This is a genomic window from Polaribacter filamentus (assembly GCF_002943715.1).
GTDB lineage: Bacteria > Bacteroidota > Bacteroidia > Flavobacteriales > Flavobacteriaceae > Polaribacter > Polaribacter filamentus.
In genome coordinates this window covers 2,095,146-2,152,816 of the sequence record NZ_MQUA01000013.1, presented here as the reverse complement: position 1 = coordinate 2,152,816, position 57,671 = coordinate 2,095,146, and the positions used below count along the sequence as shown (strand labels likewise).

At 31.6% G+C, this 57,671-nt stretch carries 44 protein-coding genes and 4 pseudogenes (2 of these 48 cut by a window edge); 13 read left to right on the top strand and 35 right to left on the bottom strand.

Features of this window, described 5'->3' with window-relative positions; translation table 11 throughout:
- From BST83_RS11845 to BST83_RS11700, 30 genes and pseudogenes are all read right to left on the bottom strand, one after another.
- Positions 1-183, bottom strand: partial view of a YdcF family protein gene (locus BST83_RS11845; RefSeq protein ID WP_104809967.1) — the start only. 981 nt of this gene lie to the left of the window's left edge; only the first 183 of its 1,164 coding nucleotides appear in the window; its start codon is at positions 181-183; its stop codon lies beyond the left edge, outside the window.
- A gap of 162 nt (positions 184-345) precedes the next feature.
- Positions 346-1,719, bottom strand: a complete 1,374-nt coding sequence (locus BST83_RS11840) for a RagB/SusD family nutrient uptake outer membrane protein (protein ID WP_205853583.1) — start codon at positions 1,717-1,719, stop codon at positions 346-348.
- 12 nt (positions 1,720-1,731) lie between these two features.
- Complete coding sequence (locus tag BST83_RS11835) at positions 1,732-5,154, bottom strand: SusC/RagA family TonB-linked outer membrane protein (RefSeq protein WP_104809966.1); 3,423 nt, start codon at positions 5,152-5,154, stop codon at positions 1,732-1,734.
- A gap of 196 nt (positions 5,155-5,350) precedes the next feature.
- Positions 5,351-6,466 (bottom strand): FecR family protein, encoded by a 1,116-nt coding sequence (locus BST83_RS11830; protein WP_104809965.1) that lies wholly within the window; start codon positions 6,464-6,466, stop codon positions 5,351-5,353.
- 227 nt (positions 6,467-6,693) lie between these two features.
- On the bottom strand, positions 6,694-7,233 hold the full coding sequence (locus tag BST83_RS11825; RefSeq protein WP_104809964.1) for an RNA polymerase sigma-70 factor: 540 nt from the start codon (positions 7,231-7,233) through the stop codon (positions 6,694-6,696).
- Positions 7,234-7,371: 138 nt separating this feature from the next.
- Positions 7,372-7,782 carry a response regulator gene (locus BST83_RS21160; RefSeq protein ID WP_205853582.1) on the bottom strand — a complete coding sequence of 137 codons (411 nt, stop codon included), beginning with the start codon at positions 7,780-7,782 and terminating at the stop codon, positions 7,372-7,374.
- A pseudogene (locus BST83_RS11815) lies at positions 7,775-8,667 on the bottom strand (IS982 family transposase). Before BST83_RS11815 ends, BST83_RS21160 begins: the two are co-directional and overlap by 8 nt.
- A gap of 120 nt (positions 8,668-8,787) precedes the next feature.
- Positions 8,788-9,666, bottom strand: coding sequence for an IS982 family transposase (locus BST83_RS11810; RefSeq protein ID WP_104808411.1), 879 nt, complete (start codon positions 9,664-9,666; stop codon positions 8,788-8,790).
- 64 nt (positions 9,667-9,730) lie between these two features.
- On the bottom strand, positions 9,731-9,862 hold the full coding sequence (locus tag BST83_RS21155) for a hypothetical protein (RefSeq protein ID WP_302849464.1): 132 nt from the start codon (positions 9,860-9,862) through the stop codon (positions 9,731-9,733).
- A 61-nt stretch (positions 9,863-9,923) separates the two neighbouring features.
- Positions 9,924-10,373 carry a hypothetical protein gene (locus BST83_RS11800; protein ID WP_104809944.1) on the bottom strand — a complete coding sequence of 150 codons (450 nt, stop codon included), beginning with the start codon at positions 10,371-10,373 and terminating at the stop codon, positions 9,924-9,926.
- A gap of 295 nt (positions 10,374-10,668) precedes the next feature.
- The gene (locus tag BST83_RS11795; RefSeq protein ID WP_367889161.1) at positions 10,669-10,950 is read right to left on the bottom strand and encodes a tyrosine-type recombinase/integrase; all 282 of its coding nucleotides are present in this window, start codon (positions 10,948-10,950) and stop codon (positions 10,669-10,671) included.
- A gap of 347 nt (positions 10,951-11,297) precedes the next feature.
- Complete coding sequence (fsa, locus tag BST83_RS11790) at positions 11,298-11,951, bottom strand: fructose-6-phosphate aldolase (protein ID WP_104809961.1); 654 nt, start codon at positions 11,949-11,951, stop codon at positions 11,298-11,300.
- Between the two features lie 12 nt (positions 11,952-11,963).
- Positions 11,964-14,009 (bottom strand): transketolase family protein, encoded by a 2,046-nt coding sequence (locus BST83_RS11785; protein WP_104809960.1) that lies wholly within the window; start codon positions 14,007-14,009, stop codon positions 11,964-11,966.
- Positions 14,010-14,197: 188 nt separating this feature from the next.
- Positions 14,198-15,784 carry a solute:sodium symporter family transporter gene (locus BST83_RS11780; RefSeq protein WP_170062784.1) on the bottom strand — a complete coding sequence of 529 codons (1,587 nt, stop codon included), beginning with the start codon at positions 15,782-15,784 and terminating at the stop codon, positions 14,198-14,200.
- Between the two features lie 65 nt (positions 15,785-15,849).
- Complete coding sequence (xylA, locus tag BST83_RS11775; RefSeq protein WP_104809959.1) at positions 15,850-17,166, bottom strand: xylose isomerase; 1,317 nt, start codon at positions 17,164-17,166, stop codon at positions 15,850-15,852.
- Between the two features lie 82 nt (positions 17,167-17,248).
- Positions 17,249-18,730, bottom strand: coding sequence for a xylulokinase (locus BST83_RS11770; protein WP_104809958.1), 1,482 nt, complete (start codon positions 18,728-18,730; stop codon positions 17,249-17,251).
- 1 nt (position 18,731) lies between these two features.
- A complete protein-coding gene (locus BST83_RS11765; protein WP_104809957.1) occupies positions 18,732-19,349 on the bottom strand; it encodes an HAD family hydrolase in 618 nt (205 codons plus the stop codon).
- A 19-nt stretch (positions 19,350-19,368) separates the two neighbouring features.
- Positions 19,369-20,672 (bottom strand): annotated as a pseudogene (locus BST83_RS11760) (MFS transporter).
- A 92-nt stretch (positions 20,673-20,764) separates the two neighbouring features.
- Positions 20,765-21,706 (bottom strand): glycerophosphodiester phosphodiesterase family protein, encoded by a 942-nt coding sequence (locus BST83_RS11755; RefSeq protein ID WP_205853579.1) that lies wholly within the window; start codon positions 21,704-21,706, stop codon positions 20,765-20,767.
- Positions 21,707-21,812: 106 nt separating this feature from the next.
- Positions 21,813-23,228, bottom strand: coding sequence for a T9SS type A sorting domain-containing protein (locus BST83_RS11750; protein WP_104809956.1), 1,416 nt, complete (start codon positions 23,226-23,228; stop codon positions 21,813-21,815).
- Positions 23,229-23,504: 276 nt separating this feature from the next.
- Entirely contained in the window at positions 23,505-25,421 is a 1,917-nt protein-coding gene (locus BST83_RS11745) for an outer membrane protein assembly factor BamB family protein (RefSeq protein WP_104809955.1), read from the bottom strand.
- A 46-nt stretch (positions 25,422-25,467) separates the two neighbouring features.
- Complete coding sequence (locus tag BST83_RS11740) at positions 25,468-26,799, bottom strand: YdcF family protein (protein ID WP_104809954.1); 1,332 nt, start codon at positions 26,797-26,799, stop codon at positions 25,468-25,470.
- A 12-nt stretch (positions 26,800-26,811) separates the two neighbouring features.
- Positions 26,812-27,180, bottom strand: coding sequence for a RagB/SusD family nutrient uptake outer membrane protein (locus BST83_RS11735; protein ID WP_496559621.1), 369 nt, complete (start codon positions 27,178-27,180; stop codon positions 26,812-26,814).
- Between the two features lie 41 nt (positions 27,181-27,221).
- Positions 27,222-28,166 carry a RagB/SusD family nutrient uptake outer membrane protein gene (locus tag BST83_RS11730; protein ID WP_104809952.1) on the bottom strand — a complete coding sequence of 315 codons (945 nt, stop codon included), beginning with the start codon at positions 28,164-28,166 and terminating at the stop codon, positions 27,222-27,224.
- Between the two features lie 12 nt (positions 28,167-28,178).
- Positions 28,179-30,311, bottom strand: a complete 2,133-nt coding sequence (locus tag BST83_RS11725) for a SusC/RagA family TonB-linked outer membrane protein (protein WP_146092169.1) — start codon at positions 30,309-30,311, stop codon at positions 28,179-28,181.
- Positions 30,308-31,600: a TonB-dependent receptor plug domain-containing protein gene (locus tag BST83_RS19630; protein WP_170062783.1), complete on the bottom strand. Its 1,293-nt coding sequence runs from the start codon at positions 31,598-31,600 to the stop codon at positions 30,308-30,310. Before BST83_RS19630 ends, BST83_RS11725 begins: the two co-directional genes overlap by 4 nt.
- A 470-nt stretch (positions 31,601-32,070) precedes the next feature.
- A complete protein-coding gene (locus BST83_RS11715) occupies positions 32,071-33,327 on the bottom strand; it encodes a T9SS type A sorting domain-containing protein (protein ID WP_104809951.1) in 1,257 nt (418 codons plus the stop codon).
- A 42-nt stretch (positions 33,328-33,369) separates the two neighbouring features.
- Positions 33,370-35,139, bottom strand: coding sequence for a glycerophosphodiester phosphodiesterase family protein (locus BST83_RS11710; RefSeq protein WP_146092167.1), 1,770 nt, complete (start codon positions 35,137-35,139; stop codon positions 33,370-33,372).
- Between the two features lie 173 nt (positions 35,140-35,312).
- Positions 35,313-37,697: a beta strand repeat-containing protein gene (locus BST83_RS11705; RefSeq protein WP_146092166.1), complete on the bottom strand. Its 2,385-nt coding sequence runs from the start codon at positions 37,695-37,697 to the stop codon at positions 35,313-35,315.
- Positions 37,698-37,727: 30 nt separating this feature from the next.
- Positions 37,728-38,903, bottom strand: a complete 1,176-nt coding sequence (locus tag BST83_RS11700; RefSeq protein ID WP_170062782.1) for a FecR family protein — start codon at positions 38,901-38,903, stop codon at positions 37,728-37,730.
- Between the two features lie 109 nt (positions 38,904-39,012).
- Between BST83_RS11700 and BST83_RS11695 the strand changes: the two genes are divergently transcribed.
- A complete protein-coding gene (locus BST83_RS11695; RefSeq protein WP_240614737.1) occupies positions 39,013-39,621 on the top strand; it encodes an RNA polymerase sigma factor in 609 nt (202 codons plus the stop codon).
- A 460-nt stretch (positions 39,622-40,081) separates the two neighbouring features.
- Positions 40,082-41,125 (top strand): IS5 family transposase, encoded by a 1,044-nt coding sequence (locus BST83_RS11690; protein ID WP_104809728.1) that lies wholly within the window; start codon positions 40,082-40,084, stop codon positions 41,123-41,125.
- A 208-nt stretch (positions 41,126-41,333) separates the two neighbouring features.
- On the opposite strand, the gene BST83_RS11685 is transcribed toward BST83_RS11690, so the two are convergent.
- The gene (locus tag BST83_RS11685) at positions 41,334-41,867 is read right to left on the bottom strand and encodes an RNA polymerase sigma-70 factor (protein ID WP_104809947.1); all 534 of its coding nucleotides are present in this window, start codon (positions 41,865-41,867) and stop codon (positions 41,334-41,336) included.
- Between the two features lie 16 nt (positions 41,868-41,883).
- Here BST83_RS11685 and BST83_RS11680 point away from each other — a divergent pair, with 16 nt between their 5' ends.
- Positions 41,884-42,807, top strand: a complete 924-nt coding sequence (locus tag BST83_RS11680) for an IS1595 family transposase (protein WP_104809946.1) — start codon at positions 41,884-41,886, stop codon at positions 42,805-42,807.
- 174 nt (positions 42,808-42,981) lie between these two features.
- On the opposite strand, the gene BST83_RS19915 is transcribed toward BST83_RS11680, so the two are convergent.
- Entirely contained in the window at positions 42,982-43,500 is a 519-nt protein-coding gene (locus BST83_RS19915) for a response regulator (RefSeq protein ID WP_104809945.1), read from the bottom strand.
- 28 nt (positions 43,501-43,528) lie between these two features.
- Positions 43,529-43,978: a hypothetical protein gene (locus BST83_RS11670; protein ID WP_104809944.1), complete on the bottom strand. Its 450-nt coding sequence runs from the start codon at positions 43,976-43,978 to the stop codon at positions 43,529-43,531.
- A gap of 686 nt (positions 43,979-44,664) precedes the next feature.
- Here BST83_RS11670 and BST83_RS11665 point away from each other — a divergent pair.
- The 3 genes from BST83_RS11665 (at position 44,665) to BST83_RS11655 (ending at position 46,330) form a co-directional block, all read left to right on the top strand.
- Positions 44,665-45,845 (top strand): IS3 family transposase gene (locus BST83_RS11665; RefSeq protein ID WP_437438454.1). Its coding sequence is split into 2 segments (ribosomal slippage): positions 44,665-44,950 and positions 44,950-45,845, totalling 1,182 coding nucleotides; the frame shifts between segments, so codons are not numbered across the junction.
- A gap of 123 nt (positions 45,846-45,968) precedes the next feature.
- The gene (locus BST83_RS11660) at positions 45,969-46,196 is read left to right on the top strand and encodes a hypothetical protein (RefSeq protein ID WP_104809943.1); all 228 of its coding nucleotides are present in this window, start codon (positions 45,969-45,971) and stop codon (positions 46,194-46,196) included.
- A complete protein-coding gene (locus tag BST83_RS11655) occupies positions 46,193-46,330 on the top strand; it encodes a T9SS type B sorting domain-containing protein (protein WP_104809942.1) in 138 nt (45 codons plus the stop codon). The genes BST83_RS11660 and BST83_RS11655 overlap by 4 nt, the downstream gene beginning before the upstream one ends.
- A 4-nt stretch (positions 46,331-46,334) precedes the next feature.
- Here the strand turns inward: BST83_RS11655 and BST83_RS11650 are convergent.
- Positions 46,335-46,795: pseudogene (locus BST83_RS11650) on the bottom strand (IS1595 family transposase); the annotation flags it as partial.
- A gap of 282 nt (positions 46,796-47,077) precedes the next feature.
- On the opposite strand from BST83_RS11650, the gene BST83_RS11645 reads away from it, so the two are divergent.
- Complete coding sequence (locus BST83_RS11645) at positions 47,078-48,127, top strand: T9SS type A sorting domain-containing protein (RefSeq protein WP_104809941.1); 1,050 nt, start codon at positions 47,078-47,080, stop codon at positions 48,125-48,127.
- Between the two features lie 928 nt (positions 48,128-49,055).
- On the opposite strand, the gene BST83_RS11640 is transcribed toward BST83_RS11645, so the two are convergent.
- Entirely contained in the window at positions 49,056-51,572 is a 2,517-nt protein-coding gene (locus tag BST83_RS11640; RefSeq protein ID WP_146092165.1) for a hypothetical protein, read from the bottom strand.
- 202 nt (positions 51,573-51,774) lie between these two features.
- On the opposite strand from BST83_RS11640, the gene BST83_RS11635 reads away from it, so the two are divergent.
- From BST83_RS11635 to BST83_RS11615, 6 genes and pseudogenes are all read left to right on the top strand, one after another.
- Complete coding sequence (locus tag BST83_RS11635) at positions 51,775-52,653, top strand: IS982 family transposase (RefSeq protein ID WP_104809939.1); 879 nt, start codon at positions 51,775-51,777, stop codon at positions 52,651-52,653.
- Between the two features lie 150 nt (positions 52,654-52,803).
- The gene (locus tag BST83_RS20695; protein ID WP_240614736.1) at positions 52,804-53,301 is read left to right on the top strand and encodes a DUF4372 domain-containing protein; all 498 of its coding nucleotides are present in this window, start codon (positions 52,804-52,806) and stop codon (positions 53,299-53,301) included.
- Positions 53,256-53,891 (top strand): IS4 family transposase, encoded by a 636-nt coding sequence (locus BST83_RS20690; protein ID WP_240614735.1) that lies wholly within the window; start codon positions 53,256-53,258, stop codon positions 53,889-53,891. Before BST83_RS20695 ends, BST83_RS20690 begins: the two co-directional genes overlap by 46 nt.
- A 110-nt stretch (positions 53,892-54,001) precedes the next feature.
- Positions 54,002-55,045 carry an IS5 family transposase gene (locus BST83_RS11625; RefSeq protein ID WP_104808384.1) on the top strand — a complete coding sequence of 348 codons (1,044 nt, stop codon included), beginning with the start codon at positions 54,002-54,004 and terminating at the stop codon, positions 55,043-55,045.
- Between the two features lie 165 nt (positions 55,046-55,210).
- Positions 55,211-56,097 (top strand): annotated as a pseudogene (locus BST83_RS11620) (IS1595 family transposase).
- 459 nt (positions 56,098-56,556) lie between these two features.
- Positions 56,557-57,671, top strand: partial view of a SusC/RagA family TonB-linked outer membrane protein gene (locus BST83_RS11615; protein ID WP_170062781.1) — the 5' portion only. The gene runs 2,110 nt beyond the window's last position; 1,115 of the gene's 3,225 nt are visible here — the first part of the coding sequence; its start codon is at positions 56,557-56,559; the stop codon falls past the right edge of the window.

Below are 57,671 nucleotides of genomic sequence, written 5' to 3'. Positions count from 1 at the left end.
AACTTTAAATTTAAGTGCCTCTGCATACTGTGCTGCTGTTGCATCATTTTGATTAGAAATGGTATTTAATCGATCTTTATAAAGCGATAAAAAATTTGATAACTCAAAATCTTTCCCCACTAGATTGCTAATAGTAGTATTCTTCTCCACTAAAGTTGCCCAATAAAAGTTACGATCTTGCACACTAGAAGTACTTTGTGTATAGGTGTAATTACTATTAAAAGTAGCTAATTCATAAGTTGTGTCGGTTATTTGTGGGTCAGGATCTATCCCGCCACCAATATTACCACCACCTTCGTCCGGTGTACAGTATGATAGTGAAATAAAAATAATATGTATAAAAATTTAGTATCCATCGTTTTGATAAAATATTGTAGTGTTATTAATCTTTTCTATTTCTGCTTGTGGCATTGGATAAAGCAGTTGATAATCTTGAATACTAATCCCAATTCCAGCATTAATTTCACTTTCTGCAGTTTTAGTTCTTATTAAGTCAAACCAACGATGTCCTTCAAAAGGAAATTCTAAAAACCGTTCATTCAAAATCGTTTCTCTAAAACTATTTTGATTTGAAAGTTCTGTTGATGTTAATGCAGGTAAATTTGCTCTTTCTCGCACTTCATTCAAATAAGTAAACGCAATACCATTTGCTTGATAACTTTGTTCATTTAATGCCTCAGACAGCATTAATAAAACATCTGCATATCTTAATAAAATATAATCATTACCAAAATTTCTTGTTGCGGTAGATTCCGTATCAAAAAACTTAGAAGGTGCAAAAAGATTACCTGTAGCTCTAAAAGCTATGGCGTCTTTTCTATTATCTGATGCAGAATAGGCAGTTGTTAACTTTGGCGTAAAAGGAGATATTGATAAATCGGAAACTGCAAACCACAAACCGTGTCCTTCGCCTTCTATTTCTTTATTAAATCGTATCGAAAAAATAATTTCGTTGTTTGTTTTATTGCTGGTGTCAAAAACGTCAGAAATAGTAGGTAACAAACTATACTGACCGACTACATCATTTAAAACGGTTACGGCTTCTGCATATTTATTTTGGGTTAAATATACTTTTCCTAACAATGTTCTTGCAGCTCCTTTTGTAGCTCTACCAAAGTCTTGAGAACTATGCGATATTGGCAAATGTTCTACTGCAAAAAGTAAATCTGCTTCAATAGCCTCATAAACTTGAGCTACTGGACTTCTGCCAAGAGTAAGCGATTCTTCTGCACTTATTTCAGTAAGAACTATTGGCGCATCGCCCCACAACCTTACAATATTAAAATAGGTTAAAGCTCTTATAAATCTTGCTTCGCCTTCGAATTGGTTTTTTATTTCTTCATCAAAATTAGCTTCGTTAATTTTATCTGTAATTACATTGGTTCTAAAAATACCATTATAAAAATTTGCCCAAGCATTTTGTAAGATTCCGTTTGCTGAGGTTTCTTGAAATTTATTGATGTTAAATCTGTCCTGCGTACCCGCTGTTGGTGCTAATAAATCTAAATTATCAGATCGCCATTCTACCAATTCAAAATAAATTTCTACTTGACCTTGTAATTTTGCGTAGGCTGCTAAAACAGCTGCATTAAAATCATCTTTTGTCTTAAAAAAATCTTCTGTATTCAAAACATTTTCGGGAGCTAACTCTACAAACTCTTTACTACAACTAGAAAAAGTTAGTAGCATAGTTAATAATATGTATATAATTTTTTTCATCTGAATTTCGTTTTAAAAAGAAAGATTAATACCTATTGAATAGGTTGTTGCTAAAGGATAAACACCATAATCTAAACCTGGTGTTAACTGATCTCCACCTCCAGCTAAATTTACCTCAGGATTATAGCCTGTATAATTTGTCCATGTAAATAAATTATTACCAGTAACAAATAATCTAGCTTTTGAAAGTTTAAATTTTTCTATTGTAGAACTTGATAAAGCATAACCTAAAGAAACATTTTGTAAACGTAAATAAGAGCCATCTTCTACGTGCCAAGTAGATGTTCTCCCATTGTTACCTCTAGCTTTTCTATTTGCTCGATTGGTGTTTCCGTCTCCCGGGTTTTCCTCAGATTGCCATCTGTTTAATAAATCTCTAGTATTGTTAAAATTACCCTCGCCATTTGCGTTGTATCTTCTAGAAAGATTTAAAATCTCTCCACCATAACTTCCTTGCAAAGCTACATTTAGATCAAAACCTTTGTACTTGAAAGAGTTTGAGAATCCAAATATAAAATCTGGAGCATAGTTCCCTACAATTGTTCTATCTTTATTAACATCTAGTTCACCATCGCCATCCACATCCACAAATCTAAAATCACCCACAGCAGTGCTTTCGAAATGAGGGTATTTGTCAAGTTCTTCTTGCGTAGAAAAAATTCCATCTTGTACCAGTAAAAAATAGTTCCCTATAGGTTGGCCAACCTCTGTTTTAAAAAACGCATGACCAGTACCAGCGGTCGTGATAATATCTGTGTTTTCTGGACCTAAGGCTACTACTTTGTTTCTATTCATAGAAAAATTTAGACTGCTATTCCATTGAAATGCCCCTAAATATGGCGAAAAGGTTATCAAAGCTTCTATACCAGTATTGTTTACTTCACCAATATTCTGTAAAGCAGTTCCAAATCCAGTGGTTTGAGGAACAGGTACTTGCAATAATAAGTCTGTAGTATTTCCGTTGTAGTATTCAAAGGTAAAACCAAGTTGATTTTGAAATAAAGAAACATCTATACCAGCATTAAACATGGCTGTTTTTTCCCAAGAAACATCAGGGTTTGCAACTTGCGATGGTCTTAAACCAGTTTGTCTGCTTCCAGGATTACCAGTTATGTAAGTATCATCTGTAATTAAAGATATTTGCTCATAATTACCTATTTGAAAGTTCCCTGTTAAACCAAAACTTGTTCTTAATTTTAGTTCACTGATCCATTCGCTATCTTTAAGGAAATCCTCTTGTGCTATTCGCCAACCTGCAGAAACGGAAGGGAAATATCCCCATTTATTATTAGCCCCAAAACGAGAAGAAGCATCTCCTCTTAAAGAAGCAGAAAGCAAATATTTATTATCAAAATCGTATTGAATTCTGGAAAGAAGTGAATATAAAGACCATTCTTGAACGCTTCCACTTCCAATAGCAAGTTGTTCTGCATTTATAATTTGAATGGCATTAATAACAGGAGTATCTGAAGTCACAGAAGCGTTTATTCGTTGTAATTTACTTCTATCTTTTTGAGCTGTAATTCCTCCTAAAATATCAAAATTATGTTTGCCGAAACTCTTTTTATAGTTGATGGTGTTTTCAAATATCCAGTTATAAATATTTGTAGTGCTTAATCTTCCAGTCGGATTGGAAGGTCTGCCTGTGTTGTTACGACCTCTTTCCTCTAAAATAGCAGGACGATAATATTCGTTTTGATATTGATTGTAATTCACAGCAAAAGAGGATTTTACTTTTAAATCTTCAATTACTTCATATTCTAAAAATAAGTTTGTTAATAAATTATAATGCTCAATTTCATTTTTAGGTAGCATGGCTAAAGCAACTGGGTTTACAATTTCATTATGTTGATAATCCGTTCCAACTCTCCAGAAACCATTTCCATCATAATTAAAGCCTCCGTCTGGATTGTAAACTGGCCAAGTAGGAGAGTAGGAGAGTGCAGATTGCACAATACCGTCACTAAAATAAGGATTATTAGCACTTACTCTATTTTCAATTGTATAAGAAGGACTCATATTTAATCCTATTTTAAACTTACCTGCATTGATGCCAATGTTTGCTCGAATACCAGTCTTTGAATAATCAGAATTTAAAATAATTCCTTCTTGATTAGAGTGATTTGCAGACACAAAATAATTTACATTCTCGTTACCTCCACGAATAGAAATATTATATCTTTCTATTGCAGCAGGTCTGTATATTTCGTCTTGCCAATCGGTATTTGTCAAACCTTCTACACCTTCTAAATAAGGAAATAATTCTTCTGGAATTTTGTGATATCCAATAGGTCTAATACTATTAGGGTCGTTTGCGTTACCTGTAGGAACTTCTTGTAAATAGGCAGCATCATGGCCATCTTTAGAAAGTCTAGCATATTCATAAGCATCCATCAAATCAATTTTTTTAGATAAAACTTGAAAACCTATAGATTGGTTAATACTCACTTTCATTTTACCTTGTCTGCCTTTTTTTGTGGTAATTAAGACAACTCCGTTTCCACCACGAGAACCGTAAATCGAAGCAGATGCAGCATCTTTTAGAATTTGAATAGACTCTACGTCTTCCATATTAACTATCTCTGTTGCCTGACCCGAACTATCAATGGGCACACCATCTACAACATATAAAGGTTCGCTACCTGCAGTAATTGTTCCGGTACCTCTAACTTTAATAGTTAATTCTCTTCCTGGTTCTCCTGTTGTTTGGATAACTTGGACTCCAGCAAGTTTACCAACTAAAGCTTGATCGAAATTAGATACGGGTGTGTCTTGTAGTTCACCAATATTTGCTTTTGCAATAGAACCAGAAACGTTTGTTAATTTTTGAGAACCATAACCGACGATAACTATTTCATCAAGTGCTGCTGCATCTTCAATTAAAACTATTTTAAGAATAGTTTTGTCTTTTACAGAAACTTCCTTTTTTACAAATCCTAAATATTGTATTACTAAAATTGCATCATCATTTTTTACAGAAATTATAAAATTACCTTCAAAATCTGTTTCAGTACCATTTGTTGTACCTTTTTCTATGATGCTTGCACCTGGTAAAGGATTACCATCTTTATCTGAAATAATACCAGTTATTGAAATTTTTTGCTGCTTAACAATGTCTGGAACAGGTTTTATCTCTTCTTCAATTACTATTGTATTATTTTTAGACAATTGAAATTTTATATTACTTCCTTGAAAACTTTTTTCTAATAGTTTTGATAATAATATAACTCCTTTTTTGAGTTGTACTTTTGGAGTGCGTTCAAATAAGGCTTCAGGATATATGAATCGATAGTTTGTCTGATCTTTAATGATTCTAAAAACTTCATTAACAGAGACGACCTTGTCCTTTTCAATTGTTATTTTTGCCTGAGAAAAACTTTTTCCTGGAGAAAAACCAAAAATGGATGAACACAATAAAAAAATAAATGTTCTCATGATAAAAAATTGTAGCCGTTTGGGTATGACGTAACGGACATTAATAAAATTAATTTTCATAAATTTGAATTGTGTTAGTTATTGTTTAATTAATACTTGATTTTAGGGACGAAGCACTTTACACGTCGAAATGTTTTGCTTCGCTCCCTTTTTTATTTTAGAATTATTGTTTTATCTTTTATTTCATAATTTTCTATTATTTTAAAATTTTAATTGTTTCAAGAATTTCTTTTATACTTTGCTCTTTATCAAGTACCCCAAAAAACTTTTCGTCTTCCAATGATTTATTTTCAAAAACAACTTCCATATCGTACCACCTAGCGAATACTTTCATAATATCTTTTAACGGTTTTCTTTCAAAACTAAAAACGCCATCTTTCCAAGATATTTCATTGTATACGTCTACTGTTTTAAGTTTGAAATTACTATTTGTTGTATTAAAAATTGATTGTTGGTTAGGTACTAGTATTTCAGATTTATTATCGAAAGTAATGGCTACACTGCCTTCTGCCAAGGTAGTATAAATAGTATTTTCATCTTTATATGCTTTTATATTAAATGCTGTACCCAGAACCTCTACTTCTTGAGATTTATTTATTACTTTAAATTTAGCACCGTTGTTTTGTGAGCTTGATGTAACCTCAAAATAGGCTTCACCATAAATTAATTCTACCTCTCTTGTTTTGCCTTCGATAAACGCAACTGGATATTTTAATTGTGATTCAGAATTTAGCCATACTTGCGTGCCATCTGCAAGTTTAATAAAGAATTGACCACCTCTAGGAATTGTTAAGCGATTATATATAACGGTTGCTGTTCTTTTTGTGTTAGCTGTATAGACTATTTCTTTTCCATTGCTATTAGCGTTTTGAGTTTTAACAGCCGTCCCTTTTTCTAGAAAAACCTCAGAACCATCCGCTAGCGTTAATATAGCTTTGTCTGTACCTTTTACGATATTACTTGTTTCTGTTTGATTGGGGTTATTTGGAATAGCTGTTTGAAATAATATATCTTTTAAAAAGTAAGCTGATGTTAAAATTAAAACTAGAGAAGCTGCATACCCATACCAGCGCTTTTTGAATAATTTAATAACCGGCCTTTCTGTTTTAGTTCTAGCCTCAATTAATTTCCAAGCATTTTCCTTATTTATTTTAGAATATGAATTCACGCTGTCGATTAATTCAGCAATCTTAATATCTTTTGAAAATGGGTGTTTTTTATTAAATTTCTTTAACTGTACTTTTTCAGTATTTGTTAAGATCTTTAATTTTTTCTTAATTAATAATTTTGAAATGTGTGAAAACTCAATCATTCTAACTTTATGTATTTATATATAGAACAACTAAATTTTAAAAAGGTAGTATTAAAAGTTGACTTTTTTTATGAAATAAATAAATATTCAGCATAAAATAACTAAATATGTTATTTATTTTTTTTAGGATTCATTTTGAAGTTGACATTAAAATTGTTAATTGTCAGACATTTAACTCCTAACTTGTTGATTTAACTATTATAAATAGTGTCTTTTTGGATTAAATTTTAGTTCAACAAAAAATAAATAATAGTGTCAATACCTCTCAGTTTTTCTCTTAAAATTTTATAGGATTGCGATTTAAGCGTTTTAACCGTTTGTAGCTTTATATCTAATTCTTCAGCAATTTCATTATTCTTCATCCCTTTTAAACTAAGTTTGATGATTTCTTTTTTACGGTTTGGAAGTATTTCAATAGCATCATAAAGTTGTTTAACCGTTTCATCTTCCAGAATTTGCTTAAGAAACAAATTGTCATCTTCTATTGATTGAATGGCATTTTCTGCATATTTATTTTTTACTTTATTGTGCTTAAGAATATTGTAACATTTGTTGCGAACTACTTTATACATGAAAATTTTTAAAGAAATTTCATTTGGAAATTCATTATTCTTCTCCCAAAGATCAATAAATACATCTTGTACCAAATCTTCTGATTCTCCTATAGAAGACAAAAAGCGATTTGCAAAAAGCACAAGCATTTTGTAATATGAGTCAAAGATTTCTTTTAAACTGTCTTTACTAATTATATATTTTTGAGTAATCAATTGGTTTATTTAGTTCACAAATTAAATGAAATTATATGAATTAGTTCATTATTTAAACATCAACGTTACGTAAATTAAACTAAATAGTAGAATTAATTTATTTTAAAAACTATTTTTCTATTTGTAGTGGGAAATTAATTACTTAAATATTTTCAGAATTAAAATTATTAATTTTTGTTCTAAGAATTTATTTTTTAACGCTTGCATATCCTCACTAACTTTTCTATCTAAAATCTTCGCATAGTGTTGGGTCGTTTTTAGTGATTTATGACCTAACATTTTACTAACTGATTCTATAGGTACTCCGTTTGTTAATGTGACTGTTGTAGCAAATGTATGACGTGCCAAATGAAAAGGTTTTGTAATATAATCATCGGCTCCTAAATCCAATCCTTCCAATTTATCCGTTAAAGAATTATTAGCAGAAATAATAATAACTCCCGCTTTTTTCTTTTCTTTTTTTAGTGTTTTTAGGATGTCTAAACCACTACCAGAAACCAAATTGATATCTAAAATAATAATATCATAACCCGTTGTGCATTTAAACAATATTGACTTTTAAATTGTTTATATTCCTATTAAAAACAAATTTGTTAATGTATTGAATGATAGTTAGTGCTGTTAATTTTGAGAGAATTCTTGTCTTAAAACCTTCAAAAGTTTTTGCATAATTATTCCGTATTTTAAACTGGTCACAAAGTTGAGAAAACAAGGTCTCAATTCGTTTTCTTTTCTTCCCAAAAATATACGTTTGTTTTTTGTAATTCTGTTGATTTTTACGCATTGGAACTTCTAATTTAATTTGTTTACTCTCAAATAAATCTAACTGATAGTCAGCACTTAGGTATCCTTTGTCCCCTAAAACCACACAGTTATTAAACTGACTTTTAATGTCTTTTAAATAATGAATATCATGTACAGAAGCTTTGCTAATATCAAAACTTTTAAACACGCCATCAATAGAACAAACAGCATGTATTTTATAGCCATAATAATGCATGTTTTGACTAGCACAATAACCTCTATTTGGAGCTGAATAAAAGTACTCCTTACAAACTTTACTTCTCCCGCTTCTTGAGAGTTTTACAATCTCCAAAGGCATACTATCTACTACATAATAGTTTTCAAACTCCGTGAACTTATTGGAGAGTTGAGTTCTTATAAATTCAATGGCAAAAAATAATTTTCGCTTCCGTTTATTGTAAACTGATCGCTCTATTTTAGCAAACAAATATTCTGGAGTATCCCGAAACAACTGACACTCAGTGTCTATACCCATATAATCTGCTGTTAAATTCATAGCGATTAATTCATAGCGATTAATTCAATGTCTTTTAGTTTTGGTTTCCTGTTTTGACGTAAAAATTGTTCCTTTTCTGTAATTGTGGCTAAGACTTCTAAAATTTTATTGTAATTTGCCTTGAAGTTATTCATTGTATTTAATCGATTGATTGTTAATTAAATATACGCCTTTTAATAGTCAAATGAATAACTTTTTTTAACTATTTATAATGCACAACGGGTATAAATATAGATATATAACCCGTTGTGCATTTAAACAATATTGACTTTTAAATTGTTTATATTCCTATTAAAAACAAATTTGTTAATGTATTGAATGATAGTTAGTGCTGTTAATTTTGAGAGAATTCTTGTCTTAAAACCTTCAAAAGTTTTCGCATAATTATTCCGTATTTTAAACTGGTCACAAAGTTGAGAAAACAAGGTCTCAATTCGTTTTCTTTTCTTCCTAAAAATATACGTTTGTTTTTTGTAATTCTGTTGATTTTTACGCATTGGAACTTCTAATTTAATTTGTTTACTCTCAAATAAATCTAACTGATAGTCCGCACTTAGGTATCCTTTGTCCCCTAAAACCACACAGTTATTAAACTGATTTTTAATGTCTTTTAAATAATGAATATCATGTACAGAAGCTTTGCTAATATCAAAACTTTTAAACACGCCATCAATAGAACAAACAGCATGTATTTTATAGCCATAATAATGCATGTTTTGACTAGCACAATAACCTCTATTTGGGGCTGAATAAAAGTACTCTTTACAAACTTTACTTCTCCCGCTTCTTGAGAGTTTTACAATCTCCAAAGGCATACTATCTACTACATAATAGTTTTCAAACTCCGTGAACTTATTGGAGAGTTGAGTTCTTATAAATTCAATGGCAAAAAATAATTTTCGCTTCCGTTTATTGTAAACTGATCGCTCTATTTTAGCAAACAAATATTCTGGAATATCCCGAAACAACTGACATTCACTGTCTATACCCATATATTCTGCTGTTAAATTCATAGCGATTAATTCAATGTCTTTTAGTTTTGGTTTCCTGTTTTGACGTAAAAATTGTTCCTTTTCTGTAATTGTGGCTAAGACTTCTAAAATTTTATCGTAATTTGCTCTAAAGTTATTCATTGTATTTAATCGATTGATTGTCAATTAAATATACGACTTTTAATAGTCAAATGAATAACTTTTTTTAACTATTTATAATGCACAACGGGTTATCATACTCATAGATGGCAGCTTTTTCGGAAGCTTCTCTAAAATTTGATGCGACTTCACAAATATTACCATCACGTTGCAAATAGGTAACAACTGCTTGTTGCAAATCGATTTCGTCTTCGGCTATGAGATATTTGATGTTTGTAAATTTAAGACTATAATAATGTTTAAGAATAGGGTTGTGTAAGTTCTTCGGATAAAAAGGCAATAGTTGTATTTATGATTTTATTTTGAAAGAGTAAATTTTCAGTAATTACTTTGTTAAACAAATTCTTTGTCACAAGTACCTGCGCCGCATATAAACATCCATTGGTAATGCCAACATCATAGCCAAAAGCTTTGGAGGATGGGGTAGTGGTAATCGCTATCAGCTGGCTATTGGTATTAAAATAGGGTGCAACCAACACTTCGGAAGTTGCATTTACTAAAAACGCATTATTCTGTGCATCAATAATGCTATTCTCAATTTCACCACGCTTTAGTAAGTTCTTATTTTCGTTTAAAGTGGGTGCGTTTTCTATGGCTTGCTTCCTAAAATAGTCAAGATTGGTGTTTTCTTGGCTAAAGGCAGCAATGCTTTTTAGAATAAGGAGGAGTAAAAGTAGTATAGTTCTCAAAACAACATATTAAATTTAAAAGTATAAATGTACTTATCAAATCTAAAGCAAATATGAAGTGTTTTTGTGATGTATTTCTTTTGATATTATAAAATAAAGAAAAACTTTAAATTTTATAAATTACAGGGTTTTGAGTCTAATTCTTTTATCTTCCATTTAAATTCACTTAAATATTTTAATTGCTGAATACTAATGTTGGTATTACTCAATAAGAATAAGTTCTACTCCTTCTTTAAATTTTTAAGAAAAAATTCTATTAACAGGAATATCTAATATCATTGCATTCTAAGCTTCTTTAATTTCTAAAAAGCTTAGTTTTTTTTGATAATTTTTGTAAAGATTCGATGAATTGTTCCTCACTAATTGCCACTACTTCGAAACCATAAAAAAGAATGATGGTAATTAAATCCTCAGTTAATTTTCTTTCAATAACTTTAGCATAAATTTGAGTTGTTGAAATGCGTGAATGACCTAAAAGTTGAGAAACTGTTTCAGTGCTAACACCATTGGTTAAAGTAACAATTATTGAAAATGTATGACGTGCTAAATGAAAAGTAAGATTTTTTTTATAGAGCAAACATCTGCAACTTCTTTTGATTATTTTATATGAATTTTTAATTTTTCAGTTTTGGTTATTTTTTTAATGCTTGTTCTTTTTGTTGAATATTATATTGTTCAACTAGAGGGATGTAATTTCTAATTTTTTTTGCAATTATATTTGAGTTTTTACATTTTCATTATTTGTTAAGCAAAAAAAAGACATAGCTTTTGCTACATCTTTTGATATAAAAATTAATATTTTGAACAGGTTATTTTTGGTTATTGCAATACTTTTTATTAATGACGTATGCAATTTTCGGAGTAATATCTAGTAGAGTTACCTTAAAATATTTATACTTTTAAATACTAAACAAAAAAATAGGTTTAATTTCCTTTCTTATAATCAGCTAAAAATTGTACCAATCCAATATCAGTAAGAGGGTGCTTTAATAACCCTGTTATTGAAGATAAAGGTCCAGTCATAACATCAGAGCCTAATTTAGCACAATTAATCACATGCATTGTATTTCTTACAGATGCTGATAAAATTTGAGTTTCAAATCCGTAATTATCATAAATTTGTCTAATTTCTTTAATCAAGTGTAACCCATCCGTAGAAATGTCATCCAATCTTCCTAAAAAAGGAGATACATAAGTAGCACCTGCTTTTGTGGCTAACAATGCTTGACCAGCAGAAAAAACTAACGTTACATTTGTTTTAATTCCTTTATCTGAAAAATATTTACAGGCTTTTATGCCATCTGCAATCATAGGTAATTTAACTACAATTTGTGAATGTAAAGCTGCCAATTCTTCTCCTTGCTGAATCATTCCATTATAATCTGTTGCAATTACTTCTGCAGAAACGTCTCCAGTTACTAATTCACATATTTTTTTATAATGATTTAAGATATTTTGCGCTCCAGTAATGCCTTCTTTTGCCATCAAAGACGGATTTGTAGTTACGCCATCTAAAACGCCTAAAGCTTCTGCTTCTGCAATATCATTGAGGTTTGCTGTATCTATAAAAAATTTCATTTGTTTATTTTTTTAATTTTGTTGTGTTTCTAAATATGCTAATACTTCTATACTTACTTTTTCTCCTGTAAAACCAAACTTATCATCTAGTATTTTTGCAGGTGCTGAATATCCAAAATGATCCAATCCAAACACTTTTCCAGTATCGCCAACTAAACCTTCTAAGTTTACTGGTAAACCTGCTGTTAAACCAAATAAAGGTTTGTTTTTAGGAATGACACTATGCTGATATTCTTTGGATTGTAATCTAAATAACCCTTCAGAAATTACAGAAGCAATAGTTACTTTTAAGCCATTTTCTGATTCTAAAATTGCAGCAGCTTCAACTAATGTTGCAACTTCAGAACCATTTGCTATTAAAACCACATCAGGATTTGCTACTTCTTTTACCAAATACCCACCTTTTTTAGCAGCTAATGCTTCTTGATATCTTGATGATGCTCCTTTTGTTGGTAAATCTTTAATTCCTTGTCTTGATAAAATTAAACCTGTTGGCGAATTTTTATTCTCTAAAGCCATTTTCCAAGCAACACTTGTTTCTGCTGAATCTGCAGGACGTAACGCTAAAAAACTCGGATTTCCACTATGGTTTTTTAATTTTTCTAACAATCTAATTTGTGCTTCTTGCTCCACTGGTTGATGCGTTGGCCCATCTTCTCCAACTCTAAAAGCATCGTGCGTCCATACATATTTTACGCCTAATTCTTGAATTCCACTTAAACGAATGGCAGGTTTCATATAATCTGAAAACACAAAGAAAGTTGCCACAACAGGAATAATTCCACCATGTAACGCAATTCCGTTTGCAATACAAGCCATCGTTAATTCTGCAACGCCAGCTTGTAAAAAAGAACCACTAAAATCGCCTTTTTTAAGTGCGTGTGTCTTCTTTAAAAACCCGTCTGTTTTATCAGAATTCGATAAATCTGCCGAGGAAACGATCATATTTTCTACATTTTCTGCTAAATAGCCTAAAACACTAGAAGAAGCTGCTCTTGTTGCTAAGCCAGCTTTATGGACAATTGACTCAAAATCTAGTGCTGGTAATTCTCCTGATAAGAAAAAATCTAATTTATCCGAAAGTGCTTGATTAGATTTTTTCCAAGCAATAATTTCTGATTTCTTTTCAGCTGCTTTTGCTGTTTTTTCTTTTAATAAATTCTGATAAAATTCGCTAACATCTTCATAAATATCAAACGGTTTTTCAGGATTTGCGCCTAAATTTATCAAGGTTTTTGTATAATCAGCTCCTGATGCTCCAATGGGTTGTCCATGCAATTCACATTCGCCTTCAAAGACTTTATCATCTGCAGTAACACACCCTTTCCCCATAATGGTTTTACCTATAATTAGGGTTGGTTTTTCAGTTTCGTTATTTGCGTCTTTTAATGCTTTTCTTATTTCTTCGTGATTATGACCATCAACAGTGACAACTTTCCAACCCCAAGCTTTGTACTTCATTTCTGTATCTTCAGAAGTAACTTCATCAGTTGGCGTAGATAATTGAATATCATTAGAATCGTAGAACATTATAAAATTGTTCAATCCTAAATGACCTGCAATTCTTCCTGCTCCTTGAGAAATTTCTTCTTGTACTCCTCCATCAGAAATAAAACCATACACTTTATGATCCATCCAGTTTCCAAATCTCGCTTTTAAGAATTTCGCTGCAATTGAAGCTCCAACTCCCATTGTATGACCTTGTCCTAAAGGCCCTGATGTGTTTTCAATTCCTCTTTTTACATCCACTTCTGGATGACCAGGAGTGATTGAACCCCATTGTCTGAAATTGGCAACATCGTCTTTTTCGTAATTTCCTAACAAATAATATTGCGCATACATTAGAGTTGATAAATGCCCCGCATCCATAAAAAAACGATCTCTGAATGCCCAAGTCATATCTGATGGATCGAAATTAAAGAATTCTGAATATAAGATGTGCATAAAATCTGCTCCTCCCATTGGTCCTCCAGGATGCCCAGAGTTTGCTTTTTCTACCATGGCAACCGCCAAAGCTCTAATATTATCTGCTGATGCTTGATCTATTTTCTTGTTCATTTTTTTATTTATAATTTAACCCAATTGAAAATCTTTGTAATCGATTGGGTTTAAAACACCTTAAAATCACTTTTTGTTTACTTTTTATTCCAAAGGGTTTTCATTTATTCTAAAATTTTAACTTCAGGTTTATTTCGAAATATTTACGCTAATAAATTCCAAGTAACTGGCTTCAACTAATTGTAAAATTAGCTGAAAATAAAATAGGTAGATAGTACAATTGCACATATTAAAATACCTACGACCTTTACATGTTTCCATGGAGTTACATCTACTTGTTTTGTATATTCTTGAATATAATCTGTTTCTCTCGGTTTTATCTTTCCTATAACTAACATTAGTATTATAGTTAAAGCAAACGCAACGAATTGAACATGTAGAAAATGTGGTAAATCTATTTCGAAACCTTTCGATAGAATAATATAAGTTACATAAAATGTAAAAGAGAATATTATACCAGCTTTTGCTGCAATAGCAGGTACTCTTTTTGATAAGACACCAACTATAATAACAGTTAAAATTGGCACACTATAGGCTCCATTTACTGTTTGCAAATACCCAAAAAGTCCATCTGAAGCATAATATAAAAATGGAGCTACAAACATAGAAAATACAGCTAAAACAATCCCAAAGCGTTTACCTACTGTAACGACTCTCTTATCTTCTGCTTCCTTATTTATATATTGTTTGTAAATATCAACACCAAATAAAGTTACACAACTGTTTAATGCGGAATTAAATGAGCTTAAAATAGCTCCGAACATTACTGCTGCAAAGAAGCCTATTAAATATGTTGGCAATACTTCTGCAACCAATCTAGGATAAGCAATGTCATTATTTGCTAAGACTTCACCTCCCCATTTGTGATAGGCAATGATACCTGGAAGCACTACAATTATAGGTCCTAGTATTTTAATAAAAGCTGCTATGGTTAATCCCTTTTGTCCTTCTGCTAAATTCTTAGCTCCTAAAGCACGTTGAATAATTTGTTGGTTGGTTCCCCAATAAAATAATTGAACCAACATCATTCCTGTAAAAATTGTTGCAAATGGAATGGAAGAATCTGCACTTCCAATAGCATTTAATTTTTCAGGATATTCACTGGTTAATTTAGATAATCCACCAAAGAAGCTATGATCATCACTAATTGATATTAATCCGAAATAAGGAATTAAAAGGCCTCCTACTAATAAACCAACAGCATTTATAGTATCAGAAACTGCAACTGCTTTTAATCCTCCAAAAATGGCATACATAGAACCAATAACACCAATACTTATCACACAAATCCATATAGATTGCCATTCTGTAACTCCTAATAAATCAGGGAGATTAAACATACCACTAATACCTAGAGATCCTGAGTATAAAACGATAGGTAATAAAACAATAGCATATCCAGATAAAAACAAACCAGATGTCATCGCTTTTGTAGTCACATCAAAACGACGCTCTAAATATGTTGGAATGGTTGAAATTCCACCTTTTAAATATCTTGGTAATAAATATACTGCAGTAATTACCATAGCAATTGCAGCCAAAGTTTCCCATGCCATTACCAATATACCATCTGCATAAGCATTACCATTAAGCCCAACAATTTGCTCTGTAGAAAGATTCGTTAATAACAAAGATCCTGCAATTACAGATGCAGTTAAACTACGACCACCTAAAAAATACCCTTCAGAAGTATTCTCATTTGTTTTTCTTGTCGCTAAATAAGCTATTATCGCTACTAATAGCGTAAAACCTATAAATGAAATGATGCTCAACATAATTTGTTTTTAAGTGTTATTTAAAAATATTCCCAAAACTTAATTTCTAAGATTTGGGAATATTACTATATATATTGATTAATAATATTTTCAAATAGCTCTTGTTTGCCACTCTGTAGAGTTAATTCGCCATTTTCTTGGGCAATTTTATACAAATCTGAAAGTTCTAATTTTCCTGCTTCAAAATCTTTTCCTTTTCCAGCATCAAAGGAACTATATCTTTTTTCTCTTAATGAGTTGTAAGCAGAAGAAGTCATAATTTTATCAGCAGTAATTAAAGCTCTTGCAAAGGTATCTGCTCCACCAATGTGCGCGTGAAAAACATCGTCCATATCTGTAGAATTTCTTCTGATTTTTGCATCAAAATTAACACCACCACCTTGTAACCCCCCAGCTTCTAAGAATACTAACATGGCTTCTGTGGTTTCTTGAATGTTGTTTGGAAATTGATCTGTATCCCAACCATTTTGGTAATCTCCTCTGTTGGCATCGATACTTCCTAACATTCCTGCTTTGGCAGCAACTGCCATTTCGTGTTGCATAGTATGTTGTGCCAAAGTTGCGTGATTTACCTCAATGTTCATTTTGAAATCTTTGTCTAAACCATATTCTTTTAAAAAGCCGATTGCAGTAGCAGAATCAAAATCATATTGATGTTTCATGGGTTCCATTGGTTTTGGCTCTATAAAGAAAGTTCCTTTAAAACCTTGTGCTCTTGCATAATCTCTTGCCATGGTTAGAAATTGTGCCATGTGATCAAGTTCACGTCCCATATCTGTGTTTAACAAAGACATATAACCTTCTCTTCCTCCCCAAAAAACATAGTTTTCTCCACCTAATTTAATGGTAGCGTCCAACGCTAATTTTACTTGTCCGCCAGCTCTTGCCAACACATTAAAATCTGGATTGGTAGCAGCACCATTCATATAACGTGGATTTGAAAAACAGTTCGCTGTTCCCCATAATAATTTCACACCACTTTCTGCTTGTTTTGTTTTGATATAATCTGTAATTACGTCCAATCTTTTTTCAGATTCCGCAAAAGTTGCGCCTTCTTTAATTAAATCGTAATCGTGGAAACAGAAATAATCAAAACCCATTTTGTTGATGAATTCAAACGCTGCGTCTGCTTTGTCTTTAGCAGCTTGAATAGCATCTGTAGCTTGATCCCAAGGAAAATTTTGTGTTCCTGGTCCAAAAGGGTCTGCACCTTGTCCGCAGAAAGTATGCCAGTAAGCAATAGAAAATTTAAACCATTCTTTCATTGTTTTTCCTGCAACTACTTGGTCTGGATTGTAGTATTTAAATGCTAATGGATTGTCTGACTCTTTTCCTTCAAATTGAATTTTGTTGATTCCTTTAAAATATTCTTTATTTGCCATGATTTTTAATTTTAGCCTTTCGCTTTTAGCTTTTGGCGATTCTTTTTTTTGCTAAAGGCCAATTGCCAAAAGCTTTTTCTTCTTATTTATTTACTACGAGTTCTAGTTCTTTTTTCCAATTGCTATAAGCTTCTAAATATGGTTTTTTGTCTTTAAATGGCATAAAAGTCATTACATGGTCGTTGTCCATAATCGATTTGCTAAATCCTTCAAAATCGCCTGTATGAAGGTTAGCTGCTCTTGCTGCGCCAATTGCGCCGGTTGTGTTATAAATTTCAATTTCTTGCTGAATTAAAGTTGCCACCGTATTTGCAAAAATTTCTGAACGAAATAAATTATCATTTCCTGCTCTTATAACATTTGGTTGAATTCCGTCTGATTTTAAGATTTCCATTCCGTAATAAAAAGAGAACGCAATACCTTCTAAAGCGGCTCTACAAACATGCCCTTTGTGATGATTATTCAGGTTCATGTTTACGATTCGAGTACCAATTTCTTTGTTGTTTAACATGCGTTCTGCGCCATTACCAAACGGAATTACGCAGACTCCATCTGAACCGATTGGAATTTCTGAAGCCAACGTATTCATTTCTTCGTAAGAACTTACTGCCAAATTATTTAGCAACCATCTATATTGAATTCCTGCGCCATTGATATTTAATAACTTCCCTATTCTTTTGCTATTTTTTGAATAATTTACGTGTGCAAAATTATTGACTCTTGTACTTTCTTTTCCGGATAAATTATCTGTAACTGCATATACAACTCCTGATGTTCCACCAGTTGCAGCAACTTCTCCTGGATTAAAAACGTTTAAAGAAAGTGCGTTATTTGGTTGATCACCTGCTCTGTAATAAATTGGAGTTCCTGCAGCAATGCCGCTTTCTTCTTCTCCTTTTTCATCTACTAAAGATTGAATTCCAAAAGTGTCAACAATATCTGGTACTAAATTTTTGTCAATTCCGTAATATTCTAATAAAAAATCTGCAATGGAATCGTTTTTAAAATCCCAAAAAATCCCTTCGGATAATCCTGAAATAGTGGTATTTATTTTGTTTGAAAATTTATACGCCACATAATCTCCTGGCAACATAAACTTGTAAATCTGCTTATAAATAGCAGGCTCATTTTCTTTTATCCATTTTAATTTTGATGCTGTAAAATTTGCAGGTGAATTCAATAAATGTGAAGCACATTTTTCTTCGCCAATTTCTTCAAAAGCGTTGTTGCCAATTTCTACGGCTCTAGAATCGCACCAAATAATAGAATTTCTTAACGGATCTCCTTTTTTATCAACCAAAACCAAACCATGCATTTGATACGAAATACCAATACCTTTTATTTGTGTTTTACTGATGTTATATTGCTTTTTTAAGTTTTTAATTGCGTTGCAACTATGCAGCCACCAATCATCTGGTTTTTGTTCTGCCCAACCATTTTTTTGAGCAAACATGCTCATTTCTTCTTTGGGCTCTTGAACGACTCCAATACTTTTTCCGGTTGATACTTCTACTAATGCAGCTTTTATAGAAGAGCTACCAATATCTAATCCTAAATAATACATACTAATTATTTGAAAATAATTTTTCAATGGAGTTCTTACCATCAATATGGTATGTTTGAATACCTATATCTTGTGCCGCTTTAATATTATCAATAGAATCATCCACGAATAAGGTTTCTTTTGGATTTAGATTGCTGTCGTTCAAAGTGAATTCAAAAACCTCTTTATCAGGCTTTCTAATGCCTACTTCAAATGAATAATATGCCTTTTGGAATAAATCATTGAAAGAGATATTGTTTTCTTCATTTACCTCGCTGATAAATTTTTTCTGATGAATACTATTTGTGTTGCTTAAAAGAAAAATCTTGTAATTCTCTTTTAAATTTAAAAGGATATCTATTCTTTCACTTGGCATATCTAGTATCATTGCATTCCACGCTTCTATAACTTCATTAGTAGATGGATCTAAAATTGATATACTTTTAAGCTTCTCTATAAATTCAAATTCGGATACTTTACCTATTTCAAAATCATAAAAAATAGGATCTGTATAATGGTGACCTGTATTATTTACAATATTTGTTATTCCTATTTTTTCAAATTCTATAATGGTTTTAGGCACGTCAAGGTTCATAATAACGCCTCCTAGATCAAAAATTATGTTTTTTATTTTATTCATTTAATCTTTTTTAATTTATTTACGTTTTTTTCCATACAAATAATGCTAATAAAACAGAAAGGGCAGCAGCTCCTATCCAAAAAATAGAGATCGTATCAAAGTTATAAATTATCTCACCATTCAAAACTTTTTTATTGTTTTCAATTAAGTAGCCACTTGCTATATCCTGAATTCCAGCAGCAGTATAGCTCATTATACCCACGATACCTAATGCTGCACCTGATGCTTTTTTGGATACAATATCAACGGCCATTAAACCACCTAAATAACAGATTAATGCACCAATCCCTAAACCAAAAATGACCATACTTGTTGCATCTAACCACCACATATTTTTAGGGCCTAATAAAAAAAGTGAAAGTGCAAAAACATTCATTAACCCAAAAATTAATGCAGGAGCATTTCTTCTTCCTTTAAAGAATTTATCTGAAACAAAACCTGATGACGCTGTTCCTAAAATTCCACAAACTGCACTTATGGCAACTAAGCTATTTGCCTGCGTTAATGTGTACCCTTTAGCAGCTTCAAAATAGTAAGGTCCCCAACTATTAACAGCATATCTAGAAATGTACATGAATGCACTAGATAAGGCTAATAACCAGACATAAGGATTTTTTAAAACATCTTTTTGTTCTGACCAAGTTGAGGTTTTCTTTGTCGTGAAATCCTTATTTACAGGAGGTAAACCTTTACTTTCTGGTGTGTCATGAAAGAAGATCGATACCATTAATGCACCTAATAAACCTACTATTGCAGCAGCTCTAAAACCCCATTGCCAACCAAAATAAGAGACAATAACTGCTGTTAAAATATAAGTAATTGCTTCACCAATATTGTGACTAGTACTCCAAAACCCATAAAAACTTCCACGCTCAGAATCTTTATACCATCTAGATAATGATACGACACTTGAAGGAGCTCCCATTGATTGTACCCAACCATTTACCCCCAACAAATAGCAAAGAATAGAAAAGTACTTGTAAAACCCATAATTAAGTTTGCTAATGCCGATATTAAAAGACCAGTTGTCATAAAACGCTTAATATTAGTATGATCAGCCAAGAACCCATTGATTAATTTTCCAATCGCATAGGCAAAGAATAGGGTAGAACCGATAAGTCCCAATTCTGATTCTGTTAAAATACCAGCATCTACAATGGGTTTTTTAACAACATTTAAACTTAATCTGCACACGTAATAGAACCCATAACCTAAAGTTGCAGATATAAATACTTGCCACTTTAGTTTTCTATAATATGATTTTTGCTCTTCTTCTGTTATCCTAATAGGTCTTTTAGGTGATTTTTTAAAATAATTTATCATAGAAATTTGTTATATAACATTTTAAGCTAAAGAAGTGCTGCTATTAAATTGCAGCAATTGTCTTCAACTAAGCAAAATAATAAAACTTGATATTACTCGTGTAAACCTTTACTTCTTAAGTAGTTTAGTAATAATTGTGGTCTATCCGTTTGAATAATATTTACTCCTTTTTTAATATACCAACCATAAATACTATCTGTTTGACTCACAGCTAATTCATCTTCATAACCCGCATTTAACGATGCCCATAATGAATTTACCCACACTCTGCTACCATTCTTTTTTATTTGGGAAAGTTGATTAATGACATTAGATGTGTCTTTTGAAAAAATCAGTTCCACCGCAGCCGGCTTAATATGACTCTGAAAATTTTTAATTATTTTATCTGGATTAATTTGACGATCTAAATTAAGTACTGGCATAAATAAAATTGAATCTATACTCGTTCCTAAATCTTTTTGAACTTCGTCAACAGTTTTATAAAACCCTTTGATAAGGACTTGGTTTGAAGTCCCTGTTTTTTTTATAATCTTTAATGCATCATCAAAATACTCATAACATTTATCTAAGTTAACCAGTATTTTCCCTTTTGTTGTTAAAAGAGCTTCTTCTAAAGTTGGAATCTTATGTAACTTTTCTGGGTTTCCTAATCCATTTTTAAGTGATAACGTTTTTAAAGAATCTAATGTCCAATCTGAGACTAAACCTTTACCTGTAGTTGTTCTATCTAAACGCTTATCATGTATAATAATTAAATGATTATCCTTTGTTTTTTGAACATCTAATTCTACCATATCAACACCCATTTTAATGCAATTTTCAATGGCTTGCAAAGAGTTCTCAGGAGCATTTCTCCAATCACCTCTATGTGCTACAACGATAACATCTTTACCTACACTATTTTTAAAGTTTTCTAATAGTTTAGTTATCCTCATTTCATTATTAATGGTCTTTTCCCTTTTTATCTGTTTACATTGAAACAATACTATTATAATTAAACTAAGTATTAAAATTTGCTTATGCTTAAAAGACATACACTGTTGGTTTTAATAAATTTTACACATTTATAATTAAGTTCGAAATAGGCTAATATAGAATGGTTCTTTAATCTAGATAACCTATTTCGATACTCTATTTATATTACTCTTTTATAATTCTTTTAAAAATTGATCCAAATTCTGAATCAATTTTTAATAAATAAATACCTGAAGAGAGGTTAGACAAATCGACTGTATTATTGATTATTTTAACTTCAATTTCTCTGCCTAAAATGTTAAAAACTTTAATACTATTGATTGATAGATTATTTTTAAAATTAATGTTAAGTATACCTCTTGTAGGATTTGGGTAAAATACGACTTCACTTAACAAAGACTTGTCAACACCTAATATAACCAAGTCATTTGTATATAATTTTATGTTTCTTGATGTTTCATCCCATCCACTAATAACCAAATCATTATCACCATCTCCATCAATATCAGCAGATGCTATATCCCCACTTCTAGTACCTAGAACTGTATCGGTTGTGATTGTAAAATTACCTGAACTATCATTTAAATATATTTCGGTTTCTGCTACCCCAGATGTGACTTGTTTTCCTGATAAGACAAGATCCATATCACCGTCATTATCTAAATCTGTAAAATCAATTCTTGGGGTTGTAAAACCTTCTAAAGCAGCATGCAGGCTAAATACACCTGAAGCATTTGTATATAGTTTTGTTGCACCATTAGATTCATTCCATCCAGATACTATGACATCTAAATCGCCATCGCCATCAATATCTGCAAATTGGGCGTCACTAGATCGTACATTTTCTATAGTTGCTGTAGCTGTCGCATCCAAAGTAAAAGTTCCAGATCCATTATTTAAATACAATTCTGACAAGGCTGCGTTAGAAACTGATTCTTTACCAGTTAATAATACATCATTATCACCATCTCCATCAACATCTGCAAAATCAATACTACCGCCATCATAAAGTTTAAATGGAGCCGTAGCATCTAAAGTAAAGGTACCTGAACCGTCGTTTAAATGCAATTCAGCAGTACGTACACCACTCCATCCTGTAAGTAATAGGTCTAAATCGGTGTCTCCATCCACATCTGCCAATGCCAGACTACTATCACCTCTAACGCCCGTAAACGAGTGCGTATTAGATTCAGTAAATATACCAGTACCATCATTTAGATACATCTTTGTAATTTGACTTGGCCCATCATCGCCAGAAATGATAACATCTAAATCGCCATCGCCATCTACATCTCCAAAAACAGCACTTCCCCTTTCTACTCCTGTAAAAGTAGTTCCAGCTATTAAACTGTATACACCAGAACCATTGTTGCTATACAATTCAGCAATAAAACCAGAGCCATCGCTATTCCCACTACTATCTCCAAGAATAAGTAAATCTAAATCGTCGTCACCATCGATATCCGCAAAAATATTTGTTCCATCATTCGTGCCAGTAAACGGAATACTTTCCACTTCTGTAAAAGTTTGAGCAAAAGAGCTAAATGAGTGCACCATCATTAAAAAAAGAAATGCATACATTCCTTTAATTCTACTTTGTGTAATTTTTTCATAATTTGTTGTTTTAAGGTTAATCGTTATTTAAATAATAGCTAGTAAAAAACTATTTGTCTTATTTTTTTTAAGAAAGAACTAGCACATAAATATGTATGTTTTTTCTCCTTTTTTTGATATAAGGGTTTCTCTAAACTAGTATCAAATAGTAATATTTGACATCAGCTATTTAGAGATTAAATGGGCAGATATTGTAATTCCACCCATTTAAAATGTTGTTAATTCTAATTAAATAAAAGGTGTTTAAGGGTTTCTCCCTGTTTGATTTTTATTTCCTCGTGCTGTTGGCCATGAGCTATCTGCCAAGGCATCGGTTGCACCATATATTGATAAGAAACGTGCTGTTGGAGCGGAATTTGAATCAATTAGCGTACCTATAAATAAATTACCATTTTCACCTATTGTAGGTGATGAAAATATTTTACCTGTATCTATTTTCCATAGAGTATCTCCATTCTCTTGATTAAGTGCATATAAATCCCCTCTTTCATCTCCAACGTATAAATAACCATTTGCATCTAGGGTAGCAGTTACAAATATAAAACGCCCAAAACCATCTTTCGTCCATTTCAAACCTCCACCTGCGTTGAATGCATAAAACTTTTCGTCTCTTGCTCCTATAAATATTGTTCCATCTTCACCTATTACAGCGGTACCTGCCGTCTTTTCTACCTCAAAATTATATGACCACTGCAACGTTCCTTCAGAAGTTACGGCATAAAATATCTTATCAGAAGCTCCAAAATATATTGTTCCATTTGCCCCAATTGCTGGAGAACATTCTACACTTCCTCCTGTTGTATAATTCCATTTAAGAGATCCGTCAGAATTCAAAGCGTATAAGTTCTTATCTTTTGATCCAAAATAAATAGTTCCATCTGTTGCTATAGCTGGACTTGAAGTCCCACCACCGTGAGCATAACTCCAAATTTTATTTCCACTAGAATTTACGGCGTAAAAATTGGCTTTTTCATCATTAATGTAAATAGTACCATCAGTGGCAATTGCAGCACTTCCCCAAATACCATTTGCATTATCAGTAGCAAAAGTCCAATTGATAGTCCCTGTTTGAGAAATGGCATATAAATTACCATTTCTATTAGTTATATAAATGGTTCCATCTGACCCTTGTACAGGACAGCCACCATAAATATCACCACCAAGTGATAGCGTCCATTTTTCGGTACCATCAGGGTTTAGCGCATAGAAGTCTCCAGCCGAGTTGCCAATGTAAAGTGTACCATCAGATCCTCTTAGAGACGTACCTGTTTTTATATGTGTTGATACAGCAAACTCCCAATTAATTCCAACAATATCAATTATTTTAGTTGATGAATAGCTTGTACCATTAGTATCTACTATCTCTAATGAAATTTCATATTTTCCTGGTTTACTAAAAGAATGTGTAGGGTCTTGTGTAGCATCTGTTGTCCCATCATTAAAATCCCAACTATAAGTAGCTATTTCTTGATTTAATAAAAAAGCAGGGTTATAAGAGAAGTCAATAGATTCTCCAGAGTTTACCAAATCTTTAGAAGCAAATATCATTTCTACAAATCCTGGTGTAGCTGCTTGTTCAATTAAGTTACCAAGACCATTTTGATATTTAGGTGTTAATGTGAAGCTATATTCTGTACCATTTTCTAAATTGGCAACAACATAAGACGTGGTATTTTTATCTAATTGAAAAGTTTGAGAATCAGCACTTGTTATCAGTTCATAACCAACAAGATCATCCCGATTTGGTGAATTCCATTGCAGCTGCACAAATTTTGATCCAGCAAAAGCTTTAAAATTAATTTCATCTGGTATGGTAACTTCGATATTTCTTTTCCCTGAAACACTTTCTTTATAAATTGCCTGTACAGCGAAAATGTAATCTTTATTTATTTCTAGGCCTGAAATTTCATAAGAAGTCTCGGTTGTGGCAAGATCAGCAGTTTCACCTCTAGGCGTCCATGAGACTCTATATGCAACTGGAAGATCCTGAGCTGGTTTAATCCAAGATAAGACTACTTTTTCATGGCTTGGAGCAGCATCTATACTTGTAACTAAACTCGTATTAAAATTTGCTTTTGGTAAATCTTCTTCTTGACAGCTTACCAAGGAAATGGCCAGTATGATAAGTGTAAAAATTGGTTTAACTAAAAATTTTTTCATGTGTATCTTTTTTAAGTTTATATTTTATTATTTTAACATCACTCTTCTAGGGATCTAAAGGATCAGAACTATCTAAATGTAAAACTTCTATTTTAGAAGTAAACTCCAAATAAATATTGGAAATTCTATTGTAAATTTCTGCAGGAATGTGGTTCATCTCATTTATAGATCGTACATTAAAATTACTAGATTCGATAGTGTTAATGTGTGATTCTGAACTTGTTACAACTGATTTTTTATTTGAAGGAATCCCATAACGAAAAATTAATCTTCCAGTATTTCTCATATTGGTTGTGGTATGTCTTGCTTGTGTTTCGACTAATATTCTATTCTCAAGAATACTGTACTTATCTATGATATATTTTTTCATTTCAATGCCTTCACTGTATTCAACCTGAAATGGCTTAACATGCCCACCCGAAAGCATAATTAACGGTACCCTACCTTGTTGATAAAGCTCAACAGCTTGATCTGCATTTCTCATACCTCCAATACTTATGTTTGGTAAATCATTTGGCTCATTAGGCCCATCACCCAAAGCGAGAGCTAAAGCATACTCATATTCATTCCAATTAATTGTCTTTATGTATTCTATAGTTGCTTTATTTTCACCATCTTCTAAAGGGTAGTAACGACCTGCTTCATCTCGATTATTTAAAGCTAATACTCTTAAAGCAAATTTCAAAAATGGTTGAAAAAATAATTTATGGTTTGCTTGATTTAAAGCATCCACCTCAGTCTTTAATTTAGATAGGTATGCTGCACTATTTACATCAAAACTCACTTTATCTATTTCTGGATATTTGGGATCTTGACCCGCCGCATATACATCTATAATGTTATTAATCCCATGAGCTGCCTCTACAAAAGCTAATTGTATTACCCTGTAACTATTTGTAACTTCAGAAAACTGCTGAAAAGCACCAGACGGTCCCATATGCTCTTTAACCATATTATGTAACACCCTTGATTTTTTAACCAGTTCTTTAAAATTTTCAGAAAGTGCAGTAATTTCATTTTCAGAAAATTTTAAAGCATTCGCATAACTTTGAGCAGTTGGGTTAGAAGCTTCTGATACAGCTCTTAATCTTGCTTGACTTGTTTTTAAATAGTTAGAGAAAACAACATCTGATTCGATAACTTTAGATATGGTTTGTATTTGCTCAATTATTGTAAGAAGATGAAAATTCCTGTCTTTTACTTTTGAGTCACTCCAAATTAAATCGTAATTGGCATTAAACTCTAAAGAAATCGTGGTATTAATTGATTCGCTTCCACTATTTTCATTATTTGGATCTACTAAAGGTTTATCTGAAGTGCAATTACTAATAAAAAGCATCGTAATTAATACAAAAACAAAGTTTATATTTTTCATCATCTATTTATATTATTAATAGCCTGGGTTTTGCCCTAAAATATTAGGGTTATTAACTTTTTCAATTTCTGCTTGAGGAATAGGCCACAATAATTGATGACTCTGTACTGTTTTTCCTAATAGTTCCATTTCTGCCTTTGCAGTTTGGGTTCTTGTCAAATCAAACCAGCGGTGTCCTTCATAAGGAAATTCTAAGAAACGTTCATTTAAAATGACATCTCTAAAGGTTGATTGATTTGGAACCTCTGTGGCTGTTAGTGCTGTTAAACCAGCTCGTTCTCTTATATCATTTAAGTAATTAAATGCCACTCCTGCACTTTGATACCCTATTTCATTTTGCGCTTCTGCTATCATCAATAATACATCTGCATAACGCAATAAAATATAGTCGTTACCAAAACGCCTTGTTGCAGTAGATTCTGTATCTAGAAATTTACCGGGGCAAATAAACTTCCATTAGATTGATAATCTGCTAAAAATTTTCTAGCATCTAACACATTATAAGCATCAATTAACTTTGTACTTAAATCTGCTGTGGAAACATCTGAAACACCCAACCATAAACTATGATTTTCATCAGGTATTTCTTTGTCAAAACGGATGGAAAAAATAATTTCGTTATTTAATTTATTATCAGTATCAAAAACATCAGTAACCTCTGGCAGTAAAGTATACTTACTGACAATTTCATTTAATATAGAAATGGCCTCTGTGTATTTTCTTTCAGTTAAATATACTTTACCTAACAATGCTTTAGCAGCTCCAGAAGTGGCTCTACCAAAACCACTAGCAGATGTAGGCAAATTTGTGACCGCAAATACAAGATCTGCTTCAATAGCCTCATAAATTTCAGTAGTTGTACTTTTTGGTACACTCAAGGCGTCTTCTGGACTTACTTGAGATAGCACTAAAGGTGCATCTCCCCATAGTCTAACAATGTTAAAATAGGTTAAAGCCCTTAAATATTTGGCTTCTGCTTCATATTGATTTTTTAAATCGAAGTTTGTATCAGTAATATTATCTGTTATAACATTACAACGAAATATTTGATTATAATAAATCCTCCATGCATCTTGAACTATGCCATTTGCAGTAGTCATCTTAAATTCATTTAAATCAAATCTATCCTGTGTTCCTGCCGTTGGTGCTAGAATATTAAGATTATCAGAACGATACTCTAGTTCAAAATATAGACTTACATGGGTTTGTAATTTTGCATAGGCAGCAATCACTGCTGAGTTAAAATCATCTTTTGTTTTATAAAATTCTTGGGCATTTAAAAAATTCTCAGGAGATAATTCAGTGAATTCTTTACTGCAACTCGTAAAAATTGTTATAATTACGAGGTATTTATATATACTGTTTTTCATAAGTTAAATTTTTTAAAATGATACATTTACACCTAACGAATAAGTTGTTGCTAAAGGGTAGACCCCATAATCTACTCCCGGAGACAATTGACTTCCACTTCTTAAATTAACTTCGGGATTGTAGCCCGTATAGTCTGTCCAAGTATGTATATTGTTTCCTGTTAAAAATATTCTGAGCTTAGAGATATTTAATTTTTCTAGCACAGGTTGCGGCAAAGAATAGCCAAAAGATATATTTTGAAGTCTTAAATAACTACCATCTTCTACATGGAATGAAGAACCTCTAGCATTGTTTCCACTAGCTTTTCTGTTAGCTCTATTGGTATTACCATCTCCTGGTTCAGCTTCTGACTGCCATCTGTTTAATAATTCTGTGGTATTGTTAAAATTACCTTCCCCTGCGGCCAGATAACGTCTTGATAAGTTTAGAATTTCGCCACCATAACTCCCTTGAAAGGCAATATTTAAATCAATACCTTTATATTTAAATCCATTAGAAAAGCCATATGTGAAATCTGGCGCAAAATTACCAACAATTGCCCTATCTGCACTTGGATCTAAAATACCATCACCATCAACATCAACAAATCTAAAATCTCCAACTTGGGTATTTTCAAAATGGGGATATTGGTCTAATTCTTCTTGAGTAGAGAAAATACCATCTTGTACTAGTAAATAATAAGAACCTATAGATTCTCCCACTCGAGTAAGAAAAAATGTATTACCAGCATCCGTTGTAATAATATCAGTATTATTAGGACCTAATGCAACAACTTCATTTCGGTTTATAGATAAATTTATATTAGAAGTCCATTTAAACTTCTCTCCTAGTCTAGGTGATAAGTTTAAAGAAAACTCAAAGCCTTTGTTATTAACCTCGCCAATATTTTGTAGGGCTGATGTAAACCCAGTAATCTCAGGAACAGGTACTTCTAATAATAAATCTGAAGTATTGGCATTGTAGTACTCAATAGAAAATTCTAATTGTCTATTAAATAATTCTACATCTATTCCTATATTGGACATTTTAGTAGTTTCCCAAGACAAATCAGGATTTGCTATTTGCGTTGGTCTAAACCCTGTTTGAATTTGCCCAGGTACTCCTATTACATAAGGATCACTATTAATTGCAGGTATTTGCTCATAGTTGCCTATATTAAAATTCCCAGTTAATCCATAACTAGCTCTAATTTTTAACTCATCAATCCAATTTAACTCTTTTAAAAACTCTTCTTGAGATATTCTCCATCCAACGGAAACAGAAGGGAAACGACCCCATTTAGAATCTGTTCCAAATCGAGATGAAGCATCCGCTCTAAATGAGGCAGACAATAAGTATTTACCTGCAAAGTCATATTGCATCCTAGCCAACAAAGAGTATAAAGACCATTCTTGTAAATCTATATCAGAGTTTCTCGTTTCTTGGTCTGCATTAAGAACTTGATTGGCATTATTAACAGGTGTATCAAAAGTAACAGAGGCTTCAGTACGATGTGTATTACTACTTCTCTTTTGTGCTGTAATACCTCCTAAAAAATCAAAATTATGATCTTCAATACTTCTTTTATAATTTATAGTGTTTTCTACAGTCCAGTTATATATGTTCACATCGGTGAACCGTGCACTTGGATTTGAAAGCCTACCAAAATTATTTCTTCCTCTAGTCTCTAATTCTTTAGGCAGATAAAACTCATTCTTATAATTGTTATAGTTCGCAGAGAATGATGATTTTAACTTTAAGTCATCAAGTAATTCATATTCAACAAATAAGTTACCTAGTATATTATTGTGTAGTATTTCGTTCTTTGTTAGGGTAGCCAACGCAACCGGGTTTACTATTTCGTTGTGTTGGTAATCTACAGGTGTTCTCCAAAAACCATTTCCTTGGTAATTAAAACTACCATCTAAATTATAAACTGGCCATGTTGGAGAATAGGCCAATGCCGCTTGAACCACACCATCTCTGTGCCAAGCATCGTTAGCATTCACTCTGTTTTCAACTGTAAAGGAAGGCACTAAATTTAATCCAATTTTGAATTTCCCTGAAGTAATTCCAATATTAGCTCTTAATCCAGTTTTTTGATAGTCAGAATTTATAATTATACCTTCTTGTTTAGAATGGTTTGCTGAAATAAAATAAGTCATTTTTTCATTACCCCACTTATAGACAAGTTATACCTTTGAATTTGGGATGATCTATAAATTTGATCTTGCCAGTCTGTATTTGTTAAGCCGTCCTCGCCATTGAGATAAGGGAACAATTCCTCGGGTATTTTATGATACCCTGCAGGTCTTACACTGTTAGGATCATTACTATCTCCTGTTGGAACTTCTTGCAAGTAAGCTGCATCATGACCTTCTTTGGATAATTCTGCATATTGATATGCATCCATCATATCTATTTTTTTTGATAATTTTTGAAACCCTGAAGAGTGGTTAAAATTAACACGCATTTTACCTTTTTTTCCTTTTTTAGTAGTGATAATAACAACACCATTACCTCCTCGAGATCCATAAATAGCAGCAGAAGCGGCATCTTTTAGTACCTGAATAGACGCTATATCTTCCATATTTACAATTTCAGTGGCTTTACCTGAATCTTCTATAGGAACACCATCAACCACATATAATGGTTCTGCGCCAGCAGTAAGCGTACTTGTCCCCCTTATCTTTATAGATAATTCTCTACCTGGTTCGCCTGTTGTTTGTAAAACTTGTACACCTGCCATTTTTCCTGCAAGAGCTTGATCAAAATTAGAGGTTGGAAAATCTTGAAGTTCTTCAATATCTGCTTTTGCAATAGAACCCGAAATTTTTGTTTGGTTCTGTGCACCATAGCCGATTACAACAACTTCACCTAAGCTTGCTGTATCCTCTATTAAAACAATGGTAATATTTGATTGTCCATTAACTGGTATTTCTTGTCTTGCAAAGCCTAAATAGGAAATTACAAGTATGGCATTTTTGTCTGAAATTGATAAAGTAAATTTGCCATAAAAATCTGATTGAGCACCACTTAATGTTCCTTTTTCTATAATAGTTGCACCTGGCAAAGGTTCTCCACTTTTATCTGTTACTACCCCAGATATTTGAACTCCTTGAGTTTTATTTTCTTTAGTTGATATTAAATTATTATCCTCAAACTCAATAATATTGTTTTCGGATAATTTAAAATCAAGATTACTGTCTGAAAGGATAAGATTTAACAGTTTTTCTAAGGTTATAACTCCCTTCTTTAATCTAACTTTTGGTGCATCCTTAAACAAATCTTCAGAATATACGAATTGGTATTTTGTTTGTTTTTTGATAATCCTAAAAACCTGATGTACAGAAACCTCCTGATCCGAATCAATTATAACTTTTTCTTGAGAAAAACTATTCACTGAAGAAAAACCAAAAACTGAAGTACATAGTAAGAAGATAAATGTTCTCATGATAAAAATTAGCAGCCGTTTTCGAATTAGAGAACGGACATTAATAAAATTAATTTCCATAAATTTGCTTTGTGTTAGTTTAATATTAATTAATACGCACTTGAGGGACGAAGTTTATTACACCTCGAAATGTTTGTACTTCGTACCCTCTTTTATTTTTAATAAAATTGTTTTATTTTTTCATCTTTTTAAATATTTAGTTGTTATTATTAATTTATTTTATAACTATTTTTTACCGTTTACTTTATAGCTTGAAATTATGTTATGTTTTTTCATAATCTCTAATATGTCCTCAATAGGCTGATCTTCATCTAAAGCGCCATAAAACCTTTTGTTAATAATAGTCTTTTTTTTATCCTTTTCTTAAAATAAAAACTTTCAAAATGTTATTGATAATTCATTCTCTATATAAACCATTAGTAATAGGTGACTTATTCGGTTTAAAATTTTTCAGACTTATGAAAAGAAAGCTATTCAATTATAATTTTATATATTTTAGTTAAATGTTCTCCGCTCTTTACATTTAAAAAATAGATTCCCGAAGCTAAATGGCTAGCATCTATTTCTAGATTATGTATGCCCGAACCAAAAACCTGCCCTGTATTAGTCAATACTTCTTTCCCATCAAGGCTGTACAAATTATAATCTATTTTATCTTGATTTAATAAAGTAAAATTTAAAGTAAACTTACCAGAAGTAGGATTAGGATAAATATGCATTGCAAATACCGATTCTTCTGGGGTTAAACCCAGCGTTTCTTTGGTTTTACCATTTCCTGATTTTGCAAAATTATTTGCAAGATCCGTATTGTATTGCGCATCAATGTCATCAAAGGTCATTTCTCCTCCATAAACCCTAAAAAAATCCATAGCATAAATAGATGCATTGGCAAAAGTACTAGTATCACCAAAACCACCAAAACCAAATTGACTCACTTCGTTAGCTTTCAACGTTTGGCCTCCCAGATAGACCAGCTCGCACCTTCCACAATTGTTACCGTTAGGGTTATTGGCAGTTTTAGCATATGCGCTGGGATCATATCCTGGTTGAAATACCTTAACACGAAAAAGATTTTTTGAAACAGAAATGGCAATATAGTAGAATCTGAAATCTTCAGTGCTGTCATTACTATCAAATTGTTTAGGCTCCCATAAATTAAACTTCCATGTACTCTTAATAGGTTCAAGAGATGGAAGATCAGTTGCAACAAGAGGTGGAGAACGAACATATCTATCAAATACTAATTGTTGTTTATAGCGTTCTAATCCAAAAATAGGATTCCCATTAGCACCTTCAAACCAAAAAATATTTTTGCTATAATCATCATTAAAAGTATTATCAATTAAGATCCTTGTAATTATAGTAAAACTACTACTCTCAGGATTAAACAAATTAGATATTTCCGTATCATTATTATTAGTTGCCATTCCATTTAGCCCCTTTAGACCGCCTAAACCACTATCACGAAAATTTATCAAATTTTGACCTTGATAAGTTAAAAAACCCTTAATTTTTGCAGGAACTACATTATATTTTGATACACCATTAACAAAATTACGTGTTTCCGACTCTTCGCCTAAACTAGATGGGTTAAATTCATAGTTTAAAAGTAATTCTGTTGTTGTTTGTGAAAGTCCACTAATTGAACTCAATAATAAACAAATAATTAAAATTGAATATTTTGGCTGTTTAATTAATAATTTTATATTACTATTATTTTGTTTCATAATTTGTTATTATTTTAATGAATGTATTTGGCTTATTGCAGATTACTGCTTTACAATTAAATTTCTCATACCAAAAGCTTCCAGCATATCCATAAGCATAACTGGACGGTCGTAAATAAAGTAATTTGGTTTTCCAATACCTATACACCAATCTAAATTACCACGGTTATCTGTAAGTTTAATTCTAAGTTTAATTTGCGGGTTAGCTGGGTCATCATAACCAACTGGGACGACATAAGTTGTGTCATAATTTATATCTGGCGTATATTCTCTGACACCTAATGATCCATTTGTCTCCATTGTTAATACTCCAGTAGGCACATCGGCATAAAAATTATAGATTCCTACCCTTATATGATTGCCATGTAACCAATCAACATAGCTCTGTTGTGTCCCTACCACCATCAACAAAGGGTCTGTTGCCACTTTAAAATGGCATTCTACAGCTTTTATTTGACTTGATGTAATGTATGATTCCCATTCAGCCTGACTAACGGCAGGATCTATTCGAGAACCATCACTATTAAATCTACCATACATTACAGGGGTGAAATAAAATTTAGTAAAGTCAATTATTTTTTGAGGGTCATTATTTATTGTAATATCATTATTTACCTCAGTAAATAAAGCAGTGACACCTGTTGCCGACATACTCCCCTTAATTACCATATTACCTAAAACACCTTTAGATTGAGCCAATAGCAAACATTTTTTAAAACTTTCAGACCATAATAATTTAGACCCTTTATTCTCATCTTTAATATCTAAGGAAATAAGATGATGCTTAAACTCATCAAGAATTTCTTCAATAGTATTGGGATGTATGTTTAGATCTGATCCAAACCTATCTTTTGTATTTAAAGCTTTAAATTCTGTAACAGTAATCTGTCCAATTTTTAAGGAATCTATATTAATGTTTTTTTCATGTGCTAAATCTGTTATATCGTAAAGCCTATACAAATATTCATCATGGCAAGCAACAGGTGTACCATCACTAGTTTGCCTTACATCAATTTCAATTAAATCGGCACCTATCTCATAAGCACGATGAAAAGCTTCAATAGTATTCTCAGGTACACCTGGTTCTGCCCAATACCCTCTATGTGCTGCAACAATAGAATAATTATAACTTTGAGGGTTTTCAAAGACAGTCTTAATTTGAGTGAGATGTGCAGTAAAAATATTAGGATCATTAAAGAGTTGCGCAGCGGTTTTTTCGCCTATTCCTGGGATGTTTAATGAATGGAGGGTGGCGTTTTTTACTTTTACCTCTATGTAAACAGGGCGAATACTTTTAGGAGAAAATTTTTTAAGTTTTGTTGGTGTATTATAATTATAGAATATGCCAACAGGTCTATTTACAAACATTAGATCACGAATACTCTTTGAATCTAATTCTTTGTTTAAATAACTAGAATTTGATAACCAGTATCCTTCTTGATAATTAGATGCATCTTCAGTAGCAAATGTCCCGTAAATAGGTTTTAGTTTCTCATTTTTATAAAGGTCATAATAATTGACAAATAACTGAACACCATCTCCACTAATAGAAAAATCTTTTATTTCGGGTGAAGTATGAACCACAGGATTAGCAATACCACTTACCATAATACCACGAGGAATACCTGATTTCGGCATTGGACAAACTTGACCAACATGTAACACTATATTTGTTGGTGAATTTGAATTTTCTGATGTATAAATAAACGTCTTTTCTCCAACAACCGTAACTGAACCATCGTCGGAATCCCAAGTTACAGTTGGCGTGGATGTCTGAGCGAATACGCCCACCCCAAAAAGAGAGCAAGACACAAACAACACCGTTTTTATTATTAATTTTTCATTTTTAGAATTTGTTTAAAATTATATTTTTCAATTTGTCTTAAAAAATAATGTCTAATTCAAAAAAACATATTTTATAGGCAGCAATTGAATTATCTGATACTTCACTATTTATAGTAAATATTACTATTATAAATGATGGGTTATTTATTAACTATTTTTAACAGCATTTCAACTTGCTTTGTAAGGGTATCAATTTTTTTGTTTTGTGCATTAATATTCTTCTCTTGTTCAATAGTATATAAGGTTAATTCTTCAACTTTTTTAAGCAATGTTTGGTCCATTTTAGGTAAAGACCAACCTCTCTTAATAACTTCTGCTTTTGATGGTACATCTTCTAGATGCCCATTTTCCTTAATATAGTTTTCTACATCTATAAGTGTAGGTAATTTATAACTTGCCTCAAACACATAGTCTGGAGTTGCCCAATCTACACTAGCAGCAATGGCAATATCTTCTGTTACAATACCACCTTCTACCCAAACTGAAAAATCGGAATAGTAGTTTGCGGCAATATCTGCGCTTGTTAATGTAGAACCATCTTCTCCACCAAATACTACGGTACCATCTATTTTGGCATCAATGGTAGCTTCTACAGCACCATCACCTTTAAACCAAAAGTCTACTCCAGTTTCAATTATCACATTATTTGAAACATTAGTAAAATCAGTATTACTAATTATCAAATTGCCATTTACCGTTAATTCATTACTATCAAAGTCTCCAAAAATTAGAGGGCTAGGCGTATCAGAATTGTCTATGTAGAGCTTACTATTACCTGTCTCAGAAAAACCAGCATAGTTTCCTATAAAGACATTATTACTACCTTTAGAAGTATATCCAGCTTGATATCCAATTGCCGTATTATTAGATCCTGTAGTATTACTATTTAGTGATAAATTGCCTACTGCAATATTTTCGTTTCCTGTTGTATTACTAGTTAGTGACTCAAAGCCTGTTGCCGTATTATTAGATCCTGTAGTATTACTATTTAGTGATAAATTGCCTACTGCAATATTTTCGTTTCCTGTTGTATTACTAGTTAGTGACTCAAAGCCTGTTGCCGTATTATCATATCCTGTAGTATTAGATAATAGTGTACCAAAGCCTGATGCCGTATTAGCATATCCTGTAGTATTATTTTGTAGTGAACTAGAGCCTGTTGCCGTATTAGCATATCCTGTAGTATTACTATATAGTGATAAATTGCCTACTGCAATATTTTCGTTTCCTGTTGTATTATTATATAGTGAATGATAGCCTGTTGCCGTATTAGCATATCCTGTAGTATTACTAAATAGTGACTCATAGCCTGTTGCCGTATTATCAGATCCTGTAGTATTAGATAATAGTGATTTAAAGCCTGATGCCGTATTATCATATCCTGTAGTATTACTATATAGTGATTTAAAGCCTGATGCCGTATTATTAAGTCCTGTAGTATTACTATATAGTGATTGAGAGCCTGTTGCCGTATTATCAGATCCTGTAGTATTACTATATAGTGAATTAGAGCCTGATGTCGTATTATTTGTTCCTGTAGTATTACTATATAGTGAATTAGAGCCTGTTGCCGTATTATCAGATCCTGTAGTATTACTATATAGTGAATTAGAGCCTGCTGAAGTATTATCAGATCCTGTAATATTATTTAATAGTGAATTAAAGCCTGATGTCGTATTATTTGTTCCTGTAGTATTATTTTTTAGTGAAGCAAAGCCTGTTGCCGTATTAGAACTTCCTGTAGTATTATTAGTTAGTGAATTAGCACCTGTTGCCGTATTTTCAAATCCTGTAGTATTATTTTGTAGTGAACTAGAGCCTGTTGCCGTATTAGCATATCCTGTAGTATTACTATATAGTGATAAATTGCCTACTGCAATATTTTCGTTTCCTGTTGTATTACTAGCTAGTGACTCAAAGCCTGTTGCCGTATTATTAGATCCTGTAGTATTATATTCTAGTGAACTAGAGCCTGTTGCTGTATTATTAACTCCTGTAGTATTACTATTTAGTGAACCAGAGCCTACTGAAGTATTCTCAGATCCTGTAGTATTACTATATAGTGAACCAGAGCCTACTGAAGTATTAAAAGATCCTGTAGTATTACTAGTTAGTGAACTAGAGCCTGTTGCTGTATTATTAACTCCTGTAGTATTATAATATAGTGATTGATAGCCTGTTGCCACATTCCATTCTCCTGAGGTATTACTATATAGTGAATAAAAGCCTATTGCCGTATTAGAAATTCCTGTAGTATTACTATATAGTGAATTAGAGCCTGTTGCCACATTCCAAAATCCTGAGGTATTATTACGTAGTGAATTATAGCCTGTTGCCGTATTATCAGATCCTGTAGTATTACTATATAGTGAATTATAGCCTGTTGCCGTATTATCAGATCCTGTAGTATTACTATATAGTGAATTAGAGCCTGTTGCCGTATTAGAGTTTGTTTGACCTATTGTACTCTGTGTAAACATAAAGATCATGATTACCGTCATTGAAATTTTAATTAATTGTTTCATTTTTTTAAGTATTTAGTTGTTATGGTTAATTTATTTTATAACTATTTTTTTACCGTTTATTTTATAGCTTGAAATTATGTTATGTTTTTTTAGAATCTCTAATATGTCTTCAATAGGCTGATCTTTATCTAAAGCGCCATAAAACCTTTTGTTTTCTATAGATTTAGTATTAAGTATCAGTTCCAAATCATACCATCTGGCAAAAATTTTCATAATTTCCTTTAATGGTTTTCTATCGAAACTAAAAACGCCGTCTTTCCAAGATATCTCATTGTATACATCAACATTTTCTACTTTTATGGTGTTATCTATAGTATTTAATTTAGATTGTTGATTGGGTCTTAAACCTTGTTTGATTCCTTCTAAACTTACTAGCACCCTTCCTTCTACTAAGGTTGTGTAAATATTAGTTTCATCTCTATAGGCTTGAATATTAAATTGGGTGCCTAATACTTCTATTTCTTGAAATTTGTTAAATACCTTAAATTTTGACCCCTTGTGCTCTGTACTTGGAGATACATCAAAATAAGCTTCACCATATACCAGCTCTACTACTCTAGTTTTGCCTTCAACAAAACTTACTGGGTATTTTAGTTGAGATTCTGAGTTTAGCCAAACCTGTGTACCGTCTGACAATTTTATAAAGAACTCACCTCCTCTTGGTATTGTTAAATAATTGTAGGCTATTTGGTTTGTAGTTTTTGGCTTTTGGTTTTTGGTGGCAGCGTTGTTATATACAATTTCTTCTCCATTACTGTTTGCATTTTGTGTTTGGAAAGAGGCTCCTTTTTCTAGTACTATTTGTGAGCCATCTTCTAGAGTAAGTGTGGCTTTATCTGTACCAGGTTTAATTGTATTTACTATTATTGAGGTTGTTTCTGAAGATGCATTAAATAAACTGTTATTGAAAAAATATCCTAATCCAAAAACTATTACTGCAGCAGCAGCGTATTTGTATATCGCATTTGTTTTAAGGCGGCGAACAAAAGACTTCTCATTGCGAATTGCGCGAAGCAGCTCTTCTACTGTTTTTTGATAATCTGTATTGTTCATGCTGCAGATGATTGCATAATACGTTTTTACGTACTCTTTAAAAAGTCTCTCATTTGCTGGATTGCTAATCCAGTTGGATAGTGTATCTAAATCGGTTGTTGTTGCCGAATTTGTTAAATATTTCACAATCAATTTTTCTATTTTACCTGTCATTTTTAAGAGCATTCATTTTAGTAATAGCAAAGCAGATTTTAAAAACCCTTGCTTTTTGATATTTTTTTTATTTTTTTTGCTTATTTCATAATTTTTATATGACATTTGTATGTTTTTAATAAATAATGTTATGCTTTCTAAATTTGATAAAGAGTCTGTTTTAATCTCCCATCTAAAGGACGGGGATGAACATGCTTATCTTTATTTAGTAAAAACGTACCACAGTATGCTTTCTAATTATGCATATAGTCTAACAAGGGATTGGGCGATGGCTCAGGACATTGTACAAGAGTTGTTTTTATATATTTGGAAGCACCGAAAAAAGCTTGATACTATATATTCTTTAAAGAATTATCTTTTTAAAATGGCTTACAATCAATTTGTCAATGCGTATCGTAAAAACAACGCTGTTACTGCTCTTGAACGCAGTTATATGGAAGCTCTTGACGATGCTATTGATGATCGTAATAGTGAAATATTAAAGCGCAAGATTGCTATTATTATTAAAGGTATTTCTAAATTACCTAAAAAATGCAAAGAAACTTTTTTGTTGAGCAAAAAAGAAGGGCTCACTAATATTGAAATAGCTGAGTATTTAAATATCTCGGTTAAAACCGTTGAAGGTCATATCGCAAAAGCTTTTCATTTATTGAGAGCTCGTGTTGGAGCGCAATTGAAAGAGGTTTTATTTTTACTATTTGGAATAAAAAGAGTTTGAATTTATGATAAGGGCTATCACAGTAAGTCTTTTTAAGTTTTTTTTGATAATTATTTATTCAAAAACGACTGCACCTTTCAATGAATTCTTTTAAAATTCCTTTTAAGATCTTTCTTTGAATGTTTTTTTGCTTTTGGGCGTTTCTTTGTGATGTGCTGTAATTTGAATTGTACCTTTTGGTTATTGCCGTCAGTAAAACTTATAAATTCGCCAGGTTTTAGTTTGAAAAATGTGTGGACTCGTACTTTTGATCTTAAAGGGACTCTAAAATTTAATTTTCTAATTACATTAAAGCTTAACTACAGAAGTAATAAACCCGTTGTGCATTTTAAATTATACTAATTTTAATATTGTTTATATAAGACCGTTGCAAGGAAGTGCCTAAAAAAAAACAAAAATAACACGTTATTATTTATGTTAAATATATGATTGTAAGTATATTAATCTGTAAATTTAGTGTATGAAAATACAAAAACAACCAACTTTAGCCGATAGCATTTGCGATTTACGAGCAAGAAAAATTAAAAAGACATTTTTCACCCAAATAAACACCCTTATCGATTGGGATACGATCTCTATCCTAATAAATAATGATTATTTAAAAGGAAAAAGTGCCACTGGCAAGCCTTCTTATGATGGGACATTACTTTTTAAAATGTGTCTTTTACAAAGTTGGTATGGTTTAAGCGATTATGAAGTTGAAGACCGAATAAATGACAGTCTTTCCTTTAGTTATTTTTGTGGGATGACCATTGAACAGGTTGCTCCAGATCATAGTACTTTAAGTAGGTTTAGAACCGCATTAACCAAAACACAAACCTTCGAAAAATTATTTACCTCCATAAACAAACAGCTAGAAGCACATAATATCATTGTAAAAACAGGTTTAATAATAGACGCTAGTGTAATAGATACGCCACTTAGACCAAAAGGAAAAACAAATTTTAAGGTAACCGAAGACCGCTGTGCAGACCAAGTAGAAGTACACAAAGAATATCCAGATAGTGTCGATAAAGAGGGTACTTGGTTAAAGAAAAGAGGAAAGTACCATTTTGGGTTTAAAAAGCATCATGTAACGGATAACGAAGGACTTGTTCTAGGAGTACTAACCACAACTGCCAGCAAAAATGAGATTGCAAATTTGGAGGAAGTTCTAGAAACTGTAAATGTAGCATTACCAAAAGGCATCCCTCTAAAGGCAGATAAAGGGTACCAATCAAAGAAAAATGTTGCGATTTTAAAGAAGCGTAATTTAAAGAATCATATCCTTAAAAAGGCGGTAAAAAATAAACCGTTAACAAAATGGGAAACTAGATTCAATAAATTAATAGGAAAAACAAGGTTTAAAGTAGAACGTACTTTTGGAGGAATAAAATTATGGTTTAAAGGTGGAATTGCAAGATATAGAGGGATGAAAAAAATGCATACACAAAATTTGATGGAGGCAATGTGCTACAATTTATATCGAAGTCCAGGGATATTTGCGTCTAATTGTAAAAATTAAGGAAAAATGAAGCCTAAAAAAGGCATTTACTCACTTAAAATAGAAAAAAAATAGCATAATCGATGTTGTAGCTAAAAAAAAGGGAACTCTAAAAAGTAAAATTAATTAAGTTCGCTTTTTGCAACGGCCTTAAATTATTAATTTTCAGACATTTAACTCCTAACTTGTTGATTTAACTATTATAAATAGTGTCTTTTTGGATTAAATTTTAGTTCAACAAAAAATAAATAATAGTGTCAATACCTTTCAGTTTTTCTCTTAAAATTTTATAGGACTGCGATTTAAGCGTTTTAACCGTTTGTAGCTTTATATCTAATTCTTCAGCAATTTCACTATTCTTCATCCCTTTTAAACTAAGTTTGATGATTTCTTTTTTATGGTTTGGAAGTATTTCAATAGCATCATAAAGTTGTTTAACCGTTTCATCTTCCAGGATTTGCTTAATAAAAAAATTGTCATCTTCTATTGATTGGATGGCATTTTCTGCATATTTATTTTTTACTTTATTATGTTTAAGAATATTGTAACATTTGTTGCGAACTACTTTATACAAGAAAATTTTTAAAGAAATTTCATTTGGAAATTCATTATTCTTTTCCCAAAGATCAATAAATACATCTTGTACCAGATCTTCTGATTCCCCTATAGAAGACAAAAAGCGATTTGCAAAAAGCACAAGCATTTTGTAATATGAGTCAAAGATTTCTTTTAAACTGTCTTTACTAATTATTGAGTTAGTCATTTAATTTCCATATATTATAACCTTTAAAACAAGAGATAGGGAACAATTTGAAGGTCAAGATATACTAAACTTTATAAAAGAATTACCAAATGATGCTGCTTGTAAAGCGTATTTAGCCAAAATAAAATGGCAAGATGGATTTACTTGTATGAAATGTGGTCATACCAAAGGCTGTGAAAAAGTAGATTATAGATACCATTGTTATAACTGTCAACACGTAGAAAGCGCCACTGCAAACACCTTATTTCATAAAGTTAAATTTGGATTGCAAAAAGCCTTTTGTGTGGTTTTTGAAATGAGTACAAGTAGTAAAAGTATTTCAAGTATTCAAATGGGAAAACGTTTTAGCATTCGCCAAGGAACAGCGTGGTATTTCATGCAAAAAGTGCGTAAAGCAATGAAAAGCAGTCAAAAATATCCTTTAGAGAAATTAATCCATGTTGATGAATTTACTGTTGGAGGGAAAGAAGAAGGCAAACAAGGAAGAAGTTATGATACGAAAAAGAAAAAGGCTGTTATCGCAGTAGAATTAACAGATGGCAATAAAGTTAAAAGAGTTTATATCAGATCCATCAAAGACTATTCTGCAAAATCATTAACCCCGATATTTGAAGAGCATATAAGCACATCTGCTAAAATAGTAACTGATAAATGGAGAGGTTACCAACCTTTAAAAGAGATGTATGACATTGACCAAATATATAGTAATAATGGTGCTAATTTCAAACAATTACACATTGTGATTATGCAAGTTAAGTCATGGTTCAGAGCAATACCAACCCATGTAAGTAAATGGCATATTCAAGCATACTTTGATGAGTTTTGTTTTAGAATTAATCGATCTCAATTTAAAACCAGCATATTTCATAAAACGATTAATAGAATGGTAGAAAGTAAACCAATATATCAAAATCAAATAAAACAGATGCTAAGCGTATAACTCAAACTAATTATTTGTTTTTGAGTAATCAATTGGTTTATTTAGTTCACAAATTAAATGAAATTAAACGGATTAGTTCATTATTTAAACATCAACAATACGTAAATTAAACTAAATAAAAGAATTAATTTATTTTAAAAACTATTTTACTATTTGTAGTGGGAAATTAATTACTTAAATATTTTCAGAATTAAAATTATTAATTTTTTGTTCTAAGAATTTATTTTTTAACGCTTGCATATCCTCACTAACTTTTCTATCTAAAACCTTCGCATAGTGTTGGGTCGTTTTTAGTGATTTATGACCTAACATTTTACTAACTGATTCTATAGGTACTCCGTTTGTTAATGTGACTGTTGTAGCAAATGTATGACGTGCTAAATGAAAAGGTTTTGTAATATAATCATCGGCTCCTAAATCCAATCTTTCCAATTTATCCGTTAAAGAATTATTAGCAGAAATAATAATAACACCTGCTTTTTTCTTTTCTTTTTTTAGTGTTTTTAGGATGTCTAAACCACTACCAGAAACCAAATTGATATCTAAAATAATAATATCATACTCATAGATGGCAGCTTTTTCGGAAGCTTCTCTAAAATTTGATGCAACTTCACAAATATTACCATCACGTTGTAAATAGGTGACAATTGCTTGTTGCAAATCGATTTCGTCTTCGGCTATGAGATATTTCATGTTTGTAAATTTAAGACTATAATAATGTTTAAGAATAGGGTTGTGTAAGTTCTTCGGATAAAAAGGCAATAGTTGTATTTATGATTTTATTTTGAAAGAGTAAATTTTCAGTAATTACTTTGTTAAACAAATTCTTTGTCACAAGTACCTGCGCCGCATATAAACATCCATTGGTAATGCCAACATCATAGCCAAAAGCTTTGGAGGATGGGGTAGTGGTAATCGCTATCAGCTGGCTATTGGTATTAAAATAGGGTGCAACCAACACTTCGGAAGTTGCATTTACTAAAAACGCATTATTCTGTGCATCAATAATGCTATTCTCAATTTCACCACGCTTTAGTAAGTTCTTATTTTCGTTTAAAGTGGGTGCGTTTTCTATGGCTTGCTTCCTAAAATAGTCAAGATTGGTGTTTTCTTGGCTAAAGGCAGCAATGCTTTTTAGAATAAGGAGGAGTAAAAGTAGTATAGTTCTCAAAACAACATATTAAATTTAAAAGTATAAATGTACTTATCAAATCTAAAGCAAATATGAAGTGTTTTTGTGATGTATTTCTTTTGATATTATAAAATAAAGAAAAACTTTAAATTTTATAAATTACAGGGTTTTGAGTCTAATTCTTTTATCTTCCATTTAAATTCACTTAAATATTTTAATTGCTGAATACTAATGTTGGTATTACTCAATAAGAATAAGTTCTACTCCTTCTTTAAATTTTTAAGAAAAAAATTCTATTAACAGGAATATCTAATATCATTGCATTCTAAGCTTCTTTAATTTCTAAAAAGCTTAGTTTTTTTTGATAATTTTTGTAAAGATTCGATGAATTGTTCCTCACTAATTGCCACTACTTCGAAATCATAAAAAAGAATGATGGTAATTATGGCCTGTGTTATTGACAATTTTTTTAATACCTATTTTATGTAATGCTTTAATTGTTTTTGTTACATCCAAATTCATAATCACGCCACCTAAATCAAAAATTATAATTTTTTAGCTTTTATTTTTTAAAATTTATGTTTTTTTTCAAACTAATAATGCCAATAAAACTGAAAGAGCTGAAGTTCCAATCCAAAAAATAGAAATTGTATCAAAATGGAATTACTACATTAGACTGGACATAAAGTTGCGAGATTTAGAATTGCATAAATTAACTTTGAATCATGAAAAAAAGAAACAGAAATTACAGTACATCATTTAAACAAAAAGCATTAGAATTAAGCTATGCCCGAGGTCATGTCAAACAAGTTTGTGAGGAACTGGATATTCCTTACTCCTTATTACATCGCTGGAGACGAGAATCCCAGGACTATGGAAAGAACAGTTTTCCAGTTAGAGGGGTTCCTAAATTGACAGATGAACAAAAGGAAATAGCTTTATTAAAAAAGCAATTAAAGGACATATCGGAGGAACACGAGATCTTAAAAAAGGGGGTGAGCATTTTCTCTAAGAGCGACAGGAAAAATTTAGGTTCATAAAACATCATAAATTTAAGTTTTCAGTCGAGAAAATGTGCAGAGTTTTAAAGGTTAGTACCAGTGGCTACTACAATTGGTTAAAGGCTAAGGCTTCTAAGCTTTGGCTATATAATCAGAAATTATCTGAGCTGATTACAGCTATTTTTAAAGATAGTTATGAAAGTTATGGAGCTCCAAGAATAAAAAAAGCATTGGAAAAACTAGGACATTGTGTTTCCAGACCACGAGTGGCAAGACTCATGAACGCCTATGGTTTATATGCCAGAAGGAAACGTAATTTTAGAAATACAACAGATAGTAACCACAAATATCCCATTGCCTCCAATATCTTAAATCAAAATTTTAAGGTATCTAGAGCAAATCAAGTTTGGGTATCCGACATCACTTATATAGAGACCAAGCAGGGCTGGATGTATTTAACGGTGATTATTGATTTATTTAACAGAAAAGCAATAGGCTGGTCTATGAGCGACAATTTAACAACGCAGGACACTATAATGGATGCATGGAATATGGCTGTGAAATCTAATATTATTACGGAAGAACTTATCTTCCATTCGGATAGAGGTTCTCAGTATGCTAGCTATTTGTTTACTGATAATATTAAAAATTATGATGGTTTGGTAAAACAGAGTATGAGCCGAAAAGGAAATTGCTGGGACAATGCCGTCGCTGAATCGTTTTTTAAGAGCTTAAAAACAGAATGGGTTTATAGACATAAATATAATTACAGGTCTCAGGCAGAACTATCCATCTTTTCTTGGATTGAAACTTGGTACAATAAAAGAAGAATACACTCTACTTTGGGATATAAAACCATTAACGAATTTGAAACAGAAATGTGTAACCAAAATGTAGCCGCTTAAATCTCGCATTTAATTGTCCAACTTTTTATTGCAAGTCCAGTTTTTTCAGGACCAATTTATAAGTCACACTTAATAGAAAATAATAAAATTATTATTTCATTTAATAACAAATGGCCTGGTCTAATGAGAAAAAATAACGAGCAAGGTTTTCTTGACGAATTTGAAATAGCATCTCATGACAAAATATTCGTTAATGCAAAAGCTAAAATTGTTGAAGATAAAGTAGTGGTCTGGAGCGACAAAATTGAAACACCAAAATTCGTGAAATATGCTTGGAAAGATAATCCAATAAAAGTAAATTTATGTAATAAAGAAGGGCTGCCAGCTTCACCTTTTAGAAAAAACTATTGACAGAACTTAATCCCGTAGGTAAAGGATGGGATGGTTCTATAAATGGGCAAAAATTACCATCTGATGATTATTGGTTTTCTGCAACTCTACAAGATAATAAAGTTTTTAAAGGACATTTTACTCTTAAACAATAATCCATCCTCGTCCTGATTTTTGTGTTTTATGCGCATTTTCAGAGGCTGCTATAGTGAAATAGCCTTCGTTCATTTCTATCATGCCTTCAAGAGTATATCTGTCATCTCTTTCTCTCATGGCTTTTCTTAGTTTATGAAAATGGCCCAAACAGGTTCATAACGTTTCAATCCCAATTGGCGCTGTATCTCTTTGGATTACAACCCTTTCTTGGATGCTGTTAATAGAAACATGGTTTTGTACCAAGTCAAAAATGACAGGTTAGAGCTCTGCATGATAGTTCCGCTACGCAGGGATGTGCGACTTCTATATTTTTTGCACTCATAACTCCATTGGCTTTTTATCCAATAATGCTGTGTATGTGAACAGCGTTTACAGACTACACCTAGCTTATCGCGTTACTCTTTAAAATGTGCGCGACAGGCTTCTTTACTGCCAAATTCTACCGTAAAACTAAAAATATTCAGAACTTGGTTTTCCTCAAAGATAGTCAAAATTTAAAAATTATTAGTGTTTGCGTATATACAATTAAAATATTTTTCTTCTTATTGGTTCGGTTGCTTTTGAATTTTAAACCACACAAATTATATAATCAAATCTATAGAATTCAAATTCTAGTTTTATGAAAAAAATAAAATTTATTCAAATTAATTATTTATTAATTAATAATTACGTGTTAATTATTTTGTTTTTAATATCTCCGAATATATTTGTACCATAAATTATTTAATAACTAAATTTACATTATTATGAAAAAACAAGTACTATTTTTATTAACAATGACCTTATTTTCATCAGCGTTATTTGCGCAAGATATTACATGGACAAATGATGGCGGTCTAGGAGACGGAACATGGGCCGAGCCCTTTAACTGGAGCACAGCGGTTGCACCCGTAGCAGGTAATAAAGTTAAAATTAGAGGCGCTACTAATGCCGATAACATTACCATAAACGGCAGTGCAACTTGCGCTAAGCTTGTTCTGGGTGACGGTGGCGGCGTAGCTACTGGTAAATTAATTGTAGCTAATGGAGGAAATTTTACTATTATTGGAAATCAAGGATGGAGTGCAGCTGGATGGTCTACGCCAGCAGAGATGGAAATCCAAGCTGGAGGTGTAGTAAATTGGAATAACCACATGTGGTTGAGTTTTAATCCTGGCTCCCAAAGTACGTTAACAGTTGCTGGAACACTAAAAGTAATGGGTGGTATGTTTGGATTTAATTTTGAAAATGCTAATGCCGCTGGTACAGGTGAATTAAATATTCTTGATGGTGGTGTTGTTGAATTGGATCAATTTCATGCTGCTGGCAACTCAATGAATAGTGGCGTGGGTGTAATCAACATTGCTGATGAAGGTACTTTAACCATATATGCTGATAGAAAAGCTATTCTTGAAACACATGAAGGACTTGGACAAATTGTTGCTGGCAGTTTTGGCACTATAGTTTATACAGAAATTGAAGGTGTAACAGGTCAAGATCCGGATACTGGTGTTGATATAGTAGGTGTGGTTACTGTAATTGTAACTAACTCAAACCGTACTTCACCAATATTAAGTTTAGATGACAAGGAAGTATTAGACTTTAAATTATATCCAAACCCAGCTTCAGATGTTATTAATATCGAGTCTAAAACAGCTATATCTACTGTTAAAATAGTAAATCTACTAGGTCAAAGTGTTTTAGAAAGTGCTGGATTATCTAGAATTGATGTTTCTAGTTTAAGTGCAGGCCTTTATATCCTTAAAATTGCTGATGTTAACGGTAGTGTTGGTGTTAGAAAAATATTAAAGAAATAATTGATTAATAGCATATCAAATTATAAATTAAAGAGAGCTTAGGCTCTCTTTTTTTATTTGGTAAAACAATAAACAAAAATATGGTTTTACTGTTCATAAGAAAGAACTTGGCTGCCGGGTTTATTTGGGAGGGTTAAATTTTAAAAATTTGCATTCATCTTATTGCTATAGGTGTATTGCTTTTAACAATTATTCGGTTTATCTATAACAATAGCATGAAAATTTTTCTTTTAATTTTAGCTGTATTTAACGTTATTGCAGCATTTATCTTCTTCTTCTTTAGTGTAAACAAGGATTCCAAATAATAAAACGTTATACCAACCAGCCGCAGTCGTTAGGTTTCAATATAAATAGAACGATAATTAGGTTGTACTTTGGTTTTCTATTCATCTTATCGGTATATAATTCAAATTACTGATAGCTTATTTTAACAATGATTGGTAATTAGTAAAACATTATAAGTTATAGTTGAGATTGAAACGAATTATATAGCTTATTTTGATATTTAGTACAAGACACAAAGAGATGCGTTTTTTATGTGTTTATATAATTCTTTTTCTTTTGAAACTCTTCCTGTTTTATGTAATTAAATGTTTTAAAAAAAAGATCTATTCCTTTGTTAGTTGTAGATTACAATGTTAAAACCTGCTAAAATTTTAAATTCAAATGTTGCACAGTTAATTCATTAAATTATTCAAGAAAGTAGTAGCTCGTCAAAAAGAAAACAGAGCCATTAGCATTTGCGCAGTTCCATAAGTCATTTAACCTAGGTTAGGTTAGAGGTTTGTTTTTATATATCACTAACTTTATGAGGTTGCTAAACCTTATATAGAGAGTGTTTAGTTTTATTAAGAAGTTTTAATATAAACAAGGCTAATGCAGAAATAAAAATGAAAAAAACTATATTGTAAATGGGTTCAAAACAAAGTTAATTGATTAACTCGTTAAAGCTCTTATCATAATTTGAGTCCAAAACATCAAAATACTCTTTACTGAACTCATCGTAAGCGCGTTTAGCACTTCCTTTTTTACCTAAATCATAAAGTGCCTTACATTTTATTGCAATAGCATCTTCATTAAGAAACCCGCATTTTAAGATGGTATTCCCTATTAAAACAAGGAGTTGCAAATCCTTTTGAGTTTTAGAAATTCTGATAAGGTTATCTATTATTAAATCTGAAAGATCTGTCCTATAATCATCAATCCATTCAGATTGAATATCAGGTGATACTTCTCCGTTTGAGACAATGCTTAAAAGTTTATAAACTTGTTCATTTTCTAATTTAGTAGTAATGCTATTGTCTAATAAATGTCTAACAAAACTATAATCGCAGAAAACAGAGTCGCCCACATTTATTTTCCAATAGGCATTTTCATTGTTAATGTCTATATCGCCAATTTTCTCTAATAGTATTCTTAATTTACTAATGTTAACGTTTTTGTTATTTCTAGCATTATTCTCAGATTTATTAGGCCACAATAATTCAGTTAATTTAATTGAAGAAATGCCCTTTTTGTTTTTAATACCAGATAAAAGAACTGCAATAAATAATTCTTTTAATGTGGGTGTAAATTGGGCAGTAATATCATTTCCTAAATTGTCAAATACCTGGAAACCACCAATTAAATAAACAGACGATTGGTTTATTTTCGCGACTTTAGAATGTGTAAACTCAAGAGCTTCTTCGTTTATAGGAACCGTTTTTGTTACTGGTTTATTTGATTTTTTAATCTTTTTAACGATTATCACTAAAATAACAGATAAAATGAAAGCGATAAAACCGAAGACGAAGTACTTCAATAAATTACTTGGTGGTGCAATTTCATTTTGATATAAATCAAGTGATGATAGAGGCGGGTAGGCTAATGAGTATAAATTAGCTTTATTGTCTTTGGATGTTAGCGTATACAATTTTGTTTTACCTGAGTTTAAAAAGAAATCGGCATCAGATTTGATATCAATAAATTCATACGGGATTGAGTCATTGAATATAGTTATTTCAGGACTAGCAATTCCGAAACGAGCAAGTTTTAAGCTTGTATTATAAATAGTATTGTTATATATAAGTGTGTAGAATGTATCAGAATTATTGTTTATAACCATAGATTTAACAGGAACAAACGGTCTTGTAGGTACATTATCTGTTTCCCAAAGTTTTTTGACTTTTGAATCTTCAAATCCCACAGTGTAGAGGTCATAATAAAATTGACTGTTTAACCCTTGTTTACCTGTAGAGCTTCCGTAACCACCAAATATTAAAAAGGTATCTGGATTTAAAACTCCCATTGAACTTAAGTATCTTGAGGGGATTTCATTGTTTAGTTCAGTGTTAATAACATCTTTAGATTCGGGTTTAAATCTTTTAAGAGAAGATTTGTATTTATAATAGCCATAGCCGCCATAAGTTATTAATGTGCTGTCCTTTGGTGAAATTATTTTGTTGTGCCCCGTATATGCGGTCTCAATACACGCTTTGTCTGGATTTAACCATTTAAACTTATCGAAATTAAATACGTTATAAGTTGATTCGTCAATGGAATAAGTTATAAGCTCATTGGTATAGTGGTTATACATGAAACTATTTGACTGACATTTTAAAGGGTTTCCTTGGTAGTTATAACTTTCAAGGGTATCGGTTTCATAGGAGTAAACATGAACGCCTTTAGCATCAATAAAGAAAACACGGTTATTGTATTTATCTTTGGTGCTACCAAGAAGGTTTTGAAAAGTAAATGTTTTGTTTTTTTTCCAAAATACATGTTGGTCTATGAGCCATTTTGGGTTTTTTGCAATCGCTTCATCATCATTGAGTTTATCATATACTTTATTATTAGTTGTATGTCTTCCTAATGCCCAATCTCGAATAGGATTGCCATTTTTATTAATTATTTTAATGTTCTTAACACTCATCGGGCAAACATCAGTGGTTGAAAAGTTTTTATAAAGGCTTTTCCCGAATATTATTTTAAAGTCTTTTAAATCTTCTATATTCTCAGAACTTTTAATAATCTTATCACCATTAATGGTCATGGCTAACTGAGAATTTTCTATATCAATTTCAAGATTGAATTTCATCCATTTATTATAGTCACCTTTATGTAGGTCAGACCATTTATATTTAAACAAAATCTTATCTTTTATGGATAGCCAGAAGTTGTCTTCTTCACTGCTCAAATTGGCAACCATATCTATATTTACATGGTCATTACAAATAATTTTGAAGATATTTCCATACGGCCTAACAACTGGAGTACGAAAATTCACCTCAAATTCTAAGCTAAACTTTTCTCTAAAATGAAAAGATTCTGTTGGATTAAGGTTTAAAGAGGTTCTTTGATCTTGATTTACTTCAGAAGCATAAAAAAACAGTCCTTCATCTAAGGAATCTTGACCAAATGCAATTTGAGCTAATGTAAAAATCAGCAATAATAGCGGTTTTCTCATTCTTCTCATGTTAGTGTCTTAATTTTTTCATATTAATTGGCTGCAATATAATTATATTTTATTCTTAAAGCAATAAGGTGCTTTAAAAATCATGATTAAATCAAATTTGATTACCCGTTGTGCATTATAAATAGTTAAAAAAAGTTATTCATTTGACTATTAAAAGTCGTATATTTAATTGACAATCAATCGATTAAATACGATGAATAACTTTAGAGCAAATTACAATAAAATTTTAGAAGTCTTAGCCACAATTACAGAAAAGGAACAATTTTTACGTCAAAACAGGAAACCAAAACTAAAAGACATTGAATTAATCGCTATGAATTTAGCAGCAGAATATATGGGTATAGACATTGAGTGTCAGTTGTTTCGGGATATTCCAGAATATTTGTTTGCTAAAATAGAGCGATCAGTTTACAATAAACGGAAGCGAAAATTATTTTTTGCCATTGAATTTATAAGAACTCAACTCTCCAATAAATTCACGGAGTTTGAAAACTATTATGTAGTAGATAGTATGCCTTTGGAGATTGTAAAACTCTCAAGAAGCGGGAGAAGTAAAGTTTGTAAGGAGTACTTTTATTCAGCCCCAAATAGAGGTTATTGTGCTAGTCAAAACATGCATTATTATGGCTATAAAATACATGCTGTTTGTTCTATTGATGGCGTGTTTAAAAGTTTTGATATTAGCAAAGCTTCTGTACATGATATTCATTATTTAAAAGACATTAAAAATCAGTTTAATAACTGTGTGGTTTTAGGGGACAAAGGATACCTAAGTGCTGACTATCAGTTAGATTTATTTGAGAGTAAACAAATTAAATTAGAAGTTCCAATGCGTAAAAATCAACAGAATTACAAAAAACAAACGTATATTTTTAGGAAGAAAAGAAAACGAATTGAGACCTTGTTTTCTCAACTTTGTGACCAGTTTAAAATACGGAATAATTATGCGAAAACTTTTGAAGGTTTTAAGACAAGGATTCTCTCAAAATTAACAGCATTAACTATCATTCAATACATTAACAAATTTGTCTTTAATAGGAATATAAACAATTTAAAAGTCAATATTGTTTAAATGCACAACGGGTTTGATTATAAGTTTGTTTGATGCTAAGTTTGTAGGAAATCAATAGCGTGCTAAACGTTTAATAAAAAAGTTAAAATTAAGAGAGAGAATCCTGTATCTCAAATTATCTTTGAGTTGCACAACAAAAAACGCTCTCTTATGTCAAATATAGCTCGGTTTTCCCAAGTAATATCAAAATTAGACCGTTGTAAATTCAATAAATTAGTGAAGCATAAACAAACAGATAAGCATTGTAAAGGTTACAACAGTTGGAATCATTTAGTTTCGATGTTATTTTGTCAATTTGCCAAAAGTCAATCTGTTCGAGATATAAGTAATGGACTTCGTTCTGCCACTGGAAATTTAAATCACTTGGGAGTTAATAAAGCACCTTCAAAATCATCAATCAGTTACCAGAATAAAAATAGAGATTGCAACCTGTTCAAAGAATACTATTTTCAGTTACTTCAAAGTTTAGGACAGCATCCTAAATTTAAGCAGGTAAAATTCAAAAGTAAATTAAAAATATTCTTGTTGGATTCTACCGCAATTAATTTGTGTTTAAGCATCTTTGATTGGGCAAGATATAAAACTTCAAAAGGAGGGGTTAAATGCATACACTCCTCGATTTTGACGGTAATCTACCTGCTTATGTAAACAGTACCAATGGTAAGACAGCTGATAATAAGGGGGCTTATGATGTAACGTTGTTAAAAGGTAGCGTTATCGTTGCAGATTGTTTTTACAATGATTTTTCACTTTTAAATGTTTGGGACAGCAAAGGTGTCTTTTTCGTAATTCGACACAAAGAGAACTTACAATATGTTACAATCCAAGAAAAAGGACTGCCAGAGAACTTGCATCAACACATAATGAAAGATGAAATAATAGAATTAAAAGATCAAGCATCCAAAACTAAATTTCCAAATAAATTAAGAAGAGTATCTGTTTGGGATCAAGAAAACGAACAAATTATTGAATTAATAACCAATCAATTTAAATGGTCACCAAATACAATCAGTGAATTATACAAAAGTAGATGGCAGGTTGAAATATTTTTTAGAGATATTAATCAATTGCTTCATATCAAATCATTTATCGGAACATCTGAAAATGCAGTAATGATTCAAATTTGGACGGCTTTAATAACAATATTGATTCATAAGGCAGTAAAAGCTCAGTTTAAATTTGACTGGTATCTATCAAACTTGGTTGCTTTTATTAAATTAAACTTATTGAGTTATTAATATAACTTAAGACCGTTGCAAGGAAGTACCTAATAAAAAGCACAAAAATAACACGTAATTATTTATGTTAAATATTTGATTGTAAGTATATTAAGTTGTAAATTTAGTGTATGAAAATACAAAAACAACCAACTTTAGCCGATAGCATTTGCGATTTACGAGCAAGAAAAATTAAAAAGACATTTTTCACCCAAATAAACACCCTTATCGATTGGGATACGATCTCTATCCTAATAAATAATGATTATTTAAAAGGAAAAAGTGCCACTGGCAAGCCTTCTTATGATGGGACATTACTTTTTAAAATGTGTCTTTTACAAAGTTGGTATGGTTTAAGCGATTATGAAGTTGAAGACCGAATAAATGACAGTCTTTCCTTTAGTTATTTTTGTGGGATGACCATTGAACAGGTTGCTCCAGATCATAGTACTTTAAGTAGGTTTAGAACCGCATTAACCAAAACACAAACCTTCGAAAAATTATTTACCTCCATAAACAAACAGCTAGAAGCACATAATATCATTGTAAAAACAGGTTTAATAATAGACGCTAGTGTAATAGATACGCCACTTAGACCAAAAGGAAAAACAAATTTTAAGGTAACCGAAGACCGCTGTGCAGACCAAGTAGAAGTACACAAAGAATATCCAGATAGTGTCGATAAAGAGGGTACTTGGTTAAAGAAAAGAGGAAAGTACCATTTTGGGTTTAAAAAGCATCATGTAACGGATAACGAAGGACTTGTTCTAGGAGTACTAACCACAACTGCCAGCAAAAATGAGATTGCAAATTTGGAGGAAGTTCTAGAAACTGTAAATGTAGCATTACCAAAAGGCATCCCTCTAAAGGCTGATAAAGGGTACCAATCAAAGAAAAATGTTGCGATTTTAAAGAAGCGTAATTTAAAGAATCATATCCTTAAAAAGGCGGTAAAAAATAAACCGTTAACAAAATGGGAAACTAGATTCAATAAATTAATAGGAAAAACAAGGTTTAAAGTAGAACGTACTTTTGGAGGAATAAAATTATGGTTTAAAGGTGGAATTGCAAGATATAGAGGGATGAAAAAAATGCATACACAAAATTTGATGGAGGCAATATGCTACAATTTATATCGAAGTCCAGGGATATTTGCGTCTAATTGTAAAAATTAAGGAAAAATGAAGCCTAAAAAAGGCATTTACTCACTTAAAATAGAAAAAAAATAGCATAATCGATGTTTTAGCTAAAAAAAAGGGAACTCTAAAAAGTAAAAATAATTAAGTTCGCTTTTTGCAACGGTCTTAAATTATGTACCTTGTTCTGGTAAATATAGTACTATGAAAGAATTTAAAGGACAAAACATACTAAACTTTGTAAAAGAATTGCCAGACGATGATGCATGTAAAGCTTATTTGGCAAAAATAAAATGGCAAGATGGTTTTAAGTGCATGAAATGTGTCAGCGAAAAGGGTTGTCTAAAGCAAGATTACAAATACCATTGTTATGGCTGTCAATATGTGGAAGGTTCCACGGCAAACACCTTATTTTATAATGTTAAGTTTGGCTTACAAAAAGCATTTTGTATTGTTTTTGAAATGAGTACAAGTAGTAAAAGCTTATCAAGTGTTCAAGTAGGAAAGCGCTATGGAATAAGTCAAACAACCTCTTGGTTTTATATGCAAAAAGTACGAACAGCGTTGGAAATCAGTCAGAAATATCCTTTATCAGAACTAGTACATGTAGATGAGTTTACCGTTGGAGGAAAAGAAGAAGGTAAGCAAGGTAGAAGTTATGACTCTAAAAAGAAAAAAGCATTTATAGCAGTTGAGTTAACATATAAACAAAGAGTTAAGCGAGTCTATATAAAATCAATAGATGACTACTCTTGTAAATCTTTAACACCAATTTTTGAAGAGCATATTAATACAACTGCAAAAATATTTACGGATAAATGGAGAGGTTATGAACCATTAAAAAAAGTGTACGATATTACTCAAGTTAAAAGTAACAAAGGGAAGAGTTTTAAAACGTTACATATTATAATTCATCAAACAAAATCATGGTTAAGAACAATGCCAACACATGTTAGTAAAAAGCATATTCAAAAATATTTTGATGAGTTTTGTTACAGAATTAATCGCTTACAATCTAAAGAGTCATATTCAATAATCTAATCATCAAGATGGTAAACAATAAACCGCTATACCACAAACAGATTATATAGTAGTTAAATTAATAACTCAATAAACTTATTTGTTAAAATAGATCTTCAAAAGTGGCTAAATAAACCATTCGAAGAACATATTGAACCTCCTCCAAAATTAATACAGGGGATGCTATTTTGAAAAATAATCATTTCAGCCACGAGAGTCAATGAAATGGTTGAAATTTTAGAGTTCTAAATTTATTTAGGACGCTATTGGTAAGAAATAGTAAAATCATTTATTTCTAATTTAAAATTAATTTAAAATTAAGTTCATATTAAGTGTTAATTATTTCCTAATTAATAACAGTAAGCTATATTCGCTCTATTAAAATTAGGGTACCCTTTAAAGCTGGTAGCTGTAATTTATAAACTAACGTTCAATAAAACTAAATTAATTAAATGAATACTTATTTTATGAAACAAAATAAATTTTTAAAAAAGCTTCTACATGTAAAGAATAAAAAACCGAAAGGGGTCATGTTTTATCTTTTCGTACTTCTATCCATCTTGTCTATGCATGATGTCTTAGGGCAAGATAGATATGTAACTGGGCAAGTTGTTGATGAATCTAATATACCGTTACCAGGAGTAACAGTTGCTGTTAAAGGCACACAGCGTGGTGCTCAGACTGATTTTGACGGTATTTATGTGTTACCATTAAAAGAAAGTGATGTTACTTTAGAACTTTCGTACTTGGGGTATAAACGTCAAGAGGTTGAAATTGGAACAAGAACCGAAATTAATATTGCTATGGAGCCTGATGTTGAGGCACTAGGAGAGATAGTCGTAGTAGGTTACGGTACTCAGAAGAAAGAAAGCGTTGTAGGAGCTATTGGTGTAATTAAAGGAGACGATCTTACAGTACAAGGAAATATATCAAATTTAACGGATGCACTAACAGGACAAATTCCTGGTCTATCTGTGCTTTCTGTTTCTGGAATGCCAGGGGCTGATTCACAAACGCCAAGTAAATTTTCTAAACAATCAGAAATTTTAATTCGTGGTAAAACAACATGGAATAATTCTGGACCATTAATTTTAGTTGATGGTGTGGAACGAGATATGAATAATATTGACGTTAGTGAGGTTGAGAGTATATCCGTATTAAAGGATGCCTCAGCTACAGCAGTATTTGGTGTAAAAGGGGGTAATGGTGTGATACTTATTACTACTAAACGTGGTAAAGCAGGAAAATCAAAATTTAGTATTCAGGCAGAAATGTCTTTTGAAACACCTTCAGATCAAATAGAAACTGTGAATGTGCCAGAAAGTGCTACAGCTAGAAATATTGCTCTAGAACGCACCAGACGATTTAATCAAGGACTTTTTAATGAAATTTATTTATCTGATGAAGAAATTGGCTATTATAGAGATGGTACATATCCTTATGCGTACCAAAATATAAATTGGCAAGATTTATTATATAAGGATTTTGCTCAATCTTACCGTGTTAACGCTACGGCTTCAGGAGGGTCTGAAAAGGTTCAGTATTTTGCTTCGGCAAGTTATAACCATGTTGGTGATTTATTAAAGACTGAAGATGTTGGTCAGGGATACGTTCCAGCATATTCTTATGATAGAATTAATGTTAG

What these genes read in the sequence shown, in the direction of transcription:
- BST83_RS11835 (WP_104809966.1), bottom strand. Translation starts at nt 5,154, where the DNA reads ATGAGAACATTTATTTTTTTATTGTGTTCATCCATTTTTGGTTTTTCT.
- BST83_RS11830 (WP_104809965.1), bottom strand. Translation starts at nt 6,466, where the DNA reads ATGATTGAGTTTTCACACATTTCAAAATTATTAATTAAGAAAAAATTA.
- BST83_RS11780 (WP_170062784.1), bottom strand. Translation starts at nt 15,784, where the DNA reads ATGTTGAGCATCATTTCATTTATAGGTTTTACGCTATTAGTAGCGATA.
- BST83_RS11695 (WP_240614737.1), top strand. Translation starts at nt 39,013, where the DNA reads ATGTTTTTAATAAATAATGTTATGCTTTCTAAATTTGATAAAGAGTCT.
- BST83_RS11840 (WP_205853583.1), bottom strand. Translation starts at nt 1,719, where the DNA reads ATGAAAAAAATTATATACATATTATTAACTATGCTACTAACTTTTTCT.
- BST83_RS11770 (WP_104809958.1), bottom strand. Translation starts at nt 18,730, where the DNA reads ATGTATTATTTAGGATTAGATATTGGTAGCTCTTCTATAAAAGCTGCA.
- BST83_RS11765 (WP_104809957.1), bottom strand. Translation starts at nt 19,349, where the DNA reads ATGAATAAAATAAAAAACATAATTTTTGATCTAGGAGGCGTTATTATG.
- BST83_RS11660 (WP_104809943.1), top strand. Translation starts at nt 45,969, where the DNA reads ATGAGAAAAAATAACGAGCAAGGTTTTCTTGACGAATTTGAAATAGCA.
- BST83_RS11810 (WP_104808411.1), bottom strand. Translation starts at nt 9,666, where the DNA reads ATGAATAACTTTAGAGCAAATTACGATAAAATTTTAGAAGTCTTAGCC.
- BST83_RS11715 (WP_104809951.1), bottom strand. Translation starts at nt 33,327, where the DNA reads ATGAAACAAAATAATAGTAATATAAAATTATTAATTAAACAGCCAAAA.
- BST83_RS11745 (WP_104809955.1), bottom strand. Translation starts at nt 25,421, where the DNA reads ATGAAAAAATTTTTAGTTAAACCAATTTTTACACTTATCATACTGGCC.
- BST83_RS20695 (WP_240614736.1), top strand. Translation starts at nt 52,804, where the DNA reads ATGTCAAATATAGCTCGGTTTTCCCAAGTAATATCAAAATTAGACCGT.
- BST83_RS11755 (WP_205853579.1), bottom strand. Translation starts at nt 21,706, where the DNA reads ATGTCTTTTAAGCATAAGCAAATTTTAATACTTAGTTTAATTATAATA.
- BST83_RS11750 (WP_104809956.1), bottom strand. Translation starts at nt 23,228, where the DNA reads ATGTATGCATTTCTTTTTTTAATGATGGTGCACTCATTTAGCTCTTTT.
- BST83_RS11730 (WP_104809952.1), bottom strand. Translation starts at nt 28,166, where the DNA reads ATGAAAAACAGTATATATAAATACCTCGTAATTATAACAATTTTTACG.
- BST83_RS11690 (WP_104809728.1), top strand. Translation starts at nt 40,082, where the DNA reads ATGAAAATACAAAAACAACCAACTTTAGCCGATAGCATTTGCGATTTA.
- fsa (WP_104809961.1), bottom strand. Translation starts at nt 11,951, where the DNA reads ATGAAATTTTTTATAGATACAGCAAACCTCAATGATATTGCAGAAGCA.
- BST83_RS19915 (WP_104809945.1), bottom strand. Translation starts at nt 43,500, where the DNA reads ATGAAATATCTCATAGCCGAAGACGAAATCGATTTGCAACAAGCAATT.
- xylA (WP_104809959.1), bottom strand. Translation starts at nt 17,166, where the DNA reads ATGGCAAATAAAGAATATTTTAAAGGAATCAACAAAATTCAATTTGAA.
- BST83_RS11785 (WP_104809960.1), bottom strand. Translation starts at nt 14,009, where the DNA reads ATGAACAAGAAAATAGATCAAGCATCAGCAGATAATATTAGAGCTTTG.
- BST83_RS11640 (WP_146092165.1), bottom strand. Translation starts at nt 51,572, where the DNA reads ATGAGAAAACCGCTATTATTGCTGATTTTTACATTAGCTCAAATTGCA.
- BST83_RS20690 (WP_240614735.1), top strand. Translation starts at nt 53,256, where the DNA reads ATGCATACACTCCTCGATTTTGACGGTAATCTACCTGCTTATGTAAAC.
- BST83_RS11725 (WP_146092169.1), bottom strand. Translation starts at nt 30,311, where the DNA reads ATGACTTATTTTATTTCAGCAAACCATTCTAAACAAGAAGGTATAATT.
- BST83_RS11740 (WP_104809954.1), bottom strand. Translation starts at nt 26,799, where the DNA reads ATGATGAAAAATATAAACTTTGTTTTTGTATTAATTACGATGCTTTTT.
- BST83_RS11705 (WP_146092166.1), bottom strand. Translation starts at nt 37,697, where the DNA reads ATGAAACAATTAATTAAAATTTCAATGACGGTAATCATGATCTTTATG.
- BST83_RS11635 (WP_104809939.1), top strand. Translation starts at nt 51,775, where the DNA reads ATGAATAACTTTAGAGCAAATTACAATAAAATTTTAGAAGTCTTAGCC.
- BST83_RS11625 (WP_104808384.1), top strand. Translation starts at nt 54,002, where the DNA reads ATGAAAATACAAAAACAACCAACTTTAGCCGATAGCATTTGCGATTTA.
- BST83_RS11685 (WP_104809947.1), bottom strand. Translation starts at nt 41,867, where the DNA reads ATGACTAACTCAATAATTAGTAAAGACAGTTTAAAAGAAATCTTTGAC.
- BST83_RS19630 (WP_170062783.1), bottom strand. Translation starts at nt 31,600, where the DNA reads ATGAGAACATTTATCTTCTTACTATGTACTTCAGTTTTTGGTTTTTCT.
- BST83_RS11700 (WP_170062782.1), bottom strand. Translation starts at nt 38,903, where the DNA reads ATGACAGGTAAAATAGAAAAATTGATTGTGAAATATTTAACAAATTCG.
- BST83_RS11645 (WP_104809941.1), top strand. Translation starts at nt 47,078, where the DNA reads ATGAAAAAACAAGTACTATTTTTATTAACAATGACCTTATTTTCATCA.